Raw genomic sequence first — 46020 nt, 5'->3', positions numbered from 1 at the left:
GAACTGAGGACCGAAGAGAACAATCCTTTTGCCGGCAAAACGCCGCGGCAAATGATGGAGATGTACATGCAGGGCCGGCAGGGCGTGCCGGTGACTGAGGACGTGGAATATTTACTCGCGGAAGCCTTGTATCAAGCGGCTTATGAAAGCGAGGATCCCGATCCTGTAAAGTTCGGCGCGGCGTTCGTCAAAGATTACGAGGCCATTCTCGATTCCATCTCCGGCCGCGATTCTTTCCGTGAGGGCGCCAGGGACATCGGCCGCTGGGGGAATGTGCTCGACGCCATGGCGAAAGCAAACCTGCTTTATCACGGCAGCGTCGTGGACGGCTCGAACCTGGAATATCCCGGGCTCCTCGCGGTCATTCGCAAGGCGTTTGGCAAAATCGAAGGCGACTCCGCGCCCTACACCCGGCAGCGTTGGCTGCGTGCGCTTGTCGAGCTTGGAAAGCGGAGCCTGCCGGAATCCGATCTGAGCGGGGCCCTGGATTTTCTTCTGGAACAAATCAAACTCGCGCCGGCGAACATGAACCGCACGAAAGAATTGATCGCGTTCACGGCCGACATGTCGATCCGGATGTCGGGCGCCGATCTCAAAAAGCTCGCCGATGCCCATGTCGAATTCCTGCAGGCGGTAAAGGGGACCGGCTATGACGAGCTCACCCTGCGTCAGGCCGCTCAAGGGCTGGGAAAGATCGTGGCGCGGCCGGCATTCAGACGCGAGGACCGGATCGCGATGATGGCGGAGCTCAAAGACCTGCTTGAAAGTGTCCGGGGGACGACCAAGGATGCCCAGCTCATGCGCGTCGGGCTTGCGACCGCCTACATGCAGGCTTTCGTGGACGAGCAGAATCTGCGCGAGGGCGGTGAAGGAGATAAAATTCTTGAGCAGCTGGCTTTGATTTTCGCCGTGACTTCGGATGACGGCAAGAAAACGCCTTTCGCGATGGATAACTTCATGCCGAACCTTATCGCGATTTTTAAGGGAGCCAGCACCGCCCAGGTGCGCGGTCAAAGGCTTGCGGAACTTCCCGGGACGCTGCGCGACGAACTCAACCGCCAGACCGGCAAGGCCGAAGAAAAGCCGGCGCCTGATGACGGCGTCTGGCTGCACGCCGAAATGCGCGCTGCGGAAATCGTCCGGAGCCTGCGCGAAGCGGGGGCCGGAAAGGTCGAGCAGCAAAACGCGCTGCTGCGGGAACTGCTCAACCTGGTGCCGCAGCTGCCCGGCGAAAAGTATGAAGCGTTCCTGGATGACCTCCTGCTAAATCCTCCGGCGCTTGACGCGTCCTTGCATCCTACGCTGCTCAGCGTCGTGCGGCAGCTCGCAAGCCGCGCGCACGATCTGAATGCGCAGAGTTTGGCAAGGCGGAAAATCGGCGCCCTGCAAGCCCTCGATGCGAAGGCTGCCGGCTATGCCGGGCAATCGGAGCTGACCGTGGAATATGTGAATGGCCTGGTGATGAACCTTGGGGATCATGACCTGGCCCTCCTCGCCTCCGACACAGCGCTTACGGCCGTGGAACAGGCCGCGGCAAAAGGCGACTGGAAGGAAGAGGAGAAGCTCGGCCTTCTTGCGGGGTTTGTGAACCTGGGATTGCGTTATGCGGGAAATCATCCGTCCATTCCGGGGCTTACGGCGCGCATGATCAGCCTCCTCGAAAAAATGTCCGCGGACCGGTCCAAGGCCGAAATCGCCCGTGCGGAAATCGCGAACGGACTCTCTTATGCGCTTACGCTTACGGACAGGGACCCGGAGGTGCTGCGCCGCGCCGGAAATTGGGCCCTGGCGCAGATGCGGCAGATCATGACGGACCTGGACAAGCAGCTCGCTTCTCCGGACATGGTCATGATCGTCGATATCCTGGGGTATGCTTACGCCTCCATGGGCAAAGACGAGCGGCTTCTCGCGCGCGGTTTCATGCTCGACGCGTCGCGGAAAAATGCCGAGGCCTTGAAAAGCGGCATCCCGGAAACGCTGGCGCGCATGCTTGCCGCCGATCTCGGCCTGGATGAAGTGCAGGAAGACGAGATTTTGCCTTCCGCGCGCTCCCTCTTTTCGAAAGTCGCCGCGCCGCCGGACACGGACAAGGCTGTCGGCCTGTTTGCTTATGCCGGAAAATGGGAAGATTTGCTGCATGAAATGGGGCCCGCGGCGGATGCGGAGTCGCGCGGACGGAAGTTGGGCGACTATCTGAAAAAGCTGCAGGACGACATGGCCCGGCTGTCCGGCAAATCCGGAGGTGTCTCCGAAGATGCCGTGCCCGATGACGGTATTTGGACTCGGAGAAGAAACGAGCTCAGGGCCGCAATTTTTGGAGATGAGGACGAAGACGTCAAGGCCACGCCCTACTCGCGCATGGATGCTTCGCAGCTCGTGCTCGCGCTGGAAGCGGTTACGAAAGAGGACAAGGAATCGCACCGCACGCGTCTCGCAATCGCGTTTGAATTGTCCCTCCGGGCCGAAGAGGCTGTCGAGGCTCTCAAGGAGCACCCCGGACAGACGGGCACGGCCGTCCGGGAAAAGGATCTGCAGGCGCAGACTACGCTGCGCCAGGCGATCGCGGCGGCCACGGCGCAGTTAAAACGCATGCAGGACCGCAGCGAGCTTTCTTTCCGGGCGCGGTCCGGCCTTCTGCGCGTGCTGAAAGAGTCCGGAAAGACGACGAAACTCATTCCCGAAATTTACAATGTAACGAGCCGGGTGCTGGTGGAGGACCTCGAGACTTACAAAGGAGCTTCTCCCGCCGAAGCCGCGTTCCGGCGCGAAACGGCCCAGGCCCTGCCGCTGATTTTGGGCCGGAGCCTGAGCGGCGAAGGAAAGCGGGACGCATATCAACGGCTTCTCGCGCTGCTCGCGGAAGCGCCTGCCGACCTTGTCGTTGTGGAAGGCATTGCGGAAGCGCTCGAAGCCGGAGCGCATGCCTTCGGGCCCAGCGACGAAGTGAAGGGCGAGCCCGGGCGTATTTTTGCCGAGGCCCTTGGAAGAACCGATGCCAAAACACCCGAAGGGTTGAAAGCACTGGCCGCCCTGGGCGATGCCCTGTATCAATCGCTGTCGAGCCTTCCGTTCGCAAGCGTGGATTTGTCGGCAAGTATTTTGAAAAAACTGGAAGAGCTCGACGGTGGATCGGTGGAGGCGGCTGAGGCGGGCCGCGGGCTCGCATTCGCGCTGTCGGAAAGCGTGAAGGCGCTCGGGAAGGACGCCTATGCGGACTATGCCGCGGCCCTGGGGCGCGTGCTTTTCCGGATGCGCGGAGAGACCGAAGCGCATTTCGGATTTTACGAAGCGGCGCATGAGGTTCTCAAAAATCTTATGACGGATCCGCCGATCGACGGAGACGCGGAAGTCCGTTTCCGCGAAGCGATGGCCGGCTTGGCCCCGGTCCTGAAAGATCTTCTGACGTCCATTGACGGGATTGCGGCGCCAGCCCACAAGGCCCGCAGCGCTTTGGTTTTCGTGCTGGGCCGCGCCCTCTCCATCGCCGAACTGTCGGATCTGCAGCCGTACGTCGACGCCATTTTCGAAGCCTGGCGGAAGATGGAAGGTTCGCCCACCGGAAAGCAGGAGAACAAAGCGCGGCGTTACATGGTCCACGTCCTTGCCGGCATTCTCATGCAAAAGGGCAAAATCGAGAAAAGCATGGCGAATCGTTTCGTGGAGCTCATGCTGGCCGAAGCTCTTTTCCCGGCTTTGGAAGGCGCGAAGACCAACACGGCGGAAATGCCCGCGCGTTTTGCCCAGTTTCTGGCCTTTGCGGAAAGCTCGGCGACGCCGGAAATTTTCCGCGGAAAAGTCGCGGAATTCGTGGGAGGACAAAACGATTCCGTCACGCGCGGGCAGCCGGCGGCCGAGACCAAGCCCGGACCCGGAGAAGGCACGGTTGACGAAACGCTTTGGCTGTGGGCGGCGGATGCCGAGCCGCAGCATTCGGAGATGCGGACCCGGACCGCCGACGATGCTTTGGCGGAGCTCGACAAAATGTTCCAAGACATGGTCAGAGACCTCGAGCCCGGAGAACCCGTATCGACGATCGCCAGCAACTTCAGCCAGGAGACGGAAGCCGTTTTTCACCAGATCCTGCCGGAACATGTCCCGGCCGCGATGGCGGGAATCCGCGAACGGTTCGGCCGCCCCTGGACGTCGGAAGACCAGCTCAACGCTTACTGGTACGGACTTGCCTACGCCCTGGTCGGGCTGCCGGATGACGAGGGCGGTGAAGAACGCGCGGCCACGACGGAAACGCTGATGGCTTCCTGGCAGGCGGTCAAAGGAAACGATTGGCTGTCCGAGCAGGTCCGCGATCTGATCATGGTTGCGATGGGCCGCATTTTCCAAAGCCTGGACGAGGACGGTCTCAAAAATGCCGTGCGCCGCTGGACGGAAGGTTATGCCGCGATACAAGCGGCGAATGCGGGAAAGCTGGCGGGCGCCAAAAGCCTGGTCTCGGGCTTGGCTTATCTCATTCCCCGGATTTCCTTGTCGGAGTTTCCGGAACTCGTGCGCCTTTTGCAGGGTCTCGCCAATGAGATGGCCGCTAAAGGAGCGCGGGTCGAGAATTGGGCGTATGTCATCGACGAGTTTGGAGAAATGGCCAGACGGGCAGGGCCGGAAGATCTGGGCCTTATCCAGGACGCCGCTTATGACGCCTACGAAAAGGGCGAGAAGGTATGGAAGAGCGATACGAATTTCGACAACGCCTTCGGGCGTTTTCTCGCCGTCCTCCACTATCGCGTGCAAGGCCTCGAAACTCCGCGCGATACGAGCGACGACGTGAACCATAATCTTGCCCTGATTTATGAAGCTGCCTTGAAGACGAATCTGGCGCGTCCGGCGCGGGAACGCATTGCGCCGGTGATGCGGCAGGCCGTCGCTTTCATGGAGCAAACTCAGGACGATAGAGCGCTGCGAATCCAGAGACTCGGGGAATACGCGAGGGGATTGAGGCACGACGCCGAACGCCTGCAGCCGGGCAAAGCCGAAAAACCCGCGCCCGCGGACGATCTCTGGACGGCGGTGGAAGCCGGGGCAAAACCTTCCGAACTGCGGTCGATCGAAGATTTCAAGAGAGTCGTGGCCCGGGCTCGCGAAAATTTGGATAAAAATTCGACCGTGCCGGTTTTGTGGGGGCTGGATGGAACGATTAGTTCGGCGCCTGCGTCGATGCTTGATGCCATGTGGGACGAAGCCGTGAATGTCCTGTACGCGGGGCCTTCCCGGCAGGTCGAGCATTGGACGGACATTCCCGTGGCTTTTGCCGGACGGATTCCTCGGGCACAAGCCGTGGACAAAGCCGCGCAGGTTGCCGGCGTTCTGGCCGCGCTCGATCACTCCGATCCCAACAGCGCGGGGAAAAGCGATTTTTACCGCGCGTTTCTTCTGGAATTGATGGTGGAATACGAAAAGCCGGGCGGGCAGAAGGATTTCTCTCTCTATCCGGCCTTTGCCGAAACGTGGCTCAAGGCGCTGGAGAAGGCCGCGGCTTCCTTGACGGAAAGAGGCCTGGAACAGAGCGCTCTGTCGGACCTTCTTTACCGCGCCGTGATCAACGCGAAAGACGACGCGGCCGTCCGCGTCCTGGCGCCGCGCGTCCTGCAGCTTCTGGAAAACGCGAAAGGCGAAACGCCGGGGGCCCAGAATGCGCGGGCCTTCCTGATGAAAGCCTTTAGCCACCTAACCACCTTGCAGCCGGAAAACGCGGCCGAGCTTAAGCGTCGCGCCGCGGCCTGGGTGAGGGATTATCTTTCGAGCGCGAAAACTTTCGATGTGGAAGAGCTCGCCGCGTATGGCCAATTTATGCTGTCTATCCGCGGTTTGCCGCAGGGGGAACCGGGCGCGGCTTTCCGGGACAATTATCTCCGGGCGCTGAAGGCGGCGCAGCCGACCGTTTCGGAAGTGCCGGCGCAAGTCCTGTCGGAATTGCTTCTCCAGGATCTCGGCATCGACGGAGAAAATCGTGACGCGGCGAAAAATGTTTTCGAGGGTTTCTTCGGCAGGCAAAGCGCAAGTTTCTTCCGGGGTTACGGCGAGAAGCCGTTGTTTATCCGGGCCGGGCGGTGGAACGAGCTGCTTACAAGACTCAAAGAAGTCACCGATCCCGATAAGATGAGCGGTCTTCTGAATGGATACCTGGACATCCTGGCCGATGTCGAAACCCGTCAAACCGCTCCTGCCGGGGAAACTCCCGCCGCCGCTGAGCCGGATGAGACGCTTTGGCTCAAAGGCGAGCTCCGTGTGCAGCCGGAGGAAGGCGAGCGGGCGGCTTACGATGAATTTGTAAAGCTTGTCGCCGAATTCATGACTCAGGAAGCTCCGCCGGGAGAAGTGGGCTCTTATTTCGCCTCGGACGCTTTTAGGAACAAGCTCGAAGGACCGGTCCGTAAATTGAAACCTAGCTCGATTGTGGCGGGGCTGCGGCAAGCCTTCGAACGCGTTGATACGGCCACGCCGGAAGGCCGCAGCGCTTTCCGCCAATGGGTCCTCACGTTCCAGGTCCTGGAACGTTCGATGCCCAGCGGCCAGATCTTCGGCGTTGAGATTCTCGATCTGTTCCGGGAAGCGTTAAGCAAAATCCCGGAAAAAGAAAAAGGATCGAAGAACCCGCTTTGGGCCAGCATTATGGCCGCGTATTCCGTGATCGCCAGCAAGTTCGATTTGTCGATTATCGCGGGCACCGTGGACCTTTTGCTTGAAGAAAGCAGGGCCGGCGGAAATTATGCCTATGCGGGGCTTGCCATGCAGTCCCTGCCGCGCCACAAAATGCTTCCGGCCGATCTTTCGCGTCTCGGGCTGGCGCTGGCGCAGCGGGCGGTGCCGGTTGCGCGCGCTCTGGCCGCGCCCGCGGACAAGGTGACGCAGAAGGAACTTAACGAAGAGCTCGTCGATATTTTAGACGGCCTTTGGCGCGTCGCCGGTGCCGAAGGATTTCCCGCCGGGCAGGCCGCCGGCATCTTGGACTCTTTGAATCCTCTTGCCGGAGAAGAGGCTCTTTTCCAGACGGTTCGCGCCAACCCCAACAATAAGCTTATCGATGTCCTGTATTCGCTTGTTTTGATTCTCTCTACGGGAAATGCGAACGGGAAACCGTCCGTGAATCTGCAATTGATGGGAGCGCTGCGCAGCGCCTTCTCCGGCGAGTCCGCGCAGCGCGCGAAAATTTGGGGCGGGATCGCGCAAGCGCTGCAGGCCGCTCCGGATGTGCGGCTCGGAAAACTGGAAAGTTATCTGGCGGGCTTCGAAGATGAGCAGGCCCGGCAGAAGCCCGCGGAAGAATCGGCCGCGCCGGAAAATCAGGCGCCGGACGACGGAGTGTGGCTGCGCGGAGAATTGCGCACGTACAACGAGCAGCAGGCCCCCCTCAACAAACAAAAGCGGCCGGCCTACGATGAATTTGTGAAGCTTGTTTCCAGCTTCATAGCGCAGGAGCCCCCAGCGTCAGAGGCGGCATTCCGGGAGAGCACCAAGGCTTTAGGCAAAAGGTTGGGGGTCCCTGTCAGAAACCTGGGATCCGAGGAACTGATCTCGGGAGCGCGTCAAATACTCCGCGAAATCGATCCTTCAACGCCGCAAGGTTTTAAAGCTTTAAGGCAATGGGCCCTGGCGCTCTATGCTTTGGAAGAGGCCCTGCCCAGAGGGCTGAAATTCGGCCCAGGCATGGTGGAAGTGTTCCGGGAAGCTTTCGATAAAATCTCGGAGAAAGGAAGGCTCAATCCGCTTTGGAACGAAATGACCCTTGCTTTCACCGTCATCGGGCGCAATGTCCAATCCGCGGTTTTGGGGAGTGCCGTGGATTTGTTTCTCGATGAAAGCCGATCCGCCGGAGATTATTCCGGCGTTGGCAGTTCCACGCAATCGTGGCCTCTTGAGGAAATCCCTTTGGAAGTCCGGGCGCGCTTTGCTTTGTCGCTTGCCGGACGGATCGCTCCGCTTGCATCGTCCCTGACCGCCGCGCCGGATGCGTCGCGGAACTATCTTTCTTCAGAAATGGGTAATGTTCTATTCGGCCTTGGGAATGTATTGCGGACGAAAGATTTTCCTGCCGGCCAAGCCGCCAAGGTTTTAGATGTTTTGTCGCCGCTTGTGGAAGACGATGCCGCGCTCCAGGCCTTCAGCGGCCAGAATGAAACCACTTTTATCCACGTCCTGGGAACTCTGGTTTTCTTTCTGAGCACCGGCAAGCCCGATCTGCCTGTGCTGGAGGAGCGGCCGGTGATCCAAGCGATTCAAAACGCGTTCTTCGGAAAACCCGTGCGGCGGAAGGAAATCTGGCGGGAAATCTTGCAGGCACTGCAGGCTCCTCAGGGCGAACGGTTCCCGAAGATCGAACGCTATCTGGCGGCTTCCGAAGATGAGCAGGCCCGGCAGCGGCCGGGAGAAAGCGCGGCGGAGCCTCCGGCGCACGACGAGCTGTGGATGCGGACGCAGACGAAACGGCCGGAACTCCGCGCCGAGCCGATGCCCGCGAACCTCTTGCTGGACATGTTCCTGGTCAAAGGACAAATCGGCGAGCGCGCCTTGAAGGAACTTTTCGACAGCCTGGATAAGCAAGAGCCGAAAGAACTCGAAGAGCTTGGGGGCCGGCTCAAAAAGATTTTCGAAAATCCCGCGTCAATCGCAGACACGCCGTTTTATCAGAACCGCAAGCTTGAAGCGCTTTTGAAAGCCATGCAGCCGCGTGCATCGACGGGATTCAAACTCCCGGCGGCGCTGCATCCGGCTTTCGTCGCGGCCGCGGGCGTCATTAAATCGCAGTCGCTGCTCGAAGACCGCCAGAATATCGAGCTGGCTTTGAAAGGGCTTTTTAATGACTGGCGCCGGTACAAAAAAACTTTCTCCACCCAAACACGCCTTGCCATCGCTGCCCAATGGGCCGACGCGTTCACGGAGTTTTCCGGGTCGGCCGAAGGCCTCAAAAACTTCGCGAGCTTCTTCGGCATGATCGACGAATGGCAGCCGTACGAAGATTACGAAGCGGCGTCCGTGCCCCTCCAGGAAATGATCCGCAAGGATTCGGAAAGACTTCTTGGGTATCTGGAGCTTCTGCCGGCCGCGAAGGAAGGCTATGCGGCTGTCGCGGGCCTGGCGGCCCCGGAGCTGTTCAGCCATATGCCGGACCTCGGGGCATTTTACCGGGTCCTCGTCGGGCGCCTCGAAGCGGCCGCGGGTAAAACTCCCGACGCCATGAAAAGCGTGATCTATCTTTCTGTTCTCTACGAGGTGATCGAGGCGCACGCGGAACGCGGCATCAAAGACGATTTTACGCAGGAAGACTTCACGCGCCTCGACGGCATTCTCGAGAAATTGCAAGTGGTCTCTCCCGGCACGCCGGAAGGACTGATCCTTTGGAGAGAGAGCGCCGCCGTTCAATCCGTTCTGGTCGACCTGCTGCCGTCGAGCAGGATGGAAGCGCTGAACCGGCGCATGGCGGCTGCGATTCCCGAGCTGCAGCGTCATTATACGTCTCCCGAGTCTCTGCCTTCGAGTGATGACTCTACCTTCCACCTGATGGCGACCGCGCTTGGAGAAGCATGGGCGAAATCGCTGTGGCGGATTCTGGGGAATGAAAAGGAGCCCAAGCCGGCGGGGTATGGTAAAGGAGCTTCTTTGATTTCAGTCTTCGGAGGCGCCTATGCGTCGCTGGTCATCTGGCTGCGCGGTCCCGGCGGGCGTGAGGTCACGACGGGCATGCTGAGCCAGCTGGCCTCCCTCGCCGCCCGGAAAGATCTGGATAAAAAGCAAATGGCCGGTCTCGTCGACGAATTTAAAAAAGCCACGTTCGAGCATTTGAAACGGTTTGGCCCATCGGCCGCGGCTGAGTCCTCAAAGGAACCTCCGCCGGACGATCTTTGGCTGACAGCGGAAGTTGGGGGTGCCAGCCGGCCTGAATTGCGCACCGACACGCCGGCTGCGACCACGCTGCTCAATCAATTCCTGGCGCTCAAAGGCCGCCCCAATCACCGCGCCATGAGAGAGACCGCCAAACAGCTTTACGAAACTCTGGACCAGCAGACGCCCGAGGAGCTCGGCCGGCTCGCGGAACGGCTCAAGGCGATTTTCGAAAATCCCGCGTCGATCGAAGACGACGATCTTTTCCAGCGCATCAAGCTCGAGGAACTCTTGAACGTCCTGCGCCCGCAGCGCCTGGCCTTGCTGGGCGGGCCCGCTCACTTGGTAAAACCTCTGGAACCCGCGCTCGTGGCGGCCGCGGGCGCGCTCAAGACCCAGTGGCAGCTGAAAGATACCCGGAACGCCACAGGGACCCTCGATAACATTTTCGACACCTGGCGCGGCTACGCGAAATCTTTGTCGCCGCAGACGCGTCTTGCCTTCGTGTCCGCGTGGCTGGACGCGCTTCCGGATCTTGCCGGAGCCGCGCCCGAGAGAGCGCGCGCGGCCCAGATCGCCTTGAAGCTTGCCGCGTCCTGGTATTCTTACGCGCAGGACGAAGAAACAAGGGAAGGTTACCGGGACATGATGCGCGGCGCGGGCGGAAAAATCCTGACGTATCTGGACAACATGCCGGCCGACGCCCAGAGTTTGAGCGGGATTTCGGCCCTCGATTTCGCGTCGACGCTCATCCGGGTCGAAGATCTCGGGGCGGTTTACAGGCTCCTCGTCGGCCGTTTGGAGCCGACGGAAGGCGGGGCGCTCAGTCCGGAAAAAATTTCGACGTATCTTACCGTGATCAGCGCCGTCCTGCGCGTGCATGACGACCGCAGCTACAAAGCCGATTTCAAGGCGGAGGATTTCGTGAAGCTGGACGGCATTCTCCAAAGGCTTCTAGCCGCAACGGCTCCCAACACGCCGGCAGGAATTCTCGTTTGGAGAGATGCCGCCGCGGTCTTCGCCCGCCTTGCCGACGCGCTGCCCGCGGATCAGCTGAAAGATTTCAATAAGCGCATAGGCGCTTTTATTCCGGAACTCAAGCGCTTCTTTTCGCCGGGGACCACCCTCGACAACAACTTCAATGATATTTATCCGGTCATGGCCAGCGAGATGGGGAAAGCCTGGGCAAAATCGCTGTGGCGGGCCTTGGGCAGGGAAAAGGAATATTCGGAATTCGTCAGCGATCCCACCGTCACCGGGAAACTCGGAAGCGCTTATCAGCTTTTGGCCCTTTCACTGCTTCGCCGCGGGGGTGCGGCGATCACGGAGGGCGCGCTGAATGATCTCGAGGCCATTGGCATCCGCAGCGGAGACAAAAAGGAAATCCTCGGACTTATCGCCGGTTTCGAAAAAACGACGATGGAAAATGTCCAACGCTTCGACGGAACCGCGGCGCAGGAGCCGCCGAAGGAAGCGCCCGCGGACGAACTCTGGCTGGGGAAATCGGAACTCCGAAGCCTGACCCAGGCGTTGACCGGAGCCGCCGCGATTGATGCGGGGAAGGCCGCCCGGGACTTGGAGGCGCTGAGGGCCGGGGGACAGACGGCGCCCGCTGTGGCCGATGCGGTGAGGAAAGGCGTGATGCGCGGCATCGATGAAGCCGAACAGGAAGCGGTGCAGAACGCCGCGGTCCTGACGGACAACCTGCTCGGGCTCAAAGAATCCGAAAGAGGCGCGCCGCTGGGCGTTTTTGGAAACTTGTTTGGAAGGTTCGGCGCGTTCCGCACGGCGCGCCTGGACGCGGACGTCACGCGTTTCGGAGAACGCCTCGCGCTGATCCTGCAGACTGCGTCGGGACTCCTGGGCGTGCCGCAGGGGTATGCCGCTCCCGAAACGCCGCAGTTCAGCCAGGAAGACACCGCGGCCGCGGAAACTTATCTTGCCGCTCTGCGTTCGATCCAGCAAAGCGCGATGCTCGAGTATCAAGTGGGCGATGCGTGGCGCGAGCATGCCGACAGGTCCGCGCTTTATCAGGGACTCATCGATGCGGCCATCAATACGGCCATCGTGAACCGGAACGTGCGCGTGCGGCTCGTCGTGAATTCGCGCGACGACAAGAAAGAACTGATCCGCCTGCTGAACGGCGTTTCGGGAAATCTGGCGCGCAAACTCATTTCTTCCGGCAGCCTTGCGGTTCTTACCGCGCCCGAACGCGATTCCAAATTGCGCGTGGAAGGCCCGGCGGATCTGGTGATCGCGCCCAATCCCGAAGACATGCTGCGCCGGTCGCAGGCCCGCGAATCGCTCGATGCCGCGCGCTTCGGCGACGAAAAGCCGATCGCGAAGGCGGCTTCCGCCACTCCCGCGCAGCTGCTTCTTGCCGGCGTGACTGCGCTTTCGAACAAAACCGTCCATGGCCTGCAGCGCCTCGAAAACGGAGTGATCCGCATCGAAAACGAAGGCGCGCTCAACGCTTTCGAGTACATGGCCAGCCGTCTTGCCCTCGAGGCCGAGACCGCCGCGCAGCTCAAGGCCGCGGCTTAAGCTTTCTTGTTGTCCCGTAACTCTTTTAAAGCAAATGGGTTAGCCTTGGAATGGGCTTGGGGCGAGGTCAGGCTTTTGGCCGCGTGAGATGGGCGGGCGATAAAACTTTTTCGAGTTCCGCAGGCTTCATGAGTTTTTTCCGCAGCACGACTTCCCGCAGCGTTTCGCCGGTCTTCAGCGCTTCTTTCACGCACGCCGCGGCCTGCGAATATCCGATGACGGGATTGAGCGCCGCGGCAATGCCGAAACTTGTTTCCGCGTAATGCTCGCAGCGCGCCGCGTCCGCGGTGATGCCGTCGATGCAATGGATTTTCAAAAGGCGCGTGATGTTCTTCAGGATTTCAAGCGACTGCAGCAGGTTGTGCGCGATCACCGGACGCATGACGTTCAATTCGAGCTGGCCCGCGCCCGCGGCCATGGCGACCGCCGCGTCGTTGCCGATGACCTGGAACGCGCATTGCGCCGCGGCTTCCGGCATCACCGGATTGATTTTTCCCGGCATGATGGACGAGCCGGGCTGGCGCGGCGGCAGCCGGATTTCCGCGAGGCCCGTCAAAGGGCCGGAGCTCAGAAGACGCAGGTCATTGGAAACCTGGAGCAGGGAAAGCGAATAATCCCGCAGCGTTCCGGAAACCGCGGCGAGGTCCGCGTCGGACTGCATGACTTCGAAAAGGTCGGCGGCGCTGCGCAAGCGGAAACCGGTCTGGGATTTCAGGAAGCCGATGACTTTGCGGCGGTAGGCGAGCGTGGTGTTGAGCCCTGTGCCCACGGCCGAGCCGCCGAGGCCGAGCTCCAGGAGGTTTTCCGCCAGTGTTTCCACGCGGCCGCGGGCTTTTTCAAACTGGCGTGCCCAGCCTCCGAATTCCTGTCCGAGCGTGACGGGCGCCGCGTCCTGCAGGTGCGTTCTTCCGGCCTTCACGATTTTTTGGAAAGCCGCGGCTTTGCGCTTCAGAGACGTTTCGAGAACGCGCGACGACTCGCCGAAAGAACGCGCGAGCTTGTAAGCGGCAAGCCGCATCGCGGTCGGCACCACGTCATTGGTGGACTGGCCCATATTCACGTGATCGTGCGGGTTCAGAAAAGCGTAATCGCCTTTTTTGCGGCCGAGGATTTCAAGGGTGCGGTTGGCCGCGACTTCGTTGAAATTCATATGCGCGGAAACGCCGGCCCCGGACTGCAGCACGTCGGTGGGGAACTGATCCGCGAGCCTGCCGGCCAGGATTTCGTCGCAGGCGCGGACAATGGCGCGGGCGCGCCGGGCATCGAGGCGCCGCAGCGCGAGATTGGCGCGGGCCGAGGCCTTTTTGATCATGGCCAGCGCCCAGATGAAATCCGGGTGGAAGCGCAGTCCCGTCACGGGAAAGTTTTCAAGCGCGCGCGCGGTTTCCGCGCCGTAATAAACGGAGGCGGGCACGCTTTTCCTGCCGAGAGAATCTTCTTCGACGCGTGTTTTCATGGCAAAAGGATTATAGCAAAAGGAAAGGAGCGGCTATAATCCTTTGTTCCTTTCCCGCTGCATGGACGGGGACAGGTCTTTAGACCTGTCCCCATGGGTTTGAATGCATGAGGCTGATTGAAGGCTAGTTAACCTTTGCTGGACAAATATGAGAACAAGAATTTTAGGAAAAACCGACCTCAAAGTCACCGAACTGGGACTGGGCTGCCAGTCGCTGGGGGGCAGCTTCCATTATAAGGACGACAAGGAAGCGCTGGCCGTGCTTTCGGCCGCCCTCGATGCCGGCATCAATTTCTTCGACACGGCCGACTCTTATGCGCTCGGTCACAGCGAGCGGCTGATCGGGAAGGCCCTGAAAGGCCGCCGGGACAAAGCCGTCATCACGACCAAGGCGGGCTACGTTTACACGCGGCTCGGAACCGTGGGCCAGGTGTGGGGCCCGCGCCTGTCTTTCCTCTCGCCGCTTCTGCGTCCTTTCCGCGCCCCGCTCAACGAAGCGCGCTATCTTTTCCAATACCGGAATTTTTCGCCGCGCCATCTGGCCGGCGCCGCGGAGGCCTCGCTTCGCCGCCTGGAAACGGACTATGTCGATCTGTTTCTTCTCCATGACCCGTCTCCGAAGCTGCTGGAAATCGAAGAAATCTGGCAGACGCTCGAAAAGCTGAAGAGGGAAGGGAAGGTGCGCCATTACGGCATTTCCTGCATTACCGAGGGCGATGCGATGGATTTTCTGAAGCGGATGCCGGTGCCCGTGCAGGTCACGGTAAACCTGATTGATCAGGAGGCGCTGGACGGCCTGCTGCCGCATGCCGCGCAAACCGGCGCGGGCATTATCGCGAGACTGCCGTTTGCCCGCGGCCTTTTGACCGGGGCGTCGGATACCAAGGCCGACCAGGTCACACGCCATCCCAAAGTCATCGCGGAACGGAAAAAGCGCGCGGAGAAATTCCGCTTTCTTGCAAAGGAAGGCAGGAGCATGGCGCAGGCCGCGCTCCGTTTTGTGCTGGACCAGCCGGGAATTTCGACCGTGATCCCGGGCGTCAGCCGCCGCGCTCATTTAAAGGAAGCGCTTGCCGCGCTCGATCTCCCGGCGCTCAGCGCAGAAGAAATGGCGGCCGCGCGTGAAACAAATCGCCCCTCTCCCTAACCCTCTCCCCGCGAGCGGGGAGAGGGAAGGGTGAGGGGAAGACTTCAAACGGCTTTCCGTTCTTCCGGTTCCTGGTAATTCGTGTGGGAATAAATTTCCACTTCCTGGCCTTCGCGCACGTACGCTCTCACGGCCATCGTCGCACCGACGGCGCCGCCCCACGCTCCCGCGCCCATGCCCAGCAGGCTCGCGATGAGGAAAGCCCAAAGCCCGGCGCTCGCCACGTCGCCGCCTTTTTCAGCGGCACGTCCCGCGTTGTCCTTCGCCTGCTCGGTCTTACCTTGCACGCCGCCCACGATCTGATTAATATCCTGCTCGCTGAGCGAGGTGTTGTCCGCGAGCATGCGTTTGGCGCTCTCGGTGTCTCCCTTGGCAATGGCCGCGGCGACCTGCTGCGCGACCTGAGGCTGCAGGTCGTTCATGGCGCGGTTGATGTTGTCCGAGGAAACCTGTCCGCCGGTCACTCCTGAAACAGCGCGTGCCGTCGCCGCCTTGGCCGCGTCTCCGAGACCGCCGAGGTTCTGGCCCTGCGCCGTCTGCACGATGCCGTGCGTGGCTCCTGCGCCCGCGGCGGCAACCATCCCGGCCTGAACGGTACCCAGGAAAAGCGTCATGATTCCGGACAAGGCCCAGACGATCAGCCCGTGAAAAGCGCCGCTCGAGCGTCTTTCGAAGCCCGCCAGCCTCCCCGTGATCACCGAACCCGTAAACGTAGCGATGATCCAGGCCGCGACCATCCACACGCCCGTCCCGATCGTCACTTCACCCTCGATGCGGTTCATCGCCGATAAAGTCGTCACCCCGACGGCCGCTCCGAGTAAATAAAGCAGCATGGCAAACGCATAGGCAAAGATCCAGCCGCCGAAAATAGCGCCCCAGCTTATCGTGGGACGAAAAGTTGTCACTGAATTGGTTTTTTCGATCATAGCTTCCTCCTTCTTCGCCTTCCCCAGTATCGGGTCGGCCATCCTGAAATGTCATCTCGTCACGTGAAGGCATTCTAGAGCGGCTGAAAATGCGGCAGTATCGGGGGAAAGGCCATTTGCTCCTAATGGGAATCCGTGGGCCCGCCCCGAAAACCTCACCCCTTTTTCAGAGAAAGCATGACGGCCTTTTTAAAGCGCTGAAGGTAGAATGCGGGCGGTGAAGCCGGATGCTTTGCCGATCCGCCCGATCGACGGCGCGGAGATTTTTTTCCGTTGGGAGTCCGCGCATGAGTCGCACAGCAAAAAATGGGGAGCTTTCTTTAGGCGCGCGCGTTGAAAAAGGAGGCGTCTTTTTCCGCGTGTGGGCGCCGTCGTCCCGGAAGGTCGAAGTCCTTTTCCAGAACGGACGCGCTTTTCCGCTGCGCCGCGAAAGCCGGGGTTACCATTCCGGCAAGGTTCCCGGCGCGAAAGCGGGGCAGGCTTATTGGTACCGTCTGGACGGCGGAGAAAAATATCCGGATCCGGTGTCCCGTTTCCAGCCGCGCGGGCCGCACGGCCCTTCGCAGGTCGTGGACCCGGCCGCGTTCCGGTGGACCGACCGCGCATGGAAAGGCGCGGCCGTGAAAGGCCAGGTGATTTACGAATTGCATGTCGGCACGTTCACGCGCGAAGGAACGCTGGACGCGGCGCGGCGCCAGCTGCCGGAGCTGAAGCGCGCGGGCATTACGATGATCGAAATGATGCCGGTCGCGGATTTCCCCGGCAAATGGAACTGGGGTTATGACGGGGTGGATTTTTTTGCGCCCAGCCGCGTCTATGGGGATGCCGAAGCGCTCAAGCGGTTCGTGAACGCGGCGCACCGGATCGGGATGGCCGTTATCCTGGATGTCGTCTATAACCATTTCGGGCCCGACGGCAATTATCTTTTTTGCTTCAGCAAGTATTACAATTCGCCGCGGCACAAAAGCGAATGGGGCCCGATGCCGAATTACGACGGCCAGGATTCGGGTCCCGTGAGGGACTTCATGATTCAAAACGCCTGCTACTGGATTTCGGAATTCCACATGGACGGCCTGCGTCTGGACGCCACGCAAAGCATCGTCGATTCAAGCCGCGAATATTTTCTCGCGGAGCTTTCCCGGAAAACCCGGGCCGCGGCCGGAGGCAGAAATATCGTGCTCCTCGCGGAAAACGAACCGCAGCAAACGCGCCTCATAAGGCCGCGGGCGGAAGGTGGCTACGGCCTCGACGCGGTCTGGGCCGACGATTTCCATCATTCGGCACGGGTCGCCCTTACCGGAATGAACGAGGCCTACTTCACGGATTATCCCGGCAAGGCGCAGGACATCCTCGCCGCGGTGCGGCACGGCCATTTGTACCAGGGCCAATGGTACCGCTGGCAAAAGAAGAAACGCGGCGAGACTACGCGCGGCCTCCAGGCCCCGGCCTTCGTGCATTTCCTGCAAAACCACGACCAGATCGCCAACTATTATTCCGGGGAACGGCTCAACGTGATTTCAAGCCCGGAACGCTATCGCGCGCTGACGGCGCTGATGCTTCTGTCTCCGGCCACGCCGCTGCTTTTCATGGGGCAGGAATTCGGCAGCACCAGTCCGTTTCCTTTTTTTGCCGACCACAACCACGAGCTGGCCCCGCTCGTCACCAAGGGCCGCAAGGAATTTTTTGAACAGTTTCCTTCTTTTAAGAAGCCCGAGGCGCAAAAGAAAATTCCGGACAGTTCCGCTCCGGAAACGTTTTACCGCGCGAAGCTGGATTTTTCCGAGCGCCGCAAGAACGCGCCCGCCTACCGCTTTCATAAAGACCTTCTCGCGCTGCGAAAAAAAGATCCGGTGATCGCGCGGCAATCCTGGGACCTGCTGGACGGCGCCGTGCTGAACGACCAGTGCTTCGTGCTGCGCTACGATGGCGGGGAAGACGGCGACCGCCTGCTCGTCGTGAACCTCGGCCCCGCTTTCCGTTACGATCCCATGCCCGAGCCCTTGATGGTTTCGCCGCAAGGCCGTTCGTGGAAGCTTGTTTTGTCCAGCAGCGATCCTTCTTACACGGGACGGCGGAAAAAAAAGCAGCCTTTTTCCTTCTGGAACATCCCCGGCGAGACGACGCTTTTTTTCACCGCGCACGAGACCAAGAACGCGAAAGGAGCTCGCCATGCTTGAAAACCGAGTAATCGACATTCCCTGGAAGGCCGGCGGGGACGCGCAAGCCTTGCTGCAGCGGGAATGGCTCGTGACCAACGGCCTGGGCGGCTATGCGTCCGGCACGGTACACGGCGCGTCCACGCGGCGCTATCACGGCCTTCTGGTGCCGAACCTTCCGTCACCCCGAGGCCGCACGTCGCTGGTCCCGCAATTCGAGGAATCGGCCGAGGCCGGCAAGGACCGCGTTGTTTTTTCCTGCGGGGAAAATCGTGACGGGCAATCCGAAAGCCAGGCGGCCGCCTGCCTGAAGAGCTTCCGCCTCGAATGGCGGCTGCCGGTCTGGCAATTCGAGTGGAAAGGACGCCTTTTCGAAAAGCGGCTCCTGATGCCGCACGGCATGAGCACGGTGTACGTCGAATACCGGATGATCGAAGGCGAGCCCGTGAGGCTGCACCTGCGTCCGTATTTCGGCATGCGTTCGCACGAAAAACTTTCCGAGGCCGCGGTGTGGCCGTTCACGTTCGTAATCAAGCAGGGCCGGCACGAAATCCACGCCGAGCCGCACGCGGGCTTTGAATTGAAGATGGGACTCGGGCCGGATGCCATCTTCTGCTCGAAGGAGAAAAAAAATCATTTTTTTTACCGCGTGGAAAAAGAGCGCGGGCTCCCGGACGGCGAATTTCTTTTCAGCCCCGGCTATTTCCGCGGCACGCTCGAGCCCGGGCGTCATCTTGTTTTTTTTGCGAGCACTGAGCCCTGGGAATACCTCGAAGCGGATTTCGACAAAATCCAGGAGAGCGAGCTCGCGCGGCTGCGCAAACTGCTCCAGGCCGCGCCCGAGCCCATGCAGTCGGGCATGGCCGCGGAACTGGTCCTGGCCGCGGACCAATTCATCATCCTCCCCGGCAACCGCGTCCGCGAGAACATGCTGATCAAGGCTTCAGGCGAGCACGTGCGCACCGTCATTGCCGGTTATCATTGGTTCACCGACTGGGGCCGCGACACCATGATCAGCCTCGAAGGGCTGTGCCTTTGCACGGGCCGTTTCGACGAGGCCAAGGCCATCCTCCGCACCTTTGCGAATTACATCCGCGACGGGCTTTTGCCCAATCACTTTCCCGAAGGCGATAACCAGGCGGTCTACAATACAGTGGACGCCACGTTCTGGTATTTCCATGCGCTCGAACGCTACCTCCAATACGTGCACGACCCGCAGACGCTGGAAATCCTTTTCCCGGTGCTCCGGGCCGTCATTGAAAAGCACATCCAAGGCACCGCGTACGGCATCGGCATGGACAAAGAAGACGGGCTCATCCGCGGCTCCATCGATCATTACGCGCTGACGTGGATGGACGCAAAGGTCGACGATTGGGTCGTGACGCCGCGGCGGGGAAAGCCGGTCGAGATCCAGGCGCTTTGGTACAACGCGCTCCGGCTCATGGAGGAATGGTCTGCGGTCTGCGAGCCGTCCTGCGGCGGCTTTTTCGCGGATCTCGCCGCGCGCGTCCATGAATCTTTCCACAAGCGTTTCTGGTACGCGGAAGGCCGCTACCTCTACGACCTCGTGGACGGAGAAAAAGGCGACGACGCGAAGCTGCGGCCCAACCAGATTTTCACGCTCTCGCTCCGCCACCCGCTGCTGAAAAAAGACTACGGCCCGGCGGTCCTGGAAAGCGTGCGCGACAAACTGTTCACGCCGTTCGGGCTGCGGACGCTGGCCCCCGGCGATCCGGAATACCAACCGCATTACCGCGGAGACCGCCGTGCGCGCGACGCGGCGTACCATCAGGGTTCGGTCTGGCCCTGGCTCATCGGCCATTATCTTAGTGCCTGGCACGCGGTGCATGGGGATAAGGAGGCGTTCCAGGTTTTCCAGGATGCGATGCAAAGGCATCTGGCCGACGACGGGATCGGCTCCATCAGCGAAGTCTTCGACGCGGAAGCACCGTTCGAAGCGGGAGGCTGCATCGCGCAGGCCTGGAGCGTCGCCGAAGCACTGCGCCTCATGTACGCCCAGCGCGTGGCCCGCAAGGCGCGCGACGAAGCCCGCCAGAAAGCGGCGGTGTAGCATGGCTTTTTCTCGGGAGGAATCTCTAGGGCAGGGCCGTGAGCCGAATTTTTTCCTTGTTTAAACCGCAGGCCGGTATTACCATGAAAAAGTGAACCTTCGTACTCTCAAAATTTCCTTCTGCTCCATCCTTGTTGCTTTTCTAGTAGGGATTGTTGCCCGCGGATTCGTCATGCTGATCGACTTTGTGACGAATCTCTCCTTTTTTGGAAGAGCCTCATTTCATCCCGCGTCGCCCGCGGATCATCATCTCGGGCTTCTCGTCATTATTGTTCCCGTGATCGGCGGTTTCATCGTGGGCCTCATGGCGCGATACGGTTCCAGCGCGATCCGCGGCCACGGCATTCCCGAAGCCATGGAACAGGTGCTCTTCAACGAGAGCCGGATTTCCCCGCGCGTCGCGATCTTCAAGCCTTTGTCCGCCGCGGTTTCCATCGGCACGGGCGGCCCTTTCGGCGCTGAAGGCCCGATCATCGCCACCGGCGGAGCGCTCGGTTCGATCGTCGGGCAGTTCATGAAGATTACGGCGGCCGAACGCAAGACCCTGCTGGCAGCCGGAGCGGCCGCGGGCATGACCGCGGTTTTCGGAACTCCGGTAGCCGCCGTGCTTCTCGCCATCGAGCTTCTTCTTTTCGAGTACCGCGCAAGTTCCATCATTCCGGTGTCGCTGGCGACCGTCGCGGCCATGGCCGTGCGCATCTTTTTCGGAGGAACCGCGGCCTTTACGACCATCGTGGTCCCGATGACGCAGCCCACCGAAGCCGCGCTGGCCCTTTACGTCGGCATGGGCGTGATCTTCGGGATCATTTCCGTTCTCCTCGTGCGGCTGCTTTATCTCATCGAAGACGGCTTTGAAAAAATTCACCTTCACTGGATGTGGTGGCCGATGATCGGCGGCCTGGGAGTCGGGATTGTGGGGTTCTTCGACCCGCGCACGCTCGGCATCGGCTACGAAAACATCAATCACATCGTGAACGGCGACTTCGGGCTCTATGCGCTCTTGACTCTCGGCGTCCTGAAACTGATTTCCTGGGAAGTTTCCATCGGCAGCGGCACATCCGGCGGAACACTCGCGCCTCTTTTCACGATCGGCGGCGCGCTGGGCGGCGCGCTTGGGGGCGTGGCGGCGCACCTGTGGCCTCAGGCCGGCATTGATCCGCGCCTCGCGGCCCTGATCGGCATGGCGGCCGTTTTTACCGGGGCCTCGCACGCGTTTCTCGCGTCCGTCGTCTTCGCCTTTGAAATCTCGCGCCAGCCCCTCGGGCTTTTGCCGCTTCTGGGCTGCTGCTCCGCGGCGTATCTCATCTCCTCGATCTGCATGAAGACCACCATCATGACCGAAAAAATTTACCGGCGCGGCCGGAAGGTCCCGAACGAATATGTCCCGGATTATCTGAGCCATGTGCCGGTGAAGGAAATCTGCTCGCGGCATCTGGTCGCGCTGCAGGCCGATGATTCCGCGCAAAAGGCGCGCGAGTGGGTGGTTTCGGGCATCAGCGGGTCCACGCACCAGGGCTTTCCGGTGCTGGAAAAAGACGGAAGCTTGATCGGCGTGATCACGCTGAAAGATTTGATGCCGGGGCAATTGCCGCCGCAGACGACGGTGCGCGAATTGGTGAAGCGGACGCCTCTTGTGATTTACGACGATAGTTCCGTGCGGGAAGCCGTGGACATCATGGCTCAGGAACAGATCGGGCGCCTGCCCGTTGTCTCCCGCAAAGATCCGCGCAAAATCCTCGCGATGCTCACGCGCAGCGACGTCCTTTCCGTGGGGCGCCGCCGGCTGGAAGAAACCGGCCGCCGCAAGACCATCTACTCCGTCAAGCCGCTGCTTTTGAAAGTCCTCTACCAGCGTAAGGCCGGCTAGTTTCTTTTTCCGGGCCGCTTCCATGAATGGATTTCACCACAGGACCTGCAAGCCATGGCATGAGTCCGAGCCCGCGCAGCACCGCGCGCCGGAACGCCGCGAAGCGCAGCAGGCGCGTCATGGCGCGGCAGGCGCGCCGTCGTTTGTCCATGAGCTTGGCGTAAAGCCGCGGCCATTCCTCTTCCAGCGCGTCATACCATTCGAAGCGCAGTGAGTGGAGGAGCGAAGTCAGCGCGCGCGCCTGAAGAAAAGCCCAGTAAATGCCTTCGCCCGTAAAAGGTTCCACGTAGCCCGCCGCATCTCCCAGGATGAAAAGCCGGCGTCCGGCCAGGATTTGGCGTTCCCGCGTGAGAGGCGCCGTGCCTTTCCAGTCCGCGTTCTTGAGGCCTGCGGGAATGTCGAAGCCTGCCTGGTCGAAAAGCGCCGCGCACGCGCCGGGCGTTCCGGCCGCGCGTAAAAACTGCGGGCGCAGGGCCGCCGCGATTTCCAGCTTGTCGTCTTCCCGCCGCACCAGACCCACATAACCTTCCTTGCCGCAGGCCATGTAGATCGTTCCTTCTTCCGCGGGGGATGCGCCCGCTTCCAGCACCGTGGAAACGCCCACCATGGAATCCGGCGCCACGCTGCTCGGATAGCTTTCGGATTCGGACAGCGCGGTTCCCAGCAGCCCGTCGGTCGCCAGCACCATGCGCGCCCGCGCCGTGAATTCGCGGCCTTCGGAGGCCAGGCGCACGACCGCGGCATTGTCCTCCGCTTTTTCGAAAACGCCTTTGGTTTCCGGCAGGAAAGTCACGCCCTGCGCGCAGGCTTCGTGGATGAGCGCGGCATCGAGAGATTCGCGCGACAGGCCCGCGCTTTCGGGAATGCGGATGCGCGCGCGCCTTCCTTCGGCGCCGAGGTAAAGCGTGCCCAGGCGTTTGGCCCCGAGCTCACGCGCCAGATGGCCGAGCCCCGAGAGTTCCAGCTCCCGCAGCGCGCGCCAGCTCAAACAGCCGCCGCAGGGTTTGTGGCGGGGAAAAGCCGCTTTGTCCACGAGAAGCACGGCCGCGCCGTACTTGGCAAGTTCATGCGCCGCGAGCGAGCCCGCGGGTCCCGCGCCGATCACGAGGAAATCCCAGAGCCGCGCTTCGGGGCTTGTTTCCGTCCGGCCCTGCACGAGTCCTGAGGCGAGTCCGAAAGGTTTCATGGCCGCCACCACACGAGCCGGTAACGCTCCGGCCACACGTGCTCGAGCTGCGGCAGGGGAAGTCCGGCTTTTCTGATGACGTTCATGATTTCCGGCGGCGTGAGCGCGGCGCGCACCGACTGCGGGCCGTCCGCATGCACGACCGGGGAGCGCGTGAGCAGCCTCGTCGCGACGTAGGCCAGGGCCAGCCCGGCCCAGGAACGCTTCAGGTCGGTGAGCACGATCAGCTTCGCGGAAGAGGCGAGCAGTTTTTTGAGAAAAGCGGCCAGCTGTTCCTCGTCGAGGTGGTGCAGGAAAAGACTGTTGAGCAGCGCGTCGTAGCCGCCGGGCACAGGTTCCTTCAAGACATCCATCACGAAGTACCGCGCGTCCACGCCTTCGCGGCAGGCGCGCTGACGCGCGAAAATCACGGCCTGCGGATTGAAATCGCATCCTTCGAAATCGTAAGGCAGGCCTTCTTTACGGGCGCGGCGGGCCAGGCTCAGCGCGTTGTCCCCGGCGCCGCAGGCCATGTCCAGGATACGCGCGGTGTGCGGGCCGCGGAAGTGCTTCCGCAGCGGCTCCCAGAAAAGGAGGTCCGCGAAGCTCGTGCGGTTGAGCGCCGCCAGCCCCACGAGCGCCTGCGTGTGCACGGGCCTGTCGAGATAAAGATCGTCCATGATTTCCGGAACCCGATGACGTTCCGCGAGCGCCTGCATTTTTTCCTCCTCCGGGTAAATCGAGTATCCCGCCAGATTATCGGCCTGCCGGAAGAAAAAAGCATCGGGCTCTCCCTGAAAAGCGGTTCGGCAGAGGGATGAGGAGAGCGGCCAAAGGCGGTTTTCTTCCGGAAAATTTTCAAAGGCCGTCGGGGATTTCCTCAAATTCGCGCGCCTCGGGCTGGGGCGCTTGACGCCGCCGAGGTTCGGGCTTACCGTAGATAAAAATAAAAAAGCGGGGTAAAACATGAAGTACAGGGTGGGCATTTCGGGTTCGTACGGCGGCATGAATCTGGGCGACGAAGCGATCCTGGAATCGATTTTGATGCAGCTGCGCGCGAGCCTCGACGTCGAGGCCGTGGTCTTTTCCCGCAGCGTCGAGGACACGGAGCGGCGGCACAACGTGCGGGCCGTGCCGATCCGCGACATGCACAAGGACGAAGTGCTGAAAGAACTCTCGAAGCTTGACCTTTTCATCGTGGGCGGCGGCGGTATCCTGTTCGATACCATGGCCGAACGCATCCTGCGCGACGTGAACTGGGCCAAAGAGCTGGGAGTGCCCGTCATGATCTACGCGGTGAGCGTGGGGCCGCTGAAAAGCGCGGAGACCAAACAGCTGGTCTTGCAGACGCTCGACAACGTGGACGTCATCACGGTCCGCGAGAGCGAGGCGAAAAAGCAGCTTCATGATCTCGGCGTCAACCACGTGATCGAAGTGACCGCGGACCCCGCGCTGCTTTTGAAGCCGCAGCCTTTTACGCCGGAAATGCTGCAAAAAGAAGGGATCAACCCGGACCTGCCGCTCGTCGGCTTTTCGGTGAGGGAGCCCGGTCCCGCGGCGCCGGATCTGGACATTGACCATTACCACACCATCTTGGCCAATGCCGCGGATTTCATGGTTGAGCGCTTCGACGCGCAGATCCTCTTCGTGCCCATGGAAGCGGGCGTCAACCGCGACCCCCAGCATTCGCACGCGGTGATCGCGAAAATGGCGAACGCGCAGCGCGCGATGGTGCTGAAAGGCGAGTACAAGTCCGCGCAGGTCCTGGGCCTTGTCAGCCGCATGTCCTTTGTCGTGGGCATGAGGCTCCATCTGTTGATTTTTTCCGCGATCCAGCACGTGCCCTTCGTGCCGCTGCCGTACGCCTCCAAAGTCAAGGGACTGCTCGCGGATCTCGACATGACCATGCCCGCTCTTTCGCAGATGAATACCGGAAAATTGTGCGCCTATCTGGACAGGTCCTGGGATTACCGGAAAGAAACAGTCGAAAAGCTGAAGGAAAAATTGCCGCCGCTCCAGGAAAAGGCGAAAAAAACAAACCAGATCCTCTGCGATTTCGTGAACGGCCTGGCTCTCAAGGCGAGGTAAGACAACATGCCCGTGCTGCGACGTCCGCCTCAGCCCCAGGTGATGGAACTTCCCCCGAGAAAAGCGGAAGTGACGGCGGAAACGGATGTCCTCGTCGTGGGCGGAGGCCCGGCCGGGCTCGGCGCGGCGGTGGGCGCCGCGGCCGCGGGAGCGGACGTCGTGCTGGTCGAGCGCTACGGATTTCTGGGCGGCAACGCCACGGCGGCGCTTGTCATGCCGCTCATGTCGTTCCACACGCAGCACCCGCGCAAGGAAAAAGAGGGCGCGCTCACGCTGCTTCCGACCGACCACGGGCGCGGCGAGGCCGTGATCGCGGGCGTGGTGAAGGCGCTGCTCGAGCGGCTCGTCAAATCCGGAGGCGCGATCCCGCCGTCGCTGAAAACCGGCTATACCGTGCCGTTCGATCCGGAGGTTTTCAAGCTGGCCGCGCTCGACATGCTGGACGAAGCGGGCGTTCATTTTCTTTTCCATGCCTTTGCGAGCGACGCGGTCATGGAAGGCCGCAAGGTGCGCGGCGCCGTGTTCGAGACGAAATCCGGCCCTGTTGTCGTGCGGGCGCGTGTGGTCGTGGATTGCACGGGCGACGCGGACATCGCGGCAAGGTGCGGCGCGCCTTTCGAGATCGGGCGCCAGGAAGACCGGCTCGTGCAGCCGATGACGCTCATGTTCCGCATGGTGGAATTCGAGCACAGCGCCTTCGATGCTTACGTCAAACAGCATCCGGACCAGTGGCGCGGCGTGCACGGCCTGTGGGATCTCGTGCGCAAGGCCGCGGCGGCCGGCGAGCTGGAGCTGCCGCGCGAGGACATTCTTTTTTTCGGCACGCCGCACGAGCGCGAGCTCAGCGTGAACAGTACGCGGGTGACGCGGGTCCTCGGAACGGATGTGTGGGACCTTTCGTACGCGGAATGGCAGAGCCGGCGGCAGATGCGGCAGATCGCGGCTTTCCTGCAGAAGTACGTGCCGGGTTTCGAGAAGGCGTACGCGGCGCAAAGCGGCGTTAATGTAGGCGTGCGTGAGACGCGCCGGATCGTGGGCGATTACCAGCTGAATGCCGACGACGTCCTGAGCGCGAAAAAGTTTACGGACGTGATCGCCCGCAGCGCGTACCCGCTGGACATTCACAATCCCGAGGGGACAGGCACGCTGCTCAAGCATCTGCCGCCGGGGGAAGCCTACGACATCCCGCTGCGCTGCCTTTTGCCGCAGAATGTGGAAGGGCTCATCGTGGCGGGGCGCTGTATCTCAGGAACGCACGAGGCGCATTCTTCGTACCGCGTGATGCCGGTTTCCATGGCGACGGGCCAGGCCGCCGGCGTTTGCGCGGCGCTTGCGGCCGAACGCGGCAAAGTGCCGCGCGACATCCCGGCGACAGACGTGCAGATTGAACTGCTGCGTCAGGGCGCGGACCTGGGCCGGCCTGCCGCCATGCAAAAGGCATCGTAGGAGGGCTTATGAGATACGCGCGATTCTGGATGGGAGTTTTTTTGACGGCGGCCGCGTTCCAAGCCGCGGCGCGCGCGGCCGTGCCGGAACGGGAAATGATGGCGCTGGAAGTGCGCGAGGAAGAACTGGAATCGGATCTTGGCCGGTTCCGGCAGGAAGCCAAAGCCGCGGGCATGCTGCAGGAAAAATACGACATGGTGACGGCGGAGCTGTCGGGACATCAGATTGCGGCCAAGGCTGCCGTAGATCAGCTGAAAACCGCGGCGCCCGAGGCAGAGGACGCGGCGCGTGAAGCCGCGCTGCGTTCGCTGACCGAGCTGGAAGGCGCGCTCTCGAAAGCGCGCCGCGACGCGGCCCTGGAAAAATTTGCATCGGCCCCTTAGGCCGGAGGAGAAGTCATGAGAGAATTCTGGGTAGGCTTGCTGGTCCTGATTATGATGGGTGTTTTGAGCGTGGCCGGCGTCTTGCTGCTGCCGGTGCTGCTCGTCATGGGCATTTTCTTGAGAATCATCATCGGCATTCTCATCCTGATCGCAGCGATATGGATGGTGGGAAAAGTGACGCTGCTGCTTTTGGGTTCGTCGAAAAAAAACCATGCTCCCAAGGAGATTGATCAGAATCAGTCTTTGTAAGACGGCGGTGACAACAGGAGGCGTTATGACGGAAACAGCCGTGCAGGAAAACAAAAGAGCGGAAGCGGCCGAAGTGTGGCCGGGTTCGCCGTATCCTCTGGGGGCCACGTGGGACGGCCAGGGCGTGAATTTCGCGCTTTTTTCCGAGCATGCCACGGGCGTGGAGCTTTGCTTTTTCGATTCCGAGCATCACGCGCAGTCTTCGCGCCGCTTCCGCCTGGAAGCGACGAATTTCGTGTGGCACGGCTACGTGCCGGGCGCGAAGCCCGGCCAGATCTACGGCTACCGCGTGCACGGCCCGTACGAACCTGAAAACGGGCTCCGCTTCAACCCCAACAAAGTCCTGCTCGACCCGTACGCGCGCGCGGTCACGCGGTTCATGCTGTGGAAAGACGAGATGTTCGGCTACAAAATCGGGGACGAGGCGGCTGACTTGTCGTTCGATGAGCGCGACAGCGGACCTTACGTGCTGCTCGGCGTCGTGGTGGACAACGCGTTCGACTGGGAAAACGACCGCGCCCCGAAAGTTCCCTGGCACAAGACGCTGATTTACGAATTGCACGTCAAAGGTTTCACCAAGCTCCATCCGGAAATTCCGGAAAACCTGCGCGGCACTTACGCGGGGCTGGCTTCCGAACCCGCGATCCGCCATTTGAAAGAGCTCGGCGTGAGCGCGGTCGAGCTCATGCCCGTCCATTTCCGCCTGGACGACCGGCTCCTCGTCGACAAGGGCCTGAACAATTACTGGGGCTACAACACGATCAATTATTTCGCGCCGGACGCGCGCTATTCGTCCGTGGCCTCGGCAAGCCCGCAGGATACGGTGCGCGAGTTCAAGGCCATGGTCAAGGCGCTTCACGCGGCTGGCATGGAAGTCATTCTGGACGTTGTCTACAACCACACGGCCGAAGGCAATCACCTCGGGCCCACGCTCTCTTTCCGCGGCATCGACAATCCTTCGTATTACCGGCTCATGCCCGAGCGCCGTTATTACGAGGATTTCACCGGCTGCGGCAACACGCTGAATCTCCAGAATCCGCGCACGCTGCAGCTCATCATGGACAGCTTGCGCTACTGGGTGCTCGAGATGCATGTGGATGGATTCCGTTTCGACCTGGCCAGCGCGCTCGCGCGCGAGCTGCACGCGGTCGACAGGTTGAGCGGTTTCTTCGACATCCTGCACCAGGATCCCGTTTTGTCGCAGGTGAAACTCATCGCCGAACCGTGGGACGTCGGCGAGGGCGGCTATCAGGTCGGCAATTTTCCGCCGGGCTGGGCCGAGTGGAACGGCAAATACCGCGACGCCATGCGCCGCTTCTGGAAAGGCGACGAGCAGACCGTCGCGGAATTTGCGACACGCCTTGCGGGAAGCAGCGACCTTTACCAGGCGGGCGGCCGGCTTCCGTATGCCAGCATCAATTTCATTACCTGCCACGACGGCTTCACGCTGCGCGACCTGGTGAGCTACGACGGAAAGCACAACGAAGCCAACAAAGAAGACAACAAAGACGGCGAAAACAACAATCTGAGCTGGAACTGCGGCGCGGAAGGGCCGACCGAGGACAAAGCCATCGCGGCACTGCGCGCGCAGCAGCGCCGCAACTTCATCGCCACGCTTCTTCTTTCTCAGGGCGTGCCCATGCTGCTGGCTGGCGACGAAATGGGCCGCACGCAGCAGGGCAACAACAACGCGTACTGCCAGGACAACGAAATCAGCTGGGTCTCGTGGGACCTTGCGCCCGAAGAACGCGAATTTCTGGAATTCACGCGGCGCCTGATCGCCTTCCGCAACGGCCAGCCCGTCCTGCAGCGCAAAAAGTTTTTTCTCGGCCGCGAGATTCGCGGCGCGGGCGTCAAAGACATTGTGTGGCTGAAGCCGCCGGGCGAACCCATGGAGGACGAGGCCTGGCAGGCGCCTGCGGCGCATTGCCTCGGCGTGCTTCTGGAAGGAACCGCACTCACGGAACTCGATGAGCGCGGCCGCCGCGTCACGGGAGACACGCTTCTCATCTGGATGAACGCGGCGCATACGCCCGTGGAAGTCAACCTTCCGCAGGAGGAAGGTGCTTCGTGGGATTTGCTTTACGATACGGCCGGCGCGAGGAACGGCGGTGATTTTTCGTCCGGCGCTTACGAGCTCGGAGGCCGCTCCGTGGCTGTTTTCCGGCGGAAGAAATAACGTGGCGGGACTCACGGTTTTGCGCGACGAAATCCGCGGCCTTGCGCGCGCTTCCCGGCAGCCCGCCTATCTCCCGGCCTCCACCTACCGCCTGCAGCTCAACAAAAATTTTACGTTCGGCCAGGCCGCGCCGCTGGCCGCGTATTTGCGCGACCTGGGCATCGACACGCTGTACTGTTCGCCCTACCTCGAGGCCACGCCCGGCTCGCTCCACGGCTATGACATCACGAATCCGCTGCGCCTCAATCCGGAAATCGGCACGCCCGAAGATTACGAGCGGTTTTGCGGCGCGCTTTGCGAAAAAGGGCTCGGTCAGATTCTCGACATCGTGCCCAATCACATGGGCATCCGCGGCAACACCAACACCTGGTGGCAGGACGTGCTGGAAAACGGAGAGGCTTCGGCCCACGCCTCTTTTTTCGACATCGACTGGAACCCGCCGAAAGCCGAACTCGCGGGCAAGGTGCTGGTCCCGATCCTGGAAGACCATTACGGCATCGTGCTCGAAAAAGGCGAGATCGCGCTGCATCTCGAAGGAGGCCGGCTTTTACTGAAATATTACGATCACGAATTTCCGCTGGACCCTTCGACGTATCCTTTCGTGCTGGCGCGCGGCCTGGAAGAGCTGCACGCCGGCGCGTCCGTGGAAGACGGCGTTTTTTCCAGTTTCGTCGAAGTGCTGGAAGCCCTGCACAAACTGAGGAACAAGACTTCGCCCGAAGACCGGAAGGCGAGAGACGCCGAAAAGGAAAAGGCCAAGGAAAATCTCGGCGCGCTTTTCCGGCGCTCGGATGCGCTGCGCGGATTCGCCGAGAGCCGCGTGGGGCTTTTCAACGGCTCGAAGGAAGACCGCCGCAGCTTCGACCTGCTCGACGAACTCATCGGACGCCAGCATTACCGCCTCGCCTTCTGGCGCGTGGCTTCGGAAGAAATCAATTACCGGCGTTTTTTTACGGTCAATGATCTGGCCGCGATCCGCATGGAAGACCCGGAAGTCTTCGACGCTTACCACGCGTCGCTTTTCCGCTGGGTCTCGGCGAAAAAACTGCAGGGGTTCCGCATCGACCATCCGGACGGGCTTTACGATCCGGTGGCTTATTTCCGGGGGCTGCAGCGGCACGCGTTCGCGCAGCTGGCCGCGCGCGATCTCCAGGGAGCGGCAAGCGAAGAAGAACTGCGGGCCGAGGCCCTTGCCGTGGCGCGGGAAGAGGAGTTCGCGGGACTTACGCCGTTTTTCACTGTGGTCGAGAAAATCCTGGAGCGCGGGGAAAAACTACCCGCGGACTGGCGCATCCACGGCACGGTCGGCTATGACTTTCTGAACGACTTGAACGGCCTGTTCGTCCAGCGCGAAAACCAGAAAGCCGTCCAGGAGGTTTACGAGAGCTTCATCGGGCATCCCATCCGTTTCAACGAGGCCTCGCACGACCAGAAGAAATTTTTCGCGACCGTGTCCATGGCAAGCGAAGTCAGCAGCCTGGGAAACCGGCTGGACGCCATTTCCGAAAAAAGCCGGTGCTTCAGGGATTTCACGCGCGCCAGCCTGACGGCCGCCATCGGCGAAACCATCGCGTGCTTTCCCGTCTACCGCACCTACATCACGCCCGGAGACACCGCGGTTTCCGAGCGCGACCGCAAATACATCGAGATCGCGGTCAAAAAGGCGAAGAGCCGGAATCCGGGCATGAATCCCTCGGTCTACGATTTTCTGGCCAAGGTGCTGCTGCTCGAGCTGGGGCCCGGGCTCCCGGAGGAAAAACTCTACCGGGATTTCGTGCTCCGTTTCCAGCAGCTCACGGGCCCGGTCATGGCCAAGGGCGTGGAGGACACCGCGCTCTACATTTATAATCCGCTCGTTTCGCTCAACGAAGTCGGCGGGAGCCCGGACAGCTTCGGGATTTCCGTGGAAGAATTCCACCGCCATAATGCCGAGCGTCAGGAGCAGTGGCCGCACGGCCTTATCGCGACCTCGACTCATGACACCAAGCGCAGCGAGGACGTGCGCATGCGCATCAACGTCCTCAGCGAAATTCCCCAGGAATGGAAGACCCAGATCGAGCGCTGGGCGATTGTTAACGAAAAGCACAAGACGCTGATCCGCGACCTGCTCCAGCCCACGCGCAACACGGAGTACTTTATTTATCAGACGATGCTCGGAGTATGGCCTGATCTAGCGGATCCGAATCCGAATCAAGTCCCTGAAAACCTGCGGACACGGCTGGAAGAATACTTTTTGAAATCCGCGCGCGAGGCCGGGCTTTACACGAGCTGGATGAAACCGGAAGCCGAATACGAAGAGGCGCTGAAAAAATTCCTCTGCGGCATCCTCTCGGGAGAAAAATCCGGGGGATTTCTCGGCACGTTCCTCGAATTTCAGAGGAAGATTTCCGCGGCGGGAAAACTGAATTCACTTTCGGCGCTTGTCCTGAAGCTGGGTTCCCCCGGAGCCGCGGATTTTTACCAGGGGACCGAGCTCTGGGATTATTCGCTGGTCGACCCGGACAACCGCCGCCCGGTCGATTACGATCTGCGCCGCGCGCTTCTCTCGGGCGTGGCGGAAAAAACCGCGTCGTCCGTGACGAAAGAAAAAATCCTGGAGGAGTTCCTGGCCTCGAAGGACGACGGGCGCATCAAGCTGTACCTGCTTTCGCAGGGGCTTCATTTCCGCCGGCGCGAACCGCGGCTTTTCAGCGGCGGGGACTACGTGCCGCTCGAGATCGCGGGCGAAAGAAAAAAAGACGCGGTCGCTTTTCTGAGGCGTCAGGGCGGCGCCCGCGCGGTCGCAGCCGCGGGTCGATTTTTTTCCGGCACGGCGAGTGATGCGCCTCCGGCCGAATTTTGGAAAGGGACATTTGTGCTGCTGCCCCAGGACAATGCCCTGCGCGCGCTGACGGACATCTTCTCAGGCCGGCGCGTGAGCCCGCGCCCGTTCCAGGACAAGCCCGCGATCGAGCTCTCGCAGATTTTCAGCCCGCTTCCGGCCGCGCTTCTCTCCGGCCCGGCCGCGAATGAACCCGCGGGTTAAGCGCTCCGCACCTGGCTCGCGGCTTCGACCTTCAGCTCGCCGGATTTTTTGACCATTTCCGCCGGCGGAAGATCTTCGGTCATCTCGTCGTAACCGGTTTTGAGCTCCACCTTCAGCCATCCGGAATCGCGCCTGTCGAAAGCCGCGTACGCTTCCAGCACATTGTAAAACGGTTCCTGCTGCGTCACGAGCCGCGAGGGATCGATCTGCCCGCTGCGGACCAGGTTCAGGAGATCCGGGATGTAGCGGCGGTGATGGCAGTTGCCCATCTGGATCGTGAGATTTTTATTCATGGCCGCGCCGATCGGAAAAGTCGTGACCGTGAGCGGGTAAACGCCGATCACGGCGAGCGTGCCGGCCTTGGCCAGGCTCTGCACCGCCCATTGCAGCACCTGCGACGGGCCGTCTCCGGGCCGCCAGTTCTCGCCGTCCGGATGGGTTTTGGGCGCTACTTCGTGGAGCTCGCGCTCGAATTCGTCCGCGTTTTTCTTCGCGGTCTTCAACCCCGGCCCGCCGTGCGGCCTTTCCGCGTCCACGCCCACCGCGTCGATCGCGCGGTCGGGACCGATGCCGTTCGTCAGGCGGGCCAGCGCTTCCACCGGATCTTCTTCGTTGAAGTTGATGACCTCCGCGCCCTGCATGCGCGCGACGGCCAGGCGCGTCGGCACCGAGTCCACGGCAAAGATGCGTCCCGCCCCGCGCAGTTTCGCGCTGGCGATCGCGAATTGCCCCACGGGTCCGCAGCCGAAAACGACGACGACGTCGCCATGCCCGATCTCCGCCAGCTCCGCGCCGAAATAACCGGTCGGAAAAATGTCCGAGAGCAGGATGGCCTGGTCGTCGGTAACGTCTTCCGGAAGCTTGACGAGCCCGACGTTGGCATAAGGCACGCGCGCGAATTCGGCCTGCAGGCCGTGGAAAGGCCCGCTGTCTGCCGGGCCGCCGAAAAAGGCCGTGCCTTTCATGGTCCCGTTGGGATTCGCGCCGTCGCATTGCGCGTAATAGCCCGCGCGGCAGTACGAGCACACGCCGCACGCGAGGGTGGAAGGAATGACGACGCGGTCCCCGACGCTCAGGTTCCGGACGTCCTGTCCGAGTTCTTCGACAATGCCTACGCCTTCATGGCCCAGGATGGTCCCGCGTTTCATGCCCGACATGGTCCCGCGGATCATGTGAAGGTCCGTGCCGCAAATGGCACTGGTCGTGATGCGGACGATCGCGTCCGTGGGGTCTTTGATGCGCGGCTCGCTGACGTTTTCGAGACGGATGTCTCCGATATTGTGCCAGACTAAAGCTTTCATGGCTTACCTGCTTTCCCCATGCCGTATTTAAAAAAATGCAACATCCATGCCACGGAAATTCTTGATGAAAAGTAAGGGGATGTATGAAACCGCGCTTCGGATTGAAGGGTGCGGCTGTCAGGGAACCCTGACAAAGGGGGCGGCAAATGCCGCAAAGTTCGGGCAGCGGCTTTTTTAGTCAATTTTCGTGCTGCAATGATTTTTTTTCAGGTACAATGGCCGCCTACCTGGAAAAAATCCAAAAAGGAGCAACAATGAAAAGTTCATGGAAGAAATTAGCGGTCTTTTTTATCCTGCCTTTATTCTTTAACGGATGCGCGCTTTTCGTGCTCGGCGCCGGCGCCGCGGGCGGATACGCCATCAGCCGCGACGAGATCGAAGGATTCTCGGACAAGTCGGCCGACGCAGTTTGGAGCAGCGCGCTGGAAGTGCTGACCGGCCAGGGAGCCATCCTCCTGCAGGACAAGCAAACCGGGCATCTCGAAGCCAAGGTCGGCGGTTCCGAAGTTAAAATCGAAATCTTCCAGGTCACGCCCAAGAGCGTCCGCATGCGCGTCCAGGCCCGCAAAGGCTACAACCTTTTCCCGGATATGAAGCTCGCGCAGCGCATCTACACGCTTCTCGTCAATGAGCTGAAGGGCTGAGCGTCCTGACGCGCGGGAAGTAAATGCACGCGATTTCATTCCTGCAGGACATGGCCATGGTCATGGCGGCAAGCGCCGTGATCATGGTCCTGTGCCAGCAGCTCCGCCTCCCCGTCGTCTTGGGATACATTCTTGCGGGGCTTTTGATCGGCCCCCACACGCCGCCGTATTCCCTCGTCCACGACATCGGCAGTATCAACACGCTTTCTGAGCTGGGCGTCATCTTCCTGCTTTTCTCGATCGGCCTCGAATTCAGCATCAGACGCCTGGCCAAAGTCGGACTGGTGGCTTTCGTCGCGGCGACGGTCGAGATCATCCTCATGATCTGGATCGGCTTTTCCGCGGGCCGGGCGCTCGGCTGGAAATTCATGGACAGCCTTTTCCTCGGCGCGCTCCTTTCGATCTCGAGCACCACGATCATCGCCAAAGTCCTCATGGACATGAAAAAGATCAAAGAGAAATTCGCGCAGGTGATCCTGGGCATTCTCGTGATCGAAGACATTCTCGCCATCGTCATCATCGCGCTCTTGTCCGGCATCGCGGCGACGGGCACGCTCGAAGTCAAGCAGGCGGGAATCGAAGTGATCCGCGTGGCCTCGTTCATTCTGGCGGTTTTATTCCTCGGATTCTGGCTGGCGCCGCGCGCGCTGCGTTTTATCGAGCGATTCGAAAGCAATGAGACCCTGATCGTGGCCATCCTCGGCTTCTGCTTCGGCGTTTCGCTCGCGGCCGCAAAGTGCGGCTTTTCCGTCGCGCTTGGCGCCTTTCTCGCCGGGGCCATCCTGGCGGAAACCGAACACGTGAAAAAAATCGTCCATCTCATGGAGCCGATCCGCGACATGTTCACGGCCGTCTTTTTCGTTTCCGTGGGCATGCTGCTCGACCCCAAAGTCATGATGGAATTCCGCGCGCCGATCCTCGCGCTGACACTCGTGACGATCGCGGCCAAAATCATGAGCTGTTCGGCGGCCACGTTCCTGGCGGGCTACAACGTCACGACCGCGTTTAAAGTAGGGCTCGGCCTCGCGCAGATCGGCGAATTTTCGTTCATCATTGCGCGGCTCGGCGAAGACCGCGGCGTGACGAGCCCGTTTCTTTTTCCCATCGCGGTTTCGATTTCCGGCATCACGACGCTGACCACGCCTTTCCTGATGAAAAACAACGAGGCGGCCGTACGCGGCCTGTCACGCCTTGCGCCCAAGGGATTAGGGGATCTTCTTGGGTTTTACACGTCCTGGCTTGAAAGGGCGGGGACGGGCTCCGAAAGAACCGGAGCCGTGAAACGTCACGTGGGCGCGGAGCTTCCCCGCATCGGCCTTTACGTCGTGGGCGCGTTCGGCATGGCGTATGCCGTGACGAGGATGCATTATGCCGCCTGGATGCCGCGGAATTTTTACTGGCCCGTGCTCGGCGTTTCCATCCTGCCTTTTTTCATGGGCTTTGCGTATGCCGTGGACCGGATTTTCCTTAATGTTGCCGCCGCGTTCGGGGGCGGCGAAGCCGGAGGGTTTCCGGAAGCGCACCAGGTCCTCCACAATGTTTTCCGCTTCTTCATCATCCTGACCGCGGGGCTGGTCTTCCTCGCGGTCGGCTCTTTTTTTCTCCCGAGCTTTCCGCTCACGATTGCCGTGGCCGGGCTCGTCCTTCTCGCGCTTCTTTTTCTCGGAGACTCGGTGCGTCGGGCGCATCGCCGCGTCGAGCACGTGGTGCTGGGCGTGTTTGGGACCGAGACAGGGCGGAAGGAAGAAGAGCCGCAGGACACGGCAGCGCATGACGAGCTCGCGCGCCTCATCCGCGAAGAATATCCCTGGGAAGTGGCCACCGAAGATTTTCTGCTGCCGTACCGTGAATCCGCGTTGAACCAGACGATCCGCGACCTTCGGCTGCGCTCGGAAACCGGCGCGAGCGTGGTCTGTGTTTACCGCGGCGCCGAATCTATTCCCAATCCTCCGGCGGAGACCCGGCTTCTTCCCGGCGACGTCCTTTTACTCATGGGCAGCCCGGACCAAGTCCGCGCCGCGATCGGGTTCCTGCATGCGAAAGTCAAAGAGCCGCCGCCTCGCGCGCCGGAAAAAATCGGGGCGCCGCACACCCAGGCCTTTGAAATTCCCGCGGGCGCGTCGAGCGCCGGAAAAACGCTGCGGCAGATCAAGCTGCGGCGGCGCACGGGTATTTCGGTGCTCGGCCTGAAAAAAGGCAACCTCTCGATCAACAATCCCGATCCTGAAACGCTCCTCGAGGCGGGCGACACTCTCATCCTTTTCGGATGGCCCGAACAAATCGAAGCGGCCCAGCGCTGCCTTGCCGCGGCCGAATGAAGTCTTTGTCCGGAATCGAAGCCAATCTCTGGAAGCTCAAAATCGTCCGCCTGCTTTTCTGGATGCATTTTTATTCCGCGGTGCTCGTGCCTTTTTACACGGACTGGGGCGGGCTGAAACTCTCCCAGGTGCTTTTCCTGAACGCCTGGTTCATGTTCTGGAGCTTCGCGTTCGAAGTGCCGACAGGCGTGGTGGCGGACCGCTTCGGGCGCAAGACGTCGCTCGCCTGCGGTTATTTCCTGGGCGCGGCAGCCGCGCTGCTTTACGTGAGCCGCCCCGCTCTTCCGGTTTTTCTCGCCGCGGAAATGTTGATGGCGGCCGCCTACACGCTGCATTCCGGCGCGGATGAATCGCTGGCTTACGACAGCCTGGCCGCGCTCGGGAAAACCGGCGCCGCGAAGGCCGAGCTTTCGGCCCTGGAGTCATTCAAGCTCGGAGGCATCATCCTGGCGACCGCCGCGGGCGGCTTCATCGCGCACGCGTGGGGTCTTGCCGCGCCCATGCGGTTTTACGTCCTGCCTTCGGCCGCGGGATTTTTCCTGGCGCTTTCCATGACCGAGCCTTCGCTGGATTCCGGAAGCGGGAAGCCGCCGTCTTACCGCCTCATCTTGAAAGAGGGCACCCGGCTTTTTTTTCAGCACAAGGTGCTGTGGCTTCTGGCCTCGGAACTCGCGCTCACGAACGCGATGGCGTGGGGCATCATCTGGCTTTATCAGCCGCTTCTTTTGAGGGCAGGTTTGCCGCTGGCTTATCTCGGTGTCGTGAATGCGCTGGCCTGCGTCGGCCAAATCCTTTTTCTTTCCAGCGCCGCAAACCTGGAACGCCTGCTTGGCTCCAAGCGGAACTTGCTGGTCTTTGCCACCGCCGCCGCCGGGCTTGCGCTTCTCGGCCTTGCCGCTGCCAAGCCTCTTTACCTGGTCGCGGGCCTGATCGTGCTTGCCTTCAGTTTCGGGCTGACACGCGTTCCTATATATAATGCCTACATGCACGCGGTCATTCCCTCGGAGCAAAGGGCTACCGTGATTTCCATGGCGTCCATGGCCCGGACGCTGGCCATCGTGGTCATGAATCCTTTGATCGGGCTTTTGGCGGACAAATCCCTCAGCCTGGCCGTGGCGGCGCTCGGGGGCTCGATCCTGGCGCTGACTTTTTTTTCGAGGATCGAGGAAAAACACCTGGCAGAATAGCCAAGCCCGGTCTGGTAGAATAGCGCATGTCCCGGCCCCACATTTCCATCCTTCTTCCGGTTCGAAACGGTTCCCGCACGCTGCGGCGCGCCGTGGAAAGCTGTCTTGCGCAGACCTTCCGCGATTTCGAGCTCCTTCTCGTGAATGACGCGTCCACCGACGAAACGCCGGAACTGGTCCGCTCTTTTGCCGCCGCCGATCCGAGAGTCGTGCCGCTCAAGGCCTCGGGCGGACTGATTTCCGCGCTCCAAACCGCCCACGAAGCCGCGCGAGCGCCGCTTCTTGCGCGCATGGATGCCGACGACTTTGCCTATCCCGATCGGCTTTCGGAGCAGGCGGCGTTCCTCGAAAAAAATCAGGACGTGGCCGCCTGCGGCACGCAGGTCCGCATTCTTGGCAGCGGCCATGGCGAGACACCGCGCGAAGGATTTTCCCGTTACGAATCCTGGATCAACGCGCTGACCGCGCCGGAAGAAATCTCGCGCGAGCGTTTCGTGGAAAGCCCGCTTGTGCATCCGAGTGTCATGATGCAGCGCGAGGCGTTCGAAGCGTGCGGCGGCTACCGCGATCCGGGCTGGGCCGAAGATTACGACCTTTGGCTGCGCATGCTGGAAAAAGGCATGCGGCTGGCGAAAGTGGAGCGCGTGCTGCTCGACTGGTCGGACGGGCCGGACCGCCTGACGCGGACAGACGGCCGCTATTCGCTGCTTCAATTCATGCGCGCAAAGGCGCATTTTCTCGGACGCATGTCCGCCGTGCGTTCGCGCGGCGTGATCATCGCGGGCGCGGGCCCCACGGGCAAGCAGCTGGCCGCGCTGCTGCGGGAAGAAAACGTCACGGTGCATGCCTTCATCGAAGTCCATCCACGCCGCATCGGCAAAAAAATCGCGGGCATTCCCGTGTGGGAAGAAGCCCGCGTGGGTGAAGCCGGAGCCTTGTTGCCGGTCGCGCTTTCCGCCGTGGGCCAGCCCGGCCGCCGGCAGACGATCCGCGAATTTTTTGCCGGCCGCGGCTACATCGAAGGCGAAAACTTTTTCTGCTTCGCGTGACGCCATGACCGGCCTCTACGTCCACATCCCTTTCTGCGAAAAAAAATGCCATTACTGCGATTTCGCCGTGACCACCGACCGTTCGGCGGAAATGCGGCAGCGATTTTTTTCTGCTCTGCGCTGCGAAGCAGAAAAGGCCCGCGCAAAATACGGGCGGTTTCTTTTCGACACGCTTTATCTCGGAGGCGGCACGCCGTCCGCGGTTTCCGCGGCGGAAACCGAAGCCCTTGTTTCCCATCTGCGCGGCCTGTTCGATTTTGCGCCGGACTTCGAATTTACTTTGGAAATGAATCCGGGCGACGCCCAGCCGGAGAAACTCCGGGCTTACCGGCGCCTGGGCGTGAACCGCGTGAGCCTTGGCGTGCAGGCGTTCCAGCCGGAACTGCTGCGGGCCATGGGCCGCTCGCACGGCGTCCCTGAGATTGCCGCGACCGCGCGCCTTTTGCGGGAAGCCGGATTCGAAAACGTAAGCATGGACCTCATGTTCCGCCTTCCGGGGCAGACGCCCGCGCATTTCGAAGAGTCGCTGCGCCGGGCGCTGGACCTCGGGCCCGCGCAAATCACGGCGTACGATCTCGAAGTCCTCGACGCCACGGCCTTCGGCAAGCGGAAAAAACGCGGGGCGCTGGATTTGCCGGACGAGGACGCGCATCACGCCATGTTCGCGCTCGCGGAAAAAATCCTGCGCGGCGCGGGATACCGCCAGTACGAGCTCGCGAGTTTCGCGCGGCCGGGCTTTGAATGCCGCCACAATCTTATTTATTGGAAGGGCGAGGACTATCTGGGATTGGGGCCGGGCGCGGTTTCGTTCCTGCGCGGCGCGAGGACGCGGGTGGCGGCGGACGTGGCCTCGTATCTTGCCAAGGTCGAACAGGGAAATCCGGGCCTGGACGCCGAAGACAAGCTCACGCCTGCCGAGAGGGAAATGGAGAGGCTGATTACGGGACTGCGCCTCGAAGAAGGGATCTCGCTGGAAGAGTTTCCGTCCCTGGCGCTGCGCGTGCGGGAGCTTTTCGATTTCTGGGCCGGGCATGGCATCGTGGAAGAAAAGGCCGGCCGCTTCACGCTCGCGCAGAAAGGGCGGTTCCTGGCCGAAGGCGTTCTGGCGGAACTGGCCGCGCAAGGAATTGCTGGCCGCGGGCGGGAAGCGGGCGTACAATAATTGCGGAATCGAGGTAGATCATGGCCTTCGACAGCGTGAAATGGGATGAAGCCAAAGACGGTGTCCTGAACGAAGCCGCCCTCCGCAGAAAAATCGAAAGTCTCGGCTATTCCGTCACCCGCCACGTTTATCCCCCCGGCACTTATTTCCCGGACCACATCCATGGCGCCGATAAAATCGATGCCGTTGTTTCCGGCCGGTTCCTCATGACGACGCGCGAAGGCACCTTGGTGCTGGAAGCCGGCGATTATCTCGAAGTGCCGAAAAAGACCGTGCATCGGGCCGAAGTACTCGGCCGGGATCCCGTCGTGAGCCTGGACGCCATCCGGATTTAGTCCTGCGGCTCTCCGGCCGATAGACTATACTCATGATAGGATCGCAAGAGGAATGCTTATGAAAAAGATCGCCATCGTTGACGGAGTGAGAACGCCTTTTATCAAGGCCTGGACCTTGTTCGATGCTATCCCGGCCCAGAGGCTGGGGGCGCTTTGCGTGACCGAGCTTCTGCAGAGGACCGAGATCGACCCCGCCCTTATCGACGAAGTCATCATGGGATGCGTGGGTCAGCCCATCGACGCGGCCAACGTTTCGCGGGTCATCAGCCTGGCCGCGGGCATTCCCAAGGACAAAAAGGCCTACACCGTAAACCGCAATTGCGCGTCCGGCTTCGAGGCCGTGACCAGCGCGGCCGAGAAAATCAATGCGGGCGTGGACGAGATCGTGATCGCGGGCGGCGCCGAGTCCATGTCCAACGCGCCGCTTGTTTTCAGCAAGGAAACGCAGGGCCTCCTCATGAAACTTTCCCGCGCCAAGACCTTTCTCCAGAAACTTCAGGTTGCGGCGCTATTCCGGCCCGTGCACTTCAAGCCGATCGCCGCGCTGCAGCTTGCGCTCACGGACCCGGCCTGCGGCTTGAACATGGGCCAGACCGCGGAAGTGCTGGCGAAAAAATTCGCGATTTCCCGGAAGACGCAGGACGAGTTCGCGCTGAAAAGCCATCTCAACGCCCTGGCCTCGCGCGACAAATTGCGCGAAGAGATGATGACCGTTTTCATCCCTCCCAAGTACGAAAAATTCGCGCAGGACGACAACGGCCCGCGTGAGGGACAGACGATGGAGGCGCTGGCCAAATTGAAGCCCGTGTTCGACAGGCTGAGCGGCACGGTGACCGCCGGCAATTCGTCCCAGATCACCGACGGCGCCTGCGCCCTCTTATTAATGGAAGAGTCGCGGGCCAAGTCTATGGGCTATGAAATCCTCGGCACGATCCTGGCTTATGACTATGCGGGCCTCGAGCCCAGCGAAATGGGCCTGGGTCCGGTGTTCGCGATCGACCGCGCGCTGCACCGCGCCGGGCTGAAACTCAAAGACATGCAGCTTTTCGAAATCAACGAGGCGTTCGCGGTGCAGGTGCTGGCCTGCCTGGAAGCCGCGGCGTCCAAAAAATTCTGCGAAGACAATGGGCTTCACGCGCGCCCGCTCGGCGAGATCGATCCCGCGCTGCTCAATGTCAACGGCGGCGGCATCGCGCTCGGCCATCCGGTCGGCGTCAGCGGCGCGCGCCTTGTCATGACCTGCCTGAAAGAAATGAAGCGCCGCGGCCTGCACCGCGGGCTCGTGTCGCTGTGCGTGGGCGGAGGCCAGGGCGGCGCCCTCGTCCTGGAGAGGAATTCATGAGCAGGGTCTGGAAACTTACCGCCGAAAACGGTATCGGCATCCTGGAGATCGACGTTCCCGATACCGAAGTCAACGTGCTCACCACCGAAGGCCTGACCGAACTGCGGGACATTGCAGGCGAAATCGCGGGCCGCTCGGATCTGCGCGCGCTCGTCATTGTCAGCGCCAAGAGCCGGATTTTCATCGCGGGCGCGGACATCAAGGAAATCGACGGCATCAAAACCAAGGAAGACGCTGTCGCCAAGGCCGAGCAGGGGAAAGCGGTTTTTCAGAAGATCGAAGACCTGAAAATTCCGGTCGTCTGCGTCATCAACGGCGCCTGCCTCGGCGGCGGTTATGAGCTCGCGCTTTCGTGCACGGCGCGCACCGCATCGTTTTCTCCCAACGTCAAGATCGGGCTCCCCGAAGTGAACCTGGGCATTCTTCCCGGCTTCGGCGGCAGTATCCGTCTGCCGCGGCTTCTCGGGCTGCTGAAAGCCATGCCGCTCATCCTCGCGGGCAAGATCGTCTCCGCGCAGGATGCGCTGAAAAACGGCATGGTGGACAAACTTTTTCCGGAAAAAACCCTTCGTGAAGATTCGATCGCATTCGCAAGAAGCCTCGCGGACGGCGCCAAGCCCCGCAGGCCCCGGAAAAAAGACCTCGTCACGAAGCTGTTCGAAGACACGCCGCCGGGAAAGGCTTACGTCTTCAGCCGCGCGGAAAAAGACGTGCTCGCGAAGACCAAAGGCTTTTATCCCGCGCCGCTGGAAATTATCCGGCTCTTGCGCGCCACTTACGGCATGAACTCGCCGCAGGCGTACAAGCTGGAAAGTGACCACTTCGCGAACCTCGGCACGACCGACGTTTCCAAAAACCTCATCAAGGTCTTTTTTCTCAGCGAGAAATACAAGAAGATCCGCTGGACTCCGGCCAAAGTTCCGGCCTGGAAGGTCAAGAAATGCGGCGTGATCGGCGCGGGCGTCATGGGCGGCGGCATCGCGCAGCTGGTGACGACACGCGATATCCCCGTGCGCGTCAAAGACCTCAACGAAAAGGCGCTGGCAGGCGCGCTGAAAGAAGCGCGGAGCATCTATTCGGGCGCGCTCAAGCGCCGGAAGATCAAGAAGCACGACCTCGAAAATAAAATGGGCCTGATCTCGGTGGGCACCACGAACAAGGGCCTGAAAAACTGCGAGATCCTGATCGAGGCCGTCGTCGAAGACATGGGCATCAAGCAGAAGGTGTTCAAGGAGCTGAGCGGGATCGGGGCTCCGGACACGGTGCTTGCGTCCAACACCTCGTCGCTTTCGGTGACGCAGATGGCGTCGGTCTGCAAAAATCCCGAGCGCGTAACCGGGCTTCACTTTTTCAATCCCGTGCACCGCATGCCGCTCGTGGAAGTGATCCGGGCGCAGCAAAGCTCCGACGAGGCCATCGAAAAGACCGTGCAGTTCGCGCGCAATCTGGGCAAAACCGTGATCGTGGTCAAGGACGCGCCGGGATTTCTGGTGAACCGGCTGCTGCTGCCGTACATGAACGAGGCCGCTTTCCTTCTTCAGGAAGGCATGAGCGCCGAAACGATCGACCGCCTCGCTGAAAAATTCGGGATGCCCATGGGCCCCATCGAGCTGGTGGATCAGGTCGGCATCGACGTCGGCTACAAAGTCGCGCACGTTCTCCATGAGGCTTTCGGCGAACGCATGAAAGTCGCCAAGATCCTCGAAGACGTGAAGGCCAAAGGCCTGCTCGGGAAAAAATCCCAAAAAGGATTTTACGTTTATGACGGGAAAAAGAAATCCGTGAATCCCGAAGTGCCGGCCGCGCAGAAAACGTCCGGCGTTTCCGAAGAGGACGCGGTCAAGCGCATGATTTACATCATGATCAACGAAGCCGCGCGCTGCCTCGACGAAAAAGTCGTGGACGGCCCCGCGTCCGTCGATATCGGTATGATCATGGGCACGGGTTTTCCTCCTTTCCGCGGCGGCCTTTTGGCGTACGCGGATTCGGTCGGCCTCGCGAACGTGGTCAAAGACCTCGAGCGTTTCCAGAATTCCGTCAGCCGGGAACGATTCGAACCCGCGCCTTATCTGGCCGCCCTGGCCAAGTCCGGCAAGAAGTTCTTTTAGTCCACATCCCCTAAGTCATTTCTTATCAGCAGGTTATAAATTTTCATGAATATCCTCCCGGCAGCTTCCGTCCTAAGCCCTGTAAAGGGGAACAGATTTTGTCTCCCTGCAAAAATGGGAAGGGGGTGAATGTATGAAAAAGTTCATGATCGTGATGGTGCTGGGCCTTCTCGCTTTCCAGGCCGCTGCTTCGGCCGCGGAACTCACGGATGGCAAGGTCCTTCCCGTGAAAGAAAGCGAAACCGCTCTGGTTAATTCCGGAACGGATGTGCAAAGCGACCTGAATGCGACTTCGGAAGGTTTGACCGGGGAAGCGCAGGCCGTTGCCGATAAGGCTTCTGACGCTGCGGCGAAGGAAGCGACGATGTAACATCGTGCGCCGAATTTTCCGCGCGGCCCGCGGCCGCGCAGGAAAGCGGGAGAACCGAGCAGGTGAACCACGGCCTTATCGTGGAAGGGCTACTCTGCAGCCCGAACCTTAAGAAGTTAATCTCGCAGGCGTGGCAGAGAGGCATTATAATAGCGCAACAAACCTAGCGGCGGAGGGAACTCATCCCTCCGCCGCGCACGATTCGAAAGAGAGACGATGAAAAAATCCCGGGCTGTTTTCCTTCTTTCCCTTTTGCTCGTCCTTCCGCTTTCCGCCGCGCGCTCCGAGGAAAAGCAAATCGTCCTGGATGCCCGCCGCGACGTCGCGCTCAGCGTCTTCAACGACGGGCTCGCGCTCGTGCGCGAAGTGCGCCAGGCGGACATTCCCGCGGGCACATCGCGCCTGAAACTCACGGACATTCCCGTGCTGCTCATGCCGGAGTCCGTGCGTGTCCAATCGCTTACCGCGCCGCAGGATTTTTACGTCGCGCGGCAGGTTTTCGAACAGAACACCGCGGATGCGCACAGCCTTCTGGATAAATTCGTGGGAAAGCAGATCAAAGTCGTGAATTGGAACCAGTTTCAGGACCGGAAAGAGACGCTGGACGCCACGCTGCTTTCCAACGACGGCGATCCGGTGTATCTCGTCGGGAATGAAGTTTACATCGGATATCCGGGCGCCAAAATCCTGCCGGGCCTGCCCGAAGGGTTCGTACTCCGGCCGTCGCTGACCTGGGAAGCGGGCGCAAAATCCGCCGTGAAGCATGACCTCGAGATTTCTTATCTGACTTCCGGCATCAGCTGGAAAGTCGATTACGTGATGCTCCTGAAAGAATCCGGGCCCGCGGAGCTGACGGCCTGGGCCACGCTTTCCAACGAGAGCGGCGCGTCATTTCAGGACGCGGGGCTGCGGCTCGTCGCGGGACAGGTGAACCGGACTTACCAGGAGCAGCCTCAGGCGTATGCCATGAAGGCCGGGCGCGCGAGCATGGCGATGGCCGAAGCCGCGCCCGCGCCGCCGTCTTTCGAGCAGCAGTCCCTGTTCGAATACCACGCTTATGATTTGTCGTCGCCCGTGAGCCTGGAAAATCACGCGAGCGTGCAGCTCCCGTTTTTCCAGCCCAAGAACGTGACGCTGGAAAAAGAATACAAGGTGGAAAGCCCGCAGTATTACTACGGCCAGGCTTTCTATGATGAAGACGGCGCGGGAAAGCTGCCGGTGAACGTTTACCTGAAAACAAAAAACACGCAGGAGAATGGATTGGGCGCGCCGCTGCCGCAGGGCACGGTGCGGCTTTACCAGCAGGGCGCCGAAGGCCGGCAGACTTTCGCCGGAGAGGACGCTCTTCCGTCCGTGCCTCAAGGAGAGACCGTGCGGCTCCGCGCCGGCCAGGCTTTCGACATCACCGCGCGCCGCAAGCAGACCGATTACAAGCAGCTGGCGGGCAACACGTTTGAATCCGCCTGGCAGGTGACGCTCAAGAACGCGAAGGCTGAAGACGTGGAGGTGCTCGTCAGCGAACCCCTGTCCGGCAACTGGCAGGTGATCGAAGAAAGCCAGCCGCATGAGAAACTAAACGCGAACCTCATCCAATTCCGCGTTAAAGTGCCCAAGAACGGGGAAACGGTACTGGATTACCGCGTAAAGACAGGATACTGACATGAAAAAAATCATTTC

General features: G+C 61.0%; 26 protein-coding genes and 1 riboswitch. Of the genes, 21 read left to right on the top strand and 5 right to left on the bottom strand.

What is annotated here, in order from left to right:
* The first annotated feature begins 51 nt into the window (after window positions 1-51).
* On the top strand, window positions 52-12369 hold the full coding sequence (locus VL688_00145) for a hypothetical protein (GenBank protein ID HTL46458.1): 12318 nt from the start codon (window positions 52-54) through the stop codon (window positions 12367-12369).
* 67 nt (window positions 12370-12436) lie between these two features.
* On the opposite strand, the gene VL688_00140 is transcribed toward VL688_00145, so the two are convergent.
* Complete coding sequence (locus VL688_00140; protein ID HTL46457.1) at window positions 12437-13825, bottom strand: aspartate ammonia-lyase; 1389 nt, start codon at window positions 13823-13825, stop codon at window positions 12437-12439.
* A gap of 148 nt (window positions 13826-13973) precedes the next feature.
* Between VL688_00140 and VL688_00135 the strand changes: the two genes are divergently transcribed.
* Entirely contained in the window at window positions 13974-14972 is a 999-nt protein-coding gene (locus tag VL688_00135) for an aldo/keto reductase (GenBank protein HTL46456.1), read from the top strand.
* Between the two features lie 44 nt (window positions 14973-15016).
* Here the strand turns inward: VL688_00135 and VL688_00130 are convergent, their stop codons facing one another.
* On the bottom strand, window positions 15017-15898 hold the full coding sequence (locus VL688_00130) for a hypothetical protein (protein ID HTL46455.1): 882 nt from the start codon (window positions 15896-15898) through the stop codon (window positions 15017-15019).
* A gap of 287 nt (window positions 15899-16185) precedes the next feature.
* Here VL688_00130 and treZ point away from each other — a divergent pair, with 287 nt between their 5' ends.
* From treZ to VL688_00115, 3 genes are all read left to right on the top strand, one after another.
* A complete protein-coding gene (gene treZ / locus VL688_00125) occupies window positions 16186-18075 on the top strand; it encodes a malto-oligosyltrehalose trehalohydrolase (protein HTL46454.1) in 1890 nt (629 codons plus the stop codon).
* Window positions 18068-20125 (top strand): amylo-alpha-1,6-glucosidase, encoded by a 2058-nt coding sequence (locus tag VL688_00120; GenBank protein ID HTL46453.1) that lies wholly within the window; start codon window positions 18068-18070, stop codon window positions 20123-20125. Before treZ ends, VL688_00120 begins: the two co-directional genes overlap by 8 nt.
* Before the next feature lie 172 nt (window positions 20126-20297).
* A complete protein-coding gene (locus VL688_00115; protein ID HTL46452.1) occupies window positions 20298-21992 on the top strand; it encodes a chloride channel protein in 1695 nt (564 codons plus the stop codon).
* On the opposite strand, the gene VL688_00110 is transcribed toward VL688_00115, so the two are convergent.
* Together VL688_00110 and VL688_00105 are read right to left on the bottom strand one after the other, a co-directional pair.
* Window positions 21946-23178 (bottom strand): FAD-dependent monooxygenase, encoded by a 1233-nt coding sequence (locus VL688_00110; protein ID HTL46451.1) that lies wholly within the window; start codon window positions 23176-23178, stop codon window positions 21946-21948. The two genes, VL688_00115 and VL688_00110, sit on opposite strands and share 47 nt — an antisense overlap.
* The gene (locus tag VL688_00105; protein ID HTL46450.1) at window positions 23175-23876 is read right to left on the bottom strand and encodes a methyltransferase domain-containing protein; all 702 of its coding nucleotides are present in this window, start codon (window positions 23874-23876) and stop codon (window positions 23175-23177) included. The genes VL688_00110 and VL688_00105 overlap by 4 nt, the downstream gene beginning before the upstream one ends.
* A gap of 247 nt (window positions 23877-24123) precedes the next feature.
* On the opposite strand from VL688_00105, the gene VL688_00100 reads away from it, so the two are divergent.
* From VL688_00100 to treY, 6 genes are read left to right on the top strand one after another with little or no spacing between them, the layout of a single operon-like run.
* Window positions 24124-25245 carry a polysaccharide pyruvyl transferase family protein gene (locus VL688_00100; GenBank protein HTL46449.1) on the top strand — a complete coding sequence of 374 codons (1122 nt, stop codon included), beginning with the start codon at window positions 24124-24126 and terminating at the stop codon, window positions 25243-25245.
* Between the two features lie 6 nt (window positions 25246-25251).
* Window positions 25252-26691, top strand: coding sequence for an FAD-dependent oxidoreductase (locus tag VL688_00095; protein HTL46448.1), 1440 nt, complete (start codon window positions 25252-25254; stop codon window positions 26689-26691).
* An 8-nt stretch (window positions 26692-26699) separates the two neighbouring features.
* Complete coding sequence (locus VL688_00090) at window positions 26700-27074, top strand: hypothetical protein (protein ID HTL46447.1); 375 nt, start codon at window positions 26700-26702, stop codon at window positions 27072-27074.
* 15 nt (window positions 27075-27089) lie between these two features.
* Window positions 27090-27323, top strand: coding sequence for a hypothetical protein (locus VL688_00085; protein ID HTL46446.1), 234 nt, complete (start codon window positions 27090-27092; stop codon window positions 27321-27323).
* Window positions 27324-27348: 25 nt separating this feature from the next.
* Complete coding sequence (gene glgX, locus VL688_00080) at window positions 27349-29502, top strand: glycogen debranching protein GlgX (GenBank protein HTL46445.1); 2154 nt, start codon at window positions 27349-27351, stop codon at window positions 29500-29502.
* A complete protein-coding gene (treY, locus tag VL688_00075; protein HTL46444.1) occupies window positions 29435-32527 on the top strand; it encodes a malto-oligosyltrehalose synthase in 3093 nt (1030 codons plus the stop codon). The genes glgX and treY overlap by 68 nt, the downstream gene beginning before the upstream one ends.
* Here treY and VL688_00070 read toward each other — a convergent pair.
* Window positions 32524-33828, bottom strand: coding sequence for a zinc-dependent alcohol dehydrogenase (locus tag VL688_00070; GenBank protein ID HTL46443.1), 1305 nt, complete (start codon window positions 33826-33828; stop codon window positions 32524-32526). The two genes, treY and VL688_00070, sit on opposite strands and share 4 nt — an antisense overlap.
* A 254-nt stretch (window positions 33829-34082) precedes the next feature.
* On the opposite strand from VL688_00070, the gene VL688_00065 reads away from it, so the two are divergent.
* From VL688_00065 to VL688_00020, 10 genes are all read left to right on the top strand, one after another.
* Complete coding sequence (locus VL688_00065; GenBank protein ID HTL46442.1) at window positions 34083-34472, top strand: hypothetical protein; 390 nt, start codon at window positions 34083-34085, stop codon at window positions 34470-34472.
* A gap of 23 nt (window positions 34473-34495) precedes the next feature.
* Complete coding sequence (locus tag VL688_00060) at window positions 34496-36790, top strand: cation:proton antiporter (GenBank protein HTL46441.1); 2295 nt, start codon at window positions 34496-34498, stop codon at window positions 36788-36790.
* On the top strand, window positions 36787-37977 hold the full coding sequence (locus VL688_00055) for an MFS transporter (GenBank protein HTL46440.1): 1191 nt from the start codon (window positions 36787-36789) through the stop codon (window positions 37975-37977). The genes VL688_00060 and VL688_00055 overlap by 4 nt, the downstream gene beginning before the upstream one ends.
* A 26-nt stretch (window positions 37978-38003) precedes the next feature.
* Entirely contained in the window at window positions 38004-39026 is a 1023-nt protein-coding gene (locus VL688_00050) for a glycosyltransferase (GenBank protein ID HTL46439.1), read from the top strand.
* Between the two features lie 4 nt (window positions 39027-39030).
* A complete protein-coding gene (gene hemW, locus VL688_00045) occupies window positions 39031-40188 on the top strand; it encodes a radical SAM family heme chaperone HemW (GenBank protein HTL46438.1) in 1158 nt (385 codons plus the stop codon).
* Between the two features lie 20 nt (window positions 40189-40208).
* Window positions 40209-40523 carry a cupin domain-containing protein gene (locus VL688_00040; GenBank protein HTL46437.1) on the top strand — a complete coding sequence of 105 codons (315 nt, stop codon included), beginning with the start codon at window positions 40209-40211 and terminating at the stop codon, window positions 40521-40523.
* A gap of 58 nt (window positions 40524-40581) precedes the next feature.
* Complete coding sequence (locus VL688_00035; GenBank protein ID HTL46436.1) at window positions 40582-41865, top strand: thiolase family protein; 1284 nt, start codon at window positions 40582-40584, stop codon at window positions 41863-41865.
* The gene (locus VL688_00030) at window positions 41862-43973 is read left to right on the top strand and encodes a 3-hydroxyacyl-CoA dehydrogenase NAD-binding domain-containing protein (protein ID HTL46435.1); all 2112 of its coding nucleotides are present in this window, start codon (window positions 41862-41864) and stop codon (window positions 43971-43973) included. Before VL688_00035 ends, VL688_00030 begins: the two co-directional genes overlap by 4 nt.
* A gap of 133 nt (window positions 43974-44106) precedes the next feature.
* Window positions 44107-44343 (top strand): hypothetical protein, encoded by a 237-nt coding sequence (locus tag VL688_00025; protein ID HTL46434.1) that lies wholly within the window; start codon window positions 44107-44109, stop codon window positions 44341-44343.
* A riboswitch (cyclic di-AMP (ydaO/yuaA leader) is annotated at window positions 44341-44489 on the top strand. It overlaps the preceding gene by 3 nt.
* A 70-nt stretch (window positions 44490-44559) precedes the next feature.
* Window positions 44560-46002, top strand: coding sequence for a DUF4139 domain-containing protein (locus VL688_00020; protein HTL46433.1), 1443 nt, complete (start codon window positions 44560-44562; stop codon window positions 46000-46002).
* Window positions 46003-46020: the final 18 nt, after the last annotated feature.

Source organism: Verrucomicrobiia bacterium (assembly GCA_035495615.1).
Classification (GTDB): Bacteria; Omnitrophota; Omnitrophia; order Omnitrophales; family Aquincolibacteriaceae; genus DATJFP01.
This window is presented reverse-complemented; position numbering and strand designations above follow the sequence as displayed.

Excerpts from the sequence above, each read along its gene's own strand:
- VL688_00145 (HTL46458.1), top strand. The coding sequence starts at position 52 with ATGATGGAGATGTACATGCAGGGCCGGCAGGGCGTGCCGGTGACTGAG.
- VL688_00140 (HTL46457.1), bottom strand. The coding sequence starts at position 13,825 with ATGAAAACACGCGTCGAAGAAGATTCTCTCGGCAGGAAAAGCGTGCCC.
- VL688_00135 (HTL46456.1), top strand. The coding sequence starts at position 13,974 with ATGAGAACAAGAATTTTAGGAAAAACCGACCTCAAAGTCACCGAACTG.
- VL688_00130 (HTL46455.1), bottom strand. The coding sequence starts at position 15,898 with ATGATCGAAAAAACCAATTCAGTGACAACTTTTCGTCCCACGATAAGC.
- treZ (HTL46454.1), top strand. The coding sequence starts at position 16,186 with ATGAGTCGCACAGCAAAAAATGGGGAGCTTTCTTTAGGCGCGCGCGTT.
- VL688_00120 (HTL46453.1), top strand. The coding sequence starts at position 18,068 with ATGCTTGAAAACCGAGTAATCGACATTCCCTGGAAGGCCGGCGGGGAC.
- VL688_00115 (HTL46452.1), top strand. The coding sequence starts at position 20,298 with ATGCTGATCGACTTTGTGACGAATCTCTCCTTTTTTGGAAGAGCCTCA.
- VL688_00110 (HTL46451.1), bottom strand. The coding sequence starts at position 23,178 with ATGAAACCTTTCGGACTCGCCTCAGGACTCGTGCAGGGCCGGACGGAA.
- VL688_00105 (HTL46450.1), bottom strand. The coding sequence starts at position 23,876 with ATGCAGGCGCTCGCGGAACGTCATCGGGTTCCGGAAATCATGGACGAT.
- VL688_00100 (HTL46449.1), top strand. The coding sequence starts at position 24,124 with ATGAAGTACAGGGTGGGCATTTCGGGTTCGTACGGCGGCATGAATCTG.
- VL688_00095 (HTL46448.1), top strand. The coding sequence starts at position 25,252 with ATGCCCGTGCTGCGACGTCCGCCTCAGCCCCAGGTGATGGAACTTCCC.
- VL688_00090 (HTL46447.1), top strand. The coding sequence starts at position 26,700 with ATGAGATACGCGCGATTCTGGATGGGAGTTTTTTTGACGGCGGCCGCG.
- VL688_00085 (HTL46446.1), top strand. The coding sequence starts at position 27,090 with ATGAGAGAATTCTGGGTAGGCTTGCTGGTCCTGATTATGATGGGTGTT.
- glgX (HTL46445.1), top strand. The coding sequence starts at position 27,349 with ATGACGGAAACAGCCGTGCAGGAAAACAAAAGAGCGGAAGCGGCCGAA.
- VL688_00070 (HTL46443.1), bottom strand. The coding sequence starts at position 33,828 with ATGAAAGCTTTAGTCTGGCACAATATCGGAGACATCCGTCTCGAAAAC.
- VL688_00065 (HTL46442.1), top strand. The coding sequence starts at position 34,083 with ATGAAAAGTTCATGGAAGAAATTAGCGGTCTTTTTTATCCTGCCTTTA.
- VL688_00060 (HTL46441.1), top strand. The coding sequence starts at position 34,496 with ATGCACGCGATTTCATTCCTGCAGGACATGGCCATGGTCATGGCGGCA.
- VL688_00055 (HTL46440.1), top strand. The coding sequence starts at position 36,787 with ATGAAGTCTTTGTCCGGAATCGAAGCCAATCTCTGGAAGCTCAAAATC.
- VL688_00050 (HTL46439.1), top strand. The coding sequence starts at position 38,004 with ATGTCCCGGCCCCACATTTCCATCCTTCTTCCGGTTCGAAACGGTTCC.
- hemW (HTL46438.1), top strand. The coding sequence starts at position 39,031 with ATGACCGGCCTCTACGTCCACATCCCTTTCTGCGAAAAAAAATGCCAT.
- VL688_00040 (HTL46437.1), top strand. The coding sequence starts at position 40,209 with ATGGCCTTCGACAGCGTGAAATGGGATGAAGCCAAAGACGGTGTCCTG.
- VL688_00035 (HTL46436.1), top strand. The coding sequence starts at position 40,582 with ATGAAAAAGATCGCCATCGTTGACGGAGTGAGAACGCCTTTTATCAAG.
- VL688_00030 (HTL46435.1), top strand. The coding sequence starts at position 41,862 with ATGAGCAGGGTCTGGAAACTTACCGCCGAAAACGGTATCGGCATCCTG.
- VL688_00025 (HTL46434.1), top strand. The coding sequence starts at position 44,107 with ATGAAAAAGTTCATGATCGTGATGGTGCTGGGCCTTCTCGCTTTCCAG.
- VL688_00020 (HTL46433.1), top strand. The coding sequence starts at position 44,560 with ATGAAAAAATCCCGGGCTGTTTTCCTTCTTTCCCTTTTGCTCGTCCTT.